Source organism: Bradyrhizobium sp. MI1.4 (assembly GCF_055811315.1).
In genome coordinates, this window is the sequence record NZ_JBVVPP010000029.1 from 1 (window position 1) to 56,236 (window position 56,236).

The window sequence follows — 56,236 nt, forward strand, 5'->3', positions numbered from 1 at the left end:
GTCGGGGGCACGACACGGGGTGGATGAGGCGCCCGTGTCGGACGCGGGATCCACGTGAGATCGGCCTCAGGGACTCAAATCAGAAGCAGGTACGCACGCGGCCGACGTACTGGCCAAAGGCGTTGTACTGGGCGGCCCAGCCGCAGCGGTGATAGCGGTTGTAATAGGGATCGTTGCTGGCGGCGATCGCGGAGCCGACGACGGCGGCGGTGGCGATGCCCAGGCCGACACCGACGCCCCAGCCGAGCGGCTTGGCTTGCGCCTGCGAGGTGGTGGCCACGACGCTGCCGGTCAGGGTGAGCGCGGTGAGGGCAACTGCGAAAATCTTGGTCTTAATCGACATGTGAAACTCCATCCGGGTTGAGGCGGTCCCTTGTGGCCCGCGTACCGAGTTGGACGGAGGCTCCGCGCGTCCGGTTCGAACTCGGCAAAGGCGGAGCTCGAGTCTGGCTCTTTCCTGAATGATTCCAGAAGGATGAGCGCTAGCCGAGCGGGCCTTTTGCGAGCCTGTTCACGTCGAAGTTATCAACCTCGGCAAGCAGCTCGCAAAAAGCGCGGGCGCCCTGGTCGATCAGCTGCTCGCCCTTCGCGGCCACGGCTAGCGTCGCGTTGCCGGCGGCGCCGCTCGCGTGGAGATCCTGCGCCTGCCAGGCGAACGGCGCGGGTCGCTGCGTCGACAGCCAGCGATATTGCTGCTCCATCGCGATGCTGCTCGCGGGAAAATTCGCGATCGCATCCATGCGCACCCGATCGGGATAGCGCGCCAGCATGATCGAGGTTTCAATGGCGCCGCCGTGGATGCCGTGGCGCACTTCGTCGGCCGGGAACAGCTTGTCCGCGCCCGACAGCCGCGACCACGACGTCGTCACCACGAACAGTTTCCGATGCGCGCGAAGATCCTGCGCGACCAGCATCATGGCCGCGCTGTTGCCGCCATGGCTGGTGACGATGACGAGCTTCTTCACTCCGCGGCGCGCGACGTCCTCGCCAATCGCGGTCCATTTTTTCAACGCGATGTCAGTCGGCAGCGTCTGCGTGCCCGGATAGTCGATATGCTCGGTGGAAATCCCGATCGGTTCAACGGGCAGGAAAGTGGCCGGAGCGCGCTCGGGCAGGAGCTCGCGCACGCGCGCGAGATAGGCGTCCGCGATCAGCACGTCGGTCTCGAGCGGCAGATGCGGGCCGTGCTGCTCGGTCGCGGCCAGCGGCAGCACCGCGATCCAGCGCGAAACCTCCGCGAGGCTGGCATCGGCCCAGCGAATCTCGGTCCAATCGCGGGAAGGCGTCATCAAGGTTTCTTTGCCCGAATTTGTCGCGTAATTTAGGGTATCAGGGGACGCGGGCCAGGCCGGCTCGCGTCCCCGAATGTCTTGCGGTTTTATCGCGTTGCTTGGACATCGGCTAGAAGCGATCGACGGAGTCCCATCATGAGCCCCTCTCATCTGCGGCGAGCCTTAACGGCGGGCCTGATGGCCGCTTTCGTCTCGGTCGTCCCGGCCCGCGCCGAAACCCTGGACAAGGTCATGTTCGGCACCAATTGGGTCGCCGAGGCCGAGCATGGCGGCTTTTTCCAGGCCGTCGCCGATGGCACTTACAAGAAATACGGGCTGGACGTCACCATCGTGCCCGGCGGGCCCAACGAGAACAACCGGATGCTGCTGATCGCCGGCAAGATCGATTTCTTCATGGCCGCGAACACGCTGATGTCGTTCGACGCAGTCGCCAACAACGTCCCGGTCGTCACCATCGCCGCGGTGTTCCAGAAGGATCCGCAGGTGATGCTGACGCAGCCCGATGCCAAGGTCGCCAAGATCGAGGACCTCAAGCCGCTGACGCTGTTCGTCTCCAAGGAGGGCATGACCAGCTATTTCCAGTGGCTGAAGTCCGAATACGGCTTCAGCGAGAAGAACGTTCGCCCCTACAATTTCAATCCGCAGCCCTTCATCGCCAATCCCAAGAGCGCGATGCAGGGTTACGTCACCTCGGAGCCCTTCGCGGTCGAGAAGGCCGCGGGCTTCAAGCCCAACGTGTTGCTGCTCGCCGATTACGGCTTCAACACCTATTCGACCCTGATCGAGAGCCGCCGCGACGTCGTCGAGAAGAAGCCCGACCTGGTGCAGCGCTTCGTCGATGCCTCCATGGTCGGCTGGTACAATTACATCTACCGCGACAATTCAGCGGGCAACGCCATGATCAAGAAGCTCAATCCGGAGATGACGGACGAGCTGCTCGCCTATTCCGTCGCCAAGATGAAGGAATACGGCATCGTCGATTCCGGCGATTCGCTGAAGAACGGCATCGGCGCGATGAGCGACGAGCGCTACACCTCCTTCTTCAACAAGATGGTGAAGGCGGGCGTGGTGAAGGCGGACCTCGATTTCCGCAAATCCTATACGCTGCGCTTCGTCAACAAGGGCGTCGGCGCCGAGCTGCGCCCGAGCAAGCCGTAGCGCAGGGCCGATGTCATCAGTCCAAACGTCGGCGGGGGTCGAGACCGGCCTGACGGCTCTGGCTGTCAGCCTGCGCGGCGTGACGAAGGCCTATGACAACGGCCTGATGGCGCTCGGCCCGCTCGATCTTGCGGTGCGCAAGGGCGAGTTCATCTCGCTGCTGGGGCCGTCAGGTTGCGGCAAGTCGACGGCGCTGCGGCTGATCGCCGAACTCAGCGCGCCGTCGTCAGGAATCGTCCGGCTGGCGCGTCGTGAGGGCACACCGCAGCCAGGTCATGTTCACCCAGGTCATGGCATCGGCTTCGTGTTTCAGGAACCGACCCTGATGCCCTGGACCAGCGTGCGCGAGAATGTGCGGTTGCCGCTGAAGCTCTCAGGCGTTCCGAAGGCGGAATCGCGCGCGCGCGCCGATGAGGCGCTCGCAAGCGTCGGGCTTGCCGATTTTGCCGACGCCTTTCCGCGCGAGCTCTCCGGCGGCATGAAGATGCGGGTGTCGCTGGCGCGCGCGCTCGTCACAGACCCTGATATCCTCCTGATGGATGAGCCGTTCGCGGCGCTCGACGAAATCACGCGCTTCCGCCTCAACGACGATTTGCTCGCGCTGTGGCGCAGGCTCGGCAAGACCGTCATCTTCGTCACGCATTCGGTGTTCGAATCCGTCTATCTGTCGCAGCGCGTGGTGGTCATGACCGCGCGGCCGGGCCGCATCCAGGCCGACTTCCGCGTCGAGACGGTCGAGCCGCGTGGCGAGGAGTTTCGCACTTCAGTCGCCTATTCCGATTATTGCCGGAAAGTGTCGGCGGCGCTGGCGCCGTCCTATGCAGGGCAGTCGACGCTATGAACGCGCAAGCTTCCGTCACTGCGAAGCCGTCCGGCGCGCAACGTGCGGTGCGCTTCGCGCTACCGGTCATCGTGTTCGCGGCGGGACTGCTCGCCTGGGAGCTCGTGGTCCGGATCAAGGACATCCCGCCTTACGTGCTGCCGGCGCCCTCGGTCATATTCGCGACACTGATCAAGGATTGGGCGGTGCTGTCGCAATCGCTTGCCGCGACGCTGCTGACCACGCTTGAAGGTTTTGTCGCGGCCAGCGTCGGCGGCATCGCGCTGGCGCTGCTGTTCAACCAGTCCAAATGGGTGGAAGCATCGCTATTCCCCTATGCCGTGGTGCTTCAGGTCACGCCGGTCATCGCGATCGCGCCGCTGCTGCTGATCTATCTGGAGCAGCAGACCGCGGTCGTGGTCTGCGCCTTCATCGTCGCCTTCTTCCCGGTGCTGTCCAATACCACGCTCGGGCTCAATTCGGTCGATCGCAACCTCGCGGGCCTGTTCCAGCTCTATGGCGCCTCGCCACAGCAGACCCTGCGCTATCTCAAGCTGCCGGCGGCGCTGCCTTATATTCTCGGCGGCCTGCGCATTGCCGGCGGCCTGTCGCTGATCGGCGCGGTCGTGGCCGAGATCGCGGCGGGAACGGCCGGCGCCGGCTCCGGGCTCGCCTACAGGATCGCAGAATCCGGCTACCGCTTGAACATACCCCGCATGTTCGCAGCGCTGCTGCTGTTGTCGCTGGCCGGGATTGTCATCTATGGGGTGCTGGCGCTAGTTTCCCACCTCGTCTTACGGCGCTGGCACGAGAGCGCGCTTGGAAAGGACAACTGATGACCACCGGTTCGATTTCGTCCGAAAAGATCGACCTTCTGATTTATGGGCCGGTCCGGCCGATCCTCGAGAACGGGTTTTCCGATCATTTCGTCGTGCACAAGGCGGAGACGCGGGGCGATCTCGAGCGGCTGACGCCGGCGATCCGCGAAAAGATCCGCGGCGTGGCGGTGACCTATCACACCGTGCGCGCCGACCGGGATTCGCTGTCGCAATTGCCCAAGATCGAGATGGTGGCGAGCTTCGGCGTCGGCTACGACCACGTCGATGCCAAATACGCCGCCGAGCATAACATCATCGTCACCAATACGCCCGACGTGCTGACCGAGGAGGTCGCCGACGTCGCGATGGGGCTTCTGATCTCCACGGTGCGCGAGTTCATCAAGGCCGACCGTTATGTGCGCTCCGGTCTCTGGCAGACCCAGAACTATCCGCTCAGCGTCGGCTCGCTGCGCGACCGCAAGGTCGGCATCGTCGGCATGGGCCGGATCGGACAGGCGATCGCGCGCCGGCTCGATGCCTCGCTGGTGCCGGTGGTCTATCACACCCGCAACCCGTCCAAGGACGTCTCCTACAAGCACTACCCCGACCTGATCGAGATGGCGAAGGCGGTGGACACGCTGATGGTGATCGTGCCCGGTGGCGCCTCGACCAACAAGATGATCAACGCCGAGGTGCTGAAGGCGCTCGGCCCGCGCGGGGTGCTGGTCAACGTTGCGCGCGGCTCGGTGATCGACGAACCGGCGCTGGTCCAGGCGCTCAAGTCCGGCACCATCCTCGCGGCCGGCCTCGACGTGTTCGCGGCCGAACCGAACGTGCCGGACGAGCTCAAGGCCATGCAGAATGTGGTGCTGCTGCCGCATATCGGCTCGGCCTCGGTGGTGACGCGCAACGCGATGGATCAGCTCGTGGTCGACAATCTCAAGTCCTGGTTCTCAGGCAAGGCGCCGTTGACGCCGGTTGCCGAAACGCCGTTCAAGGGACGCTGATGGGAGTTCTTCGCGTCGTTACATTCGCCGTCGTGGCCTGCTTGGCCGCGATCGGCATCGCGCAGGCGCAGGATACGACGACCCTGAAGAAGGAGATGCCCGGGCAGTGGGAGCTCTCGACCACCGAGCGCAGCAAGACCTGCGTCGTCACGCTCAAGGCCGACGCCGCGGCGCAGGGCTTCAAGCTCGAGCTGGAGCCGGCCTGCAAGGCCGCGCTGCCTTTCACCAAGGACATCGTCGCCTGGAGCGTCAGGGGTCTCGACATCGTCCGCTTGCAGGATGCGAGCGGTGAGGCCGTGATCGACTTCACCGAGGTCGAGGCCGGCATCTTCGAGGGCCTGCGGCAGGGCGAGGGCGTCTACATCCTGCAAGACCTCGCCGCCGCCCGCTCGATGGCGAAGTCGATGGACCAGATGATCGGCGACTGGTCGATCGTGCGCGGCAACGGCCAGCCTGTCTGCGGGCTAACGCTGACCAACACGGAAGCCGGGCCGGACAATTTCCAGGTCTTCCTCAAGCCGAAATGCGATGCGGCCATCGCGCAGTTCAACCCGACGCAATGGCGGCTAGACCGCGGCCAGATCATCCTGCTGTCGAAGGCCGGCGAGGCCTGGCAGTTCGAGGCCGACGACAACGCGCAATGGCGGCGCGTCCCCGATACCGCCGATCCCCTGATCATGCTGCGGCAGTAGCGCCGCGAAACGCAATCTCGTCCTGAGGGCCCCGCCATAGGCGGGCGTCTCGAAGGATGGTGGCAGGCTACGTCGTCGGCTTGGGCGGCGGCGCTGTGCCTTGGGCCCACTTCTCCATCTTGCCGAGCACGCCCCAGGCTGTGAGCGCCAGCGAGATCGGCATCGCGAACTGGCCGAGGCCCGGCACCGCCGACACGAGCGTCCCGAGCAACCCGGCAAGGCCTCCCGCATTGGGGCTCGCCGTCACCGACGACAGCAGCGCCGTGATCAGCGAGCCGCCGATGCCGAGCGCAGTCTTCTTGCCGTCGAGCATCTTGCCGATGGTCTCGCCGAGCGCGCCATTGACCTGGCCGAGGACGGGCTTGCCGTCCCGGTTGAGCAAGGTGCCGAGCAGGTCGACGACCTGCTTCAACTGGTCGACGGGAGCGGGGCTGGTTGGGGTGAGGGTGACTGGTCCTGGCATGGGGGCTGACTTGTTGACGAGGGAAAAGAGCCGTTCGAACAGGCTGATCGGATCATTGGTGGCGGGCAGCGTATTGCCCGATGTCGTCGTTGCCGGCGTCACACCGCCGACCGGCGGCCGCAGCAATTGCGCGAGGTCCTCCAGCCGCTTCATGATCCGGGAGACATCGCCGGTCGGTCCGGTGGGGCCCGACTGCGCCGCGCGCGTGAGGGCGCCGACGGTGGCGCCGTCGAGAAGTCCGGTATCTCTCAGGCCGTTCTGCTGCTGAAACTGCGAGACCGCGGCCCTGGTCTTCGGCCCGCTGATGCCGTCCTCCGCGAGCGGCGGATTGGCGCCGAGCTTGTTGAGCGCCTGCTGCATGAGGACGATCGTCGACGCCGCGTCGTCCTCCGGCTCGGCGCGGCTTGCGAATTGCGGGCTGCCGTCGAGGGTGATCGAGGAATCCAGCGACATCATCGCATGCAGGATCACCGCGGTGCCGAGCTGGGAATCGACGTGGTTCGAATCGAACACATGATCGCGGACGAATTTTCCGGCCCTTGCCTCGGGCGGGCCATACAGCGTCGAACCGCCATAGAGATAGGGCGAGTTGCAGCCCTTGGCGTGATAGCCGAAGCCGTTGAACGCTTCGAGCCGGAACAGAATCCGCGCGATCCCCCAGTCGTGAGCGCCGACAAAATTCTCGATTCTGAAGGCGTCCACGGCGCCGTCCACGAACGTGGCAAACGGACCGCGTCCTTTCGGAACGAGCGTCGTCGCGCGATGGAGCGTTTCCCCGTTGCCGAGATAGGTGTCGAAATCGAAATTGGATTCGCGGTAGTGGCAGAGGGCAGCGAAATACCAGGGCACGCCGGTCAACCGCTCGATCTGCTGATAGGTCGCCTTGCCGTTGATGGCTTTGCGCGCGATCGCGTTCGCGTCGGAGAGGCGCGAAGGCCGGATCTCGAGATTGGCCCAATTACGCTCGTATTCGCTTTTCAGACTCTCGAATGAAATCATTTTCCGCTCCCGCAATGAATGAGTTTTCGCAACTGCGCGTCAGTCGAAATGAACCAGGTGCCGTGATCAGGGCGTGAGGCCAGCGTGATCTCCTGCAAGTCTGGCAGGCCGCCGGGGCGCCGCGTGTGAAGTGGGTTACAACCTCGCCGGGAAAATGAGCGGCAGGACCGGGATCAGGGCGGCGGTCCGCGACGGAACCGGCAGGGCCGCTGCCCGTTAGCGACGCGAGGCAGTCTGGCCAGGGAGTCCAACATGACCACGCGCGTCCTCGCGATCGGCATCGAACCCGGCAACGCGGACTACAGCGCATTCCCGCAGCTCACGCCGGAGCTCGTGCGCAACTATATCGATGCGCAGCTGCTGCGCCTGCGCGATCTCGGTTACGAGGTCACGAGTTGCCTGATCGATCTCGATGCCGCGGCGGAAGCCGCCGTCACGGTAGCGTTGCGCGAGGAGAATTTCGACTGCATCGTGATCGGCGCGGGGCTGCGCGAGCCTCGGGAGCGTCTGCTGCTGTTCGAGAAGGTGCTCAACCTCGTCCACCGCCTGGCGCCCGACGCCGCGATCTGCTTCAACACCACGCCAGCCGACACCGCCGAGGCCGTGCAGCGCTGGGTCGATGCATGAGATGAAGCGGCCGGCCCGTGCTGCGCATGCGCCATGGTCTGAGCCGCCTTCGATCCGAGCCTCCGACGCCATAGCGTGACGCGCCGGGTCCCGAAATGGTGATTTTTCTGGTCCGAATCCGGCTGCGGCGCTATGACTCGTCTGACCACAGGGGAGGGCGAGCATGCTTCGAGGTCTTCGCATTGGAAGTTTCGCTATCGCGGCATGTCTGGCGGTCGTGATCGCGATGCCGGCTCATGAGGCGGCGGCGCAGGACGCCATTGGCGGTGCCATCCTCGGTGGCGTCGGTGGAGCGATCGTGGGTGGCGCCATCGGCGGAGGCCGCGGCGCCGCCATCGGCGCCGTCGTCGGTGCCGGCACGGGCGCTGCGATCGCCTCCGAGGGCGAACGCCGCCGCTCCGGCTATTACGCCTATCAGCGCGGCTGCTACGCGCAGCGCCGGGACGGCTCCTATGTCCCGGTCGATCCGCGATATTGCTACTAGATCAGCCGCATCCCGCGCAAACTCGCATGCCCGCTCTTGCCGACGATGATGTGGTCGTGCACGGCGATGCCGAGCGGTTTTGCGATGTCGATGATCGCCTTGGTCATCTGGATGTCGGCCTGCGAGGGCGAGGGATCGCCTGAGGGGTGGTTGTGCACCAGGATCAGCGCGGTCGCGGACAATTCCAGCGCGCGCTTGATCACCTCTCGCGGATAGACCGGGGTGTGATCGACGGTGCCGGTCTGCTGCACCTCGTCGGCGATGAGCTGGTTGCGCTTGTCGAGGAACAGCAGGCGAAACTGCTCTTTGTCGGCGAACGCCATGCTGGTGCGGCAATAGTCGATCACTTCGTTCCAGGACGACAGCGCGTTGCGGCTGTTGACCCCGCCCTTGGCGACGCGATGCGCCGCCGCCGCGAGCAGCTTGAGCTGGTGGATCGCGGACTCGCCGACACCGTCTACCTCGCGCAGGCGCGCCACCGGCGCGTGCACGACCTCGGCGAACGAGCCAAAAATTTTGATCAGCGACTTCGCCAGCGGCTTGGTGTCACGCCGCGGCAGCGCCGAAAACAGTGCCATCTCCAGCAGCTCGTAGTCGCTGAGCGCGTCCGCACCCGCGCTGTAGAAGCGCTCGCGCAGCCGTTCGCGATGGCCGAGATAGTGCGGCGCTTCTTCGGGCTTGCTCTTGTCGTGGTCGGTCTTGGCGGGCATCGGCCGCCAGCATTGCCGCGGATAACCGTTTTTGCAACCGTCAATTGCGGCGGCAAATCCGTTTCACGCCAGCCGGCGAATGCGAACGTCAGCCGCCGGGATCACCCGATCTGCTTCTCGCCGTGCCGCTCCGACAGCGTGAAAATCTCGACGCCGGTGGCGGTGACGCCTACCGAATGCTCGAACTGCGCCGATAGCGAGCGGTCGCGAGTCACGGCGGTCCAGCCGTCGGAGAGGATCTTCACATGCGGCTTGCCGAGATTGATCATCGGCTCGATTGTGAAGAACATGCCGGGCTTGAGCTGCACGCCCTCGCCGGGCCGGCCGATATGGATGATGTTCGGCTCGTCGTGGAACATGCGCCCGAGGCCATGGCCGCAGAAATCGCGCACCACGCTCATGGCTTGCGGCTCGACGAAACTCTGGATGGCGTGGCCGATGTCGCCGGTGGTGGCGCCGGGCTTCACCGCGGCGATGCCGCGCATCATGGCCTCATAGGTCACCTCGATCAGCCGCTCCGCCTTGCGTGCGATCGGGCCGACTGCATACATCCGGCTGGAATCACCGTACCAGCCGTCGACGATGAAGGTGACGTCGATGTTGACGATGTCGCCCTCTTTCAGCGGACGGTCGCCGGGCATGCCGTGGCAGACCACGTGGTTGAGCGAGGTGCAGGTTGAATAGCGGTAGCCGCGATACATCAGCGTCGCCGGATAGGCATTGTTGCTGAACGCGAAGTCGCGGACGAACTGGTCGATGCGGTCGGTCGGAACGCCGGGCCCGACGATGTCGGTGAGCTCGTCGAGGCACTTCGCCACCAGCGCTCCCGCCTTGCGCATGCCGGCAAAGGCGCTTGGTCCATGCAGCTTGATCTGCCCGGTCTTGCGGAGCGAGGTATCGGTAGCTTCGACGTAGCTCATGCGGGCGCAATCTTCTGGGGTGGGCTCGATATCGGCGGAAAGGCTTGATTTCGCGCCCAATTTAATGATTGCGCGCCTTCATGCAAGTCAGGCCTGCCCTGCCTTGCGCCTGAAAGCGGGCCTAATTCGGGACTTCCATGATGGTTTCCACCGGCAGGGCGCCGCCGCGGACGCGGATTTCGCGAACCGGGTAGGGAACCCGGATGCCTTCGCGCTTGAAGGCGTCCCACAGCGCCAGCATCACGTCGCTCTTGACGTTGTCCATGCCGTCGGGGTCGGCAATCCAGAAGGTGAGCGAGAACTTCATCCCGGCTTCGGCGAACTCGGTCAGGATGGAATTCGGCGGCTTGCCCTTCTGCGCGCGCGGGTGAGCGGCCGCGGTCTCGGCGGCGAGCTTGCAGACCAGCCGCGGGTCGGCGTCGTAATTGGTGCCGAAGGCGATCTTCACCAGCGTGTTCTTGTCGGTGTAGGTCCAGTTGACGACCTTCTGCGTCACCAGATCCTCGTTCGGCACCAGGAATTCGCGGCCATCGCCGGCGGCGACGGAAATATAGCGCGTCTTCATCGCGCTGATCCGCCCGGTGTTGTCGCCGATGGTGACGAGATCACCGGGCTTCACCGATTTGTCGGCGAGCAGGATGATCCCCGAGATGAAATTGGCGACGATCTTCTGCAGGCCGATACCGATGCCAACGCCGACCGCGCCGGAGAACACCGCGAGCGCCGAGAGATCGATGCCGACCGTGCCGAGCGCGATCACGATCGCGACCGCAAGCAGGCCGATGCGGATGATCTTGACCAGCAGCACCTGCACCGATGGCGTCAGATCTGTGGTCGAGTTGATCCGGCTCTCGGCGAAATTGCTGGCGATGTTGGTGAGCCAGAGCGCGATGAGCAGCAGCGCACCCGCCTTGATCACGAGCAACGGCGTCAGCCGCAGGCCGCCGAGCACGATGGCGAAAGAGTCGAGCAGGTCGACCGTCGCATCGAGCTGGCCGAGGATCGAGAGCGCCGCGACGAACCAGGCCGTGATCGACACCAGCTTGACGATGAAGGCGTTGCGCAGCACCGAGGTCAAGAGCCGGATCGCGAGCCAGGCCAGCCCCAGCTTGGCGGCGACCATCAGGAGATAGCTGCGGCTCGGCCAGGTCGCGTGGTACATGACCACGCGGGAGACGATCACGAGCAGGGTGAAAACCGCCGTCGAGGCGCTGGAGACCATCACCCGGACGAAGTGCCGGAGCGGCAGCGGCCAGCGCATCGCCAGCGAGGTCATGTCGACGCGGCTGCGAACGGCGGCTTCCGCGGCATAGGCGATGCCGGCCGCGGCCAGAATGAGCCCGAATTGCAGGTAGAACCAGGGCGAGGAGATTTCCGCCCCGACGCTGCGCGCGGTGGTCTGCACGAACTCCATGAAGTCTTTGAGGTCCATGTCTATCGGTCTCGTCGGGGAGCGGGCGGGAGGCGTTGATTCGAGCGCGCCGGAGAATCCCACAAAGGGCGCGGCCGGACCACCGATACACCGCCAAGTGAAGTGCGTTAAGGCCGCAAAATGCGGGCAGATTGCCGCGAGCGGGAGAAAATGGGTTGGCGTGGGAGTCCGCCGACGATAAGGATGCAATTCCAGCGATTTCGTACCCGGAAGGTGGATGGCTTCCCTCGACAGTGTCAGCCTCGCCATATTGCTCGGTGCCGTCCTGGTGTTGGCCGGGATCCTGTCAAGCCTGCTTGCGCTGCGCTTCGGCGCGCCCCTTCTGCTCGTCTTCCTCGCGATCGGCATGCTCGCGGGCGATTCCGGTCCCGGACAGCTGCAGTTCGACGACGTCCGAACCACCTATCTGGTCGGCTCGGTCGCGCTCGCCCTGATTCTGTTCGACGGCGGCTTGCGGACCCGCTTTGCCAGCATCCGCACCGTGCTCGCGCCTTCCATGGTGCTCGCGACCGTCGGCGTGCTGCTGACCTCGCTGATCACGGCGCCGTTCGCGAAATATGCGCTCGACCTCAACTGGACGGAGTCGCTGCTGGTCGGCGCCGTGGTGGCCTCGACTGACGCGGCCGCAGTGTTCCTGCTGGTGCATACCCAGGGCCTGCGCCTGCGCCCGCGCGTCGGCGCGACGCTGGAGGTGGAATCCGGCACCAACGATCCCTTCGCGATCTTCCTGACCCTGATGCTGGTCGAGTACATCTCGCTGGGAACAGGCACGGCCGCGCATGTGCTGATGGAGTTCGCCCAGGAGGCCGTGCTGGGCGCCGTCGTCGGGGTGATCGGCGGGCGTCTGGTCGTCATCGCGCTCAATAAGGTCGCGCTGCCGCAGGGCCTCCATGCGCCGTTTGTCACCACCGCCGCGCTCGTCATCTTCGGCGGCTCGCAGATCATGCATGCCTCAGGCTTCCTCGCGGTCTATCTCGCCGGGATCATCATCGGCAACCGCCCGACCCGCGCGCATAATTCGGTGGTGGCCTTCCTGGACGCCGCGACCTGGCTGGCGCAGATCGTGATGTTCGTCCTGCTCGGCCTGCTGGTCTCGCCGAGCCGGCTCGGCGGCAGCGTGCTGCCGGCGGTCGGGATCGCATTCGTCCTGATGCTGCTGGCGCGGCCGATCGCCGTGTTCGTCTGCCTGGCGCCGTTCCGCTTCAACTGGCGCGAAAAGATCTTCATCGCCTGGACCGGCCTGCGCGGCGCGGTCGCGATCTTCCTGGCCTCGATCCCGATGCTGGTCGGGCTGTCGAAGGCCTATCTCTATTTCGACGTCGCCTTCGTCGTCGTCATCATCTCGCTCCTCCTGCAAGGCTGGACCCTGGGGCCGGCCGCGCGCAAGCTGCACGTGGCGCTGCCGCGCGCCGAACGCGGCCCGCGCCGTGTCGAATTGGACTTGCCCGGCCAGCTCGAGCAGCAGCTCGTCGGCTATCCGGTGCGGTCCAAGAGCCTGTATTTTCGCCGCGGCCTGATCCCGTCCTGGTCGAAGCCGACGCTGGTGATCCGCAAGGAGAACATTTTGACGCCGGCGGAAGCCGAGCCGATCGCGCCCGGCGATTACATCTATCTGCTGGCGCCGCCGGAAAAGGCCGAATCGCTTGACCGCTTCTTCGTCGACATGCAGCCGAGCTCAGCGCCGGACCCGCATCTGCTGGGCGACTTCATGGTCTCCGGCGAGCACACGCTCGCCGAGCTCGCGGAGATCTACGGCGTGGAGGTCGGCGAGGACGAGCGCGGGCACACGCTCGCTGATTATTTCGACGTCCATCTCGACCGCGCGCCGAAAGAGGGCGCGGAGCTCGTGCTGGATCCGATCGTGCTCGTGGCGCGCTCCATCTCCGGTGGCCGAGTCAACGTCGTCGGCCTGCGCCTGCCGGAAGACGAGGAAACGCCCGCGCCGCTGACGCGCAGGCAGGTCCTGCGGCGCAAGCTGGCGGATCTGTGGAGCTCGGTGGCTGGGGTTTAACGCCACATCCGCGTTGGCGGTCATTGATGAAGCGCACGTCTGCTTCTTCGTCGTCCTGGCCTAGTGCGCAATTGCGCACAGGCGCCAGGACCCATACCCACCGTCAGCTGTTTTGCGAAGGCTGGTGGTGACGATCTGGCCCACCCACTCTCCTCTCTGGGGTAATGGGTCCTGGCTTTCGCCGGACGACGGCGGAGAGCGATGGCGACAACGCTGGAACCGCCCCCAAATCGCCGCAACCGCCGAAGATTTGCGCGTCTTCGTGACCGCTGCTCCCGGAACGCTCCGCGATGCCGCTCGTTCTTAGCGGCGTAAACGCATCCGACAGGAGTAATCCATGCGAAAGCTCATCTTGCCGGCCATCGTCGCGATCGGGCTCGGATCGGCCGCGCCCGCGATGGCCTATGACACCGGCGATCAGATCTCGATGCAGGTCGCGCTCGACGTCGCCACCGACATCGGCGTCATGACCGTCTCGCACACCGAGTTCCTCGGCGACGAATGGCAGATCGAAGGCCGTGATCGCGCCGGCCGCTGGATGGAGGTCGATGTGGACGCGCGAACGGGTGAGGTGCGCAACGTCGATCGCGGCTGGTAGTGGCGGGTCTCGGTAGCGGTGTCGGCGAGGATCACTCGGCCGGCACCGCCACCATCCAATGCCGTGCGATCGCCGCTCGCGGTACGATCCATTACCCCGGGGAGTAGTTTTGCGAACACCGGCAGTTACGTTTTCTTCGCTGGTACGCACACCACCTGCCGCTGATAGATCACGCGGTATGGGTCCTGGCTTTCGCCAGGACGACGGCGGAGGGTGGGCCGGCGGCTTGCCTCATCCGTTGCCTGCTCAACGGACCCCTCACGTCAGCACCTTCACCCCGCCGAACGACGTCACGCGGCCCTGCTTCAGCATCACGATCTGCGTCGCGAGCTGGCGCAGCTCGGCGACGTCGTGGCTGACATAGACCATGGGGACGTTGGCCTCATCGCGCAGCCGCACCAGATAGGGCAGGATCTCCAGCTTGCGGCCCTCGTCGAGCGCGCCGAGCGGCTCGTCGAGCAGCAGCAGGCGCGGCCGCGACAGCAGCGCGCGACCGAGCGCGACGCGCTGGCGCTCGCCGCCGGAGAGCTTTCCGGGGCGGCGACCCTGCAGCGCGCCGATGTCGAGCAGCTCGATGACGCGCTTGTGCTGCGCCGGATCGGGCGCGAGGCGGTTCATCCGCCTGCCATAGTCGAGATTTTGCGCGACGTTGAGATGCGGAAACAGCCGCGCATCCTGGAACACATAGCCGATGCGGCGGCGCCAGGTCGGCACATGAATGCCGGCCGCGCTGTCGTCGACCGTCTCGCCGTCGATCACGATGGTGCCGCGGTCGGGCCGCAGCAGCCCCGCGATCATGTTGACCAGCGAGGTCTTGCCGGCGCCCGACGCTCCGAACAGTCCGATGACGCGGCCTTCGCTCGCGAAGGACGCGGACAGCGAGAACTCGCCGAGCTGCTTTTCGATGTCGACGCGCAGCATGGTCAATTCCCGTGCAGGCGCGCGGTGGCGCGGCGGGCGAACCATTCGGCCGCGATCAGCGCGCCGAGCGCCAGCACGATCGAGACGATCACGAGCCGTCCCGCGGCGGCGTCGCCGTCCGGGATCTGGATCAGCGAATAGATCGCGGACGAAATCGTCTGGGTCTCTCCGGGAATGTTGGAGACGAAGGTGATGGTCGCGCCGAACTCGCCGATCGCCTTGGCAAAGCCAAGCACCATGCCGGCGAGCACGCCGGGCAGCGCCAAGGGCAGCGTCACCGTGAAGAACACTTTGAAAGGAGTGGCGCCGAGGGTCTCGGAGGCCTGCTCGAGCCGGCGGTCGATCGCCTCGATCGACAACCGCATCGGGCGCACCAGCAGCGGAAACGCCATCAGGCCGCAGGCAAGCGCGGCACCGGTCCAGCGGAAGGCGAATACGATGCCGAGATGGTCCGCCAGGAAAGCGCCGACGAGTCCGCGGCGGCCGAAAGTGAGCAGCAGCAGATAACCCGTGACGACCGGCGGCAGCACCAGCGGCAGATGCACCAGCGCATCGAGCACCGACTTGCCCCAGAAATCACGCCGCGCGAGCAGCCATGCCAGCGCAATGCCGAACGGCGTTGCCACCAGCGTCGCGATCACGGCAACCCTGAGCGAGAGCAGGATCGCCGTCCATTCGGCGGGAGAGATGTCGAGCATCAAAATCGCGGAAGCTAGGTGGCAGAGGTTAAGTTGTCGGGCTGATCAGGAACTTGAAACCGTATTTTTCGAGAATGGTCTTGGCGGCGGTCGAGCGCAGGAAGGCGAGATAGTCGCTGGTCTCGCCCTTTGCCGTCGTCGTCGCAGCGACGGGATAGATGATCGCGGGATGCGAATCCGCCGGGAAGGTGCCGACGATCTTCACGCCGGGCTCGACCTTGGCATCGGTGGAATAGACGATGCCCAGGTTGGCCTCGCCGCGCGCGACCAGCGTCAGCGCGGCACGCACGCTCTCGGCCATCGCGAATTTCGGCTCCGCCGCCTGCCAGGCGCCCAGGCTCGTCAGCGCCGCCTTGGCATATTTCCCAACCGGCACGGACTTGACGTCGCCGGTCGCGATCCTGCCGTCGCCGGCGAGTTTTGCGAGGTCGAACCCCTGCCCGATGGGGACGTTGTCGAGGCTGGAATCCTTCGGCGCAATCAGCACGATGCTGTTGCCGAGCAGATTGACCCGGGTCGGCTCGTTGATAGTCTTCTTGGAGATCGCGTAATCCATCCAGTCGGTGTCGGCGGAGACGAATACATCGGCCGGCGCGCCCTGCTCGATCTGCCTGGCGAGCACGGAGCTTGCGGCATAGCTGACGCTGAACTTGACGCCGGTCCTGGCGGTGTAGGCCGCGTCGACCTCATCGAGCGCGTTCTTCATCGAGGCTGCCGCGAACACGGTGATGGTCTTGTCCTCGGCGGCGACAGGCGAAAGGCTCGCGACCAGAACGAACAAGGCCGAAAAAATCACGGAAAGGCGGAACATCGGAAGCGCTCCATGCGCGCGCTCAGGGCACGCAAGGCGGCGCGCGCAAGACGGCGTTGGTTGAATGAGGCTGCGACCGGCGGAAGCGCTGTTCCGGCAAGCCCGACGGACTTACGGTCCGGCAAGCGATCGCTGGGTCATCATAACAGGGTGGCGGAACAGGTCAAAGGCGACGGTTCGCATAGCGCCAACCAGGAATTCGTCATCCTGGCGGAGAGTTTTACGGCTTCGCATTGCCCGCGTGCAGCACGGCCTTGCACGCCGCCGGCATCTGCGCCAGCGTCATCGGCGGTTTCGGCTTCGGCGGCTCCGGCGGGGGTTTGGGGTGCAGCACGCCGTCGCTGAACCAATAGGCGAGATCGGAGGGCTTGCAGCCTTCGTCCTCGGATTGCGACGGCTGGCCCTCGCAGTCGCTCGCGCCCGCCGGGCAGTGCATGCGGATGTGGAAGTGATAGTCGTGGCCCCACCACGGCCGGATCTTCGACAGCCAGGAACGGTCGCCCTTGGCCTCGCGGCACAGCGCCTTCTTGATCGCGGCATTGACGAAGATGCGCTGCACCGCCGGCTCCTGTGCCGCGTCGCGCAGCACCAGCACATGGCCCGGCGTGAACACCTTCGGATCGATGTCGAGCCGGTCCGGGCGCACCATCATCACCGCCGACATGTCCTCGCGCTCCTCGCGCGAGAGCCGATGGTCGGGCATCGGCGTCAGCCAGATGTCGGCATCGAGGCCGATCTGGTGGCTGGCATGGCCGGACAGCGCCGGCCCGCCGCGCGGCTGGGCGATGTCGCCGACCAGGATGCCCGGCCATCCCGCGTCCTTGTGCGCTCTTGCCGCAAGCCGCTTGATCAGCGCGATCATCGCGGGGTGACCATAGCTGCGGTTGCGCGACAGCCGCATCACCTGCCAATTGTCGCCGTTGAGCGGCATCTGCTCGGCGCCGCCGATGCAGCCCTTCACATAGGAGCCGATGACGTGCGCCGGTCCCTTCGACGGCAGCAGCTTGCGCGCGAACAGCTCCTTGGCGCCGATACTGGGATCGTTCGGATTGGCGAGCGGCGGCAGCGGTTTTGGGTTGACGCTGCCCTTGTCCTGGGCCAGCGCGTCGCCGGCGGCCAGGAGCGTCATGACGAGCAGGAGAGGGGCGAGGTGGCGGGGACTCATGTTGACATTCTTATAGCCCAACACCGCGCCAGGGTTAAGAAACAGTCCTTCCGCTGAAATTTCGTTCAAACGTCGCAGTTCCGCGGCGTCGGCCGGCCGTTTTTAACGACGCGATAACCCTCTCATGCACTGACCAAAATTCGTGCGCGGCACGCGTGCTCACTCCCTTCTGCATGCAATCGCGCGCGATCCCGGAAATGATTCAAGGCGGCGCGCAATTTTGCGCCATCTCGTTCTCCGATGACGACAATGCGATGCGCTTGGAGCGCCCATCGGCACGGCCGCGCCTTGCAAACGGGCAATGAGGGCTGTTTTGTCGAGACTGCCAGACCGTGCGTCCCATCGCCATGCCACCCAGGATTACCTTTTTTTCAGACACTTGCCCCAAGAGTTGCGGGGCTGGGTGCGACTGGGACGAGTGAAGTTGAGTTTGGGGTTTCGAAAGCCGAAAAAGCGAATGGGCAGCGTGCTCGGCGGCCTGCACCCGCGCAAGCCGCGCTTTGCGCGCCCCCCTCATCTTCCGTCCGAACGCGACGAAGTTCTGCGCAGCCGTGCCGAGGCTGAGGCCGCGATCGCGGAAGCGCGCAAATCCCATGAGCGCCTGCGCCAGGCCATCGAGATCCTGCCGCAAGGCATCGTGTTTCTCGACGCCGAGGGCCGCTACGTCCTCTGGAACAAGCAATACGCGGAAATCTACAGCAAGACCGCCGATCTGTTCGAGGAAGGCGCGCGCCTCGAGGACACGCTGCGCATCGGCGTCGCCCGGGGCGACTATCCAGAGGCTGCCGGCCACGAGGAAGAATGGATCGCCGAACGGCTGCAAAAGCTCTATCAGCCCGGCACGCGCCACGAGCAGAAGCTGGCGGACGGCCGCGTCATCCTGATCGACGAGCGGCTGACCGAGGACGGCGGCGTCGTCGGCCTGCGCGTCGACATCACCGAGTTGAAGCAGCGCGAGGCCTCGTTCCGCCTGCTGTTCGACGGCAATCCCGTCCCCATGATCGTTTGCGCACTCGACGACGAGCGCATCCTCGGCGTCAACGATGCCGCGATCGCCCATTACGGCTACAGCCGCGCCGAGTTCGAGCGGCTCACGATCCGTTCCCTTCAGGCTTTCGACAGTGAGCCGCCCTGGACCGCCGATGCGGCCGGCGAGGAGCAGGCCGGACGCACCTGGAAGCACGTCAGGGCCGACGGCGCCCTGATCGACCTTGCGATCTATTCGCGCGAACTGATCTATGCCGAGCGGCCCGCGGTGCTGCTCGCGCTGATGGACATCACCGAGCGCAAGCGCGCCGAGGCGCGGCTCGCCTTCATGGCCCAGCATGACGGGCTGACCGGTCTGCCAAGCCGCAATCTGCTGCGCCAGCAGGTCGACGAGATGCTGCTGCATACGAGGCGCAGCACCGACAAGGTCGCCCTGCTGATGCTGGGGCTCGACAATTTCAAGGCGGTCAACGACACGCTGGGACACGCGGTCGGCGACAAGCTGCTGCGTGGCGTCGCCAAGCGGCTGCGTTCGACCTTGCGCGAGAACGACGCGCTGGCGCGGCTGAACTCGGACGAGTTCGCCATCGTGCAGAGCGGCCTGACGCGTCCCGAGGATGCGGTGCTGCTGGCCAAGCGCCTGCTCGAAGCCATCGCCGATCCCTATCTGCTCGACGGCCATTCCGTGGTGGTCGGTGCCTCCATCGGCATCGCGATGGCGCCGGGCGACGGCGACGATTCCGAAAAGCTGCTCAAGAGCGCCGACATGGCGCTGTCGCGCGCCAAGCTGGATGCGCGCGGATCGTTCGCGTTCTTCGAGGCGGCGCTCGATGCGAAAGCGCAGACCCGCCGCAAGATCGAGGTCGAGCTGCGCGACGCCATTCAGAACGACGTGCTGCGGCCGTACTATCAGCCGCTGATCGACCTCCAGAGCGGCCGCATCACCGGCTTCGAGGCGCTGGTGCGCTGGCCGCATGCCGAGCGCGGCATGGTCTCGCCGGCCGAGTTCATTCCGGTCGCGGAAGAAACCGGGCTGATCAATCCGCTCGGCGGCCTGATGCTGCGCCGGGCCTGTCACGATGCCGCGACCTGGCCGGACGACGTCCGCGTCGCCGTCAACCTGTCGCCGCTCCAGTTCCGCAGCGGCAATCTGCTTTCGGTGGTGACGGATGCGCTGAAGCATTCCGGCCTGCCGCCGCGGCGGCTCGAACTCGAGATCACGGAGACGCTGCTGCTGGAGAAAAGCGCCCAGGTGCTGGCGACGCTGCACGCGCTGCGCGCGCTCGGCGTGCGCATCTCAATGGACGATTTCGGCACCGGCTATTCCAGCCTGAGCTATCTGCGCAGCTTCCCGTTCGACAAGATCAAGATCGACCAGTCCTTCGTGCGCGATCTCGGCGCCAATCGCGAGGCACAGGCGATCATTCGCTCGATCGTCAGCCTCGGCAAAGGCCTCGGCGTCACCATCACCGCCGAAGGCGTCGAGACCGAAGCCGAGCTGAGCTGCCTCCGCACTGAGGGCTGCGACGAAGGCCAGGGCTTTCTGTTCAGCAAGGCCCGGCCGAATGCGCAGATCATCAGCCTGCTCGCCGCGCAGCGCGGCATCGACGGCGTAGGCGAGGACGCCGCGCTGGTGGCCTAGGGTTAAGGTGCTGACCTGTTGTCTTGCGTCTCGAGATGCACAAACCCGGAAATTCAGTGGCCGACAAGTGTTACGGCCTCGGCAGGAGCGGTTTCATGGGACCGCACGAATACAAAACGGGATGCCACGGGGATCTGTGCGTCGGCGCTGCCATCCTGGCCGATGAGGATAAGTCCCGCGCCGCCATTGGCTACATTCAAGATGACGGGGGCGCCCTGCCAGGTCCTGATTGGCTCCATTCCGATGATGAGAAACTCACCGATCGGCTGGTCGAAATATTGAAGCCTCAGTTGTGGTCCGACTTCTGCAGCCGCCAGGCCGAAACCCAATTGTTTGGCGCGCGCGTAGATGTCTGCCAGCAACGCAGTGTCGGTCCGAAAGCCCAGTTCGGCTGCCGACACCGTGAAAAGCTCTACGCTCGTTGTCGTGGCGCTCACGGTAAACGTCGGCCGCGCGAGAATTTCGCCGGCCGAGTTTCCGATGCCACAACCTGCCGCATCCAAAGCGTTACTGAGGGCGAAGAAGTTTGCAAACGTCCCGATCCTGATCGTCTTCCACGCAGGGACATCGACGGCGGATTTGATTGGGATTTGCGGCCCAGACGGCGCTTGCTTGAGCTTCAGGTGATTCCGCAGGACGTCTCGCGCCGAGCATTGAGCCACGGCCTCGCTCGCAAACAGGAAAGTGCATGCGATGCAGAGGATGGCGATAATGAGAATGCCACCATGGTGCCATCCCGGCGAACGCCCCTGAATGGCATGGCAACTGACTTTCCTGCCAGCTGTTCGGCCCATAACGGACCTCTCTTGTGCAAATCCAGCGCGCTAAGAAGAATTCGGAATCATCACTTCCATGTGGTCGGCGCGGTTACAGCGGAAAAGCTGTCGTTCCTGTAGCTATGGAAATTAGTCGGAGAAAATTCACGAAGGTTCAGCGACGAAGACGCCGGAGGGCAACTCAATATAGGTCAGCGTGCGTGCACTTTCGTAACTGCTCGACGTCAGCGGTCCCCTGAAAGGATCATCTTACCGACATCCTCGTAATGCGTGTCGCGCGCCTGGATCTGCTGAGCGATGGCGTGCATGTCGCGAAAGCGGCGCTCGAACGGATTGCTGCGGAATACGGCGGTCGCGCCGGCCATGTGATAGGCGGTGTCGACCACTTTGGCCGATTGGTGGATGGTCCAGGTCGCGGCGAGGCGAACCGAGCCCCGATGTGCCGCGCTGAATTCGCCGGTCGTACAGAGATCGCGCCACATCGCACTTGCCGTCGCATAGAGATAGGCGCGCGCGGCCCGCAGGTCGCCCTCGGTGCGGCCGATCAGGCCCTGGACCGCCTGGTTGTCGCGCATGGCGCTTGCCGCCAGCGACTGATGCTTGCCGCGCGCCAGCGCGATCGCGGCATCCAGCGTGGCGCGCGCCACGCCGAGCGACACCGCGGCAAAGCCGAGGCTGAACGTCGAGCCGGTGCCGATCCTGTAAAGAGGACCCTGCTCGCGTAGCGCGGACGGCACGTCACGAAACGCGGTGAAGCGCTCGGGGATGAACAGGTCGGCGACCTCGTAGGAATCGGTGCCGGTGCCGGCGAGCCCGATCGCCTGCCAGACGTCGTGCAGCACGCCGCTCGCGACCGGAAACAGGATGGTGCGCACCTCCGCCGAGCCGTCGGCATTTTTCCGCGGCGCGCCGTCGGCTCCGACGATGCGGACATGCGCGCCGAGCCAGCTCGCCTGCCGCGAGCCGGAGGCAAAATCCCAGCGCGCCGTGACGCGATAGCCGCCTTCGACCGCCCGCGCCTCATGCGCGATCGCGCCCCAGGCGAGGATGCCCGGCGCCGTGTTGAAGATCTCCTGCGCGGTGTCGTGGTCGAGCGAGGCCGCGATCATGGCGCAGACCGTGCATTGGCCGAGGCACCAGGCGGTGGAGGCATCCGCTTTCGCGATCTCCTCCAGCATCTGCATGAAGGCTTCCGGCGGCGCTTCGGCGCCACCAAGGCTCTGCGGCAGCAGCGCGCGATAGAGCCCGTTCTCGATCAGCGCGCCGACGACGGGATCGGTCAGTCGCCGCGTCCGCTCGATCTCGTCGGCTTCGCGCGCGATCAGCGGCGCAATAGTCCGTGCCCGCTCGACGGGGCCAAATCCGGAAGTTGCGTTCATGCGCGTTTCCTCGCCCATTCTACCGTGAGCGGTCAATCGCACGATGGTGATCTATTTGGCGAGGGGGATCAAGTTGGTGTGGCGTCAATCCGGCCATCGCCACGTGAAGTGCGGAATCAGAGATGATCGCGCAAGCTCGAAAGGCTCACGCCGGGCCAAGAAACTATTGGGGCTGCTCCGACATTATCGTTTTCCAGAAGAGCATGATACTGTTCCGAAACAGGCAGCGATTTTGGCCTCCAACCGGCAGCGGCAAATGTCCTCGTCTGATGCTCCGATGAAACGCAGTGACGCAGCCCGCAGAGGGCGGAGACAGACGAAGACCCTATTGCTGATTTTAGCCATCGGATTTCTCGTTTTCGGTGCCGCTGCGGGCACGTTGTATTACGCGCTGCGGCCGATAACGCTTCGGATTGCCGTCGGACCGCCGGGAAGCAACGATCACAAGGTGATCGAAGCGATGACCGAGGCCTTTGCCAACGAAAGCAGGACGGTGAGGTTGTCTCCGATCGCGACCGCCGGAGCGGCCGAAGCTCTCGCTCTGCTCGGTGCCGGCAAGGCCGACCTTGCGGTCGGTCGCGGCGATCTGGAAATGCCGGCCGACGCGCAAACAGTCGTCATCTTGCGCAAGAACTTCGTCGTGCTGTGGTCTTCTTCGGGACCGGCGGGCAAGGGCTCCAAGCGAAAGCCGGCGCCCAAAATCAAGGAGGTCGCCGATCTCGCAGGGCGCAGGGTGGGGGTGATCGGCGCGACCCCGGCGAACGCCGCGTTGCTGAGAGTCATCCTGAGCGCCGCCGGTGTGGAGCCGGACAAGGTCACGGTCACTCAATTCGGCACTGGCCAGCTCGAGGAGCTGGCGCGTGACCCGAGCCTCGACGCCTTCATGGCTGTCGGTCCGCTCGACAGCAAGATAACTGCCGACGCCGTCGCCGCGACCGCCCGGGCGCGTGGCGAGCCGAAATTTCTCGCGATCGACGCATCGGAAGCCATCGCCCTGAAGCATCCGCGTTATGAATCGGAGGAAATTCCGCCAAGCATTTTCAATGCGAATCCAGCCTGGCCCGATGACAAGGTGGAGACCGTCAGTGTCAGCCATTTGATCGTCGCCCGGAAAGCCTTGTCCGAAACGACAGTGTCAGCGTTTTACCGCCAGCAATTTGCCCTCCGGCAGGCGATTGCCAGGCAGGTGCCTGGCGCTGCGCAAATCACCAAGCCGGACACCGAGAAGGAAGCCGAGCTGCCGGTTCATCGGGGAGCGGCGGCCGTGATCGACGGGACCGAGCGCACCTTCCTCGACAGATATGGCGACTACTTCTGGTTTGCGCTCCTGCTTCTCTCCGGCATTGGCTCGGCCGGCGCCTGGCTGCGACAATATCTGAATCGGGATGAACGCGACGAGAACACTGGCCATCGCAACAGAATTCTGGCGCTGGTTTCCAAGGTGCGCACCGCGGAATTCGACCACGAGCTATTGGCCATGCAGCAGGAGGTCGACGCCATCATCGTCGAAACACTTGGCTGCTACGATGACGGCGCCATCGAGGAAGAGGAGCTGGCAGCCTTCGGCCTGGTGCTCGAACTGTTCGATCATGCCCTCAGCGAGAGGCGCGCAGCGTTGCAAACCCCTCCTTCGAACGTGCTCGCCGCGCGGCGGTAGCGATACCGGCTTTGGTATCCGGGAGTTGCGTTCATGCGCGTTTCGTCGCCCATTCTTGGTGTGAGCGGTAAGGAGGCAATCGTGATCTATCCGGCGGGGAGGATCAAGCTGGTCCTAGCGTCGGTCTCGCCAGCTCGCGCTGACACGGGCGACATCACAGCTCGGGCAGACCCGACGGCGGCCTGCGTGCGTTGGTTGCTTGCTCGAAGGCATACGCCAGACGCAGCAGCTTGTGCTCGCTCCAGGCGCGCCCTGCGAAAGTGACGCCGAGCGGATAGTCGGGCGTGTCTTTGCCGTCGTCTGTCCCCGAGACGAATCCGCCGGGCACCATGACGCTGGGATAACCTGCCTTGGCGGCGATTGCGGCGCCATAGGCGCCGGGGAATAGCACCGCGTCGAGCTCGTGCTGGTTCATATAGGCGTCCATGCCGCGCGTCCTGGCGGAGAGCAGGTCCATGGCACGTGCGGACTTGTACTCGGGCTCGCTCAGATCGCCCCTGGTCAAGTCAGCGGCGAGGAAGTGGTCCTGTCCGAAACGCAGCGCATTGTCGGCGTTTGCTGCGTTGAAGGCCACGATGTCGGCCATGGTCTTGATGTCAGTGTTGGTCGCCCAATCCCTCAGGTAGAGATTGAGATCGTGCTTCAGCTCGTACAGAAAGACGACCGGCGGCCTTGCGACCGTGCCTTTGTGGGCGCTGAGCGGATTGCGGTTGAGCACAGCCATGGTCGTGCCCGGCCCACCGATCCAGCCAAGTGTGGGCATGCTGGCGCGCACGATGACGGCGCCGAGATCCTCCAGCACCTTGATCACCTCAGCCATCAGCTTGGCCGACTTCGCCGGCAGCTTGCCGTAATAGCAATCGTTCAGCGGGTCAGCGGGGTCGCTCGGCACGCCGATGCGCGCGCCCTTCATCGCGTCGGCGACGAGGCCGGCGGTGTAGTCGGCCGGCCGCCGCTGCTCTTGCGTCGCTGGGTCGAGCGGGTCCTTGGCAGCCAGCACATTCAGCAACATCGCGGCATCGCGCACCGTGCGCGTCATCGGACCGGCGGTGTCCTGGCTGTGCGCAAGCGGCAGGATGCCGGCGCGGCTGATCAGCCCGACGCTCGGTTTCACGGTGACGAGGCCGTTCAGGCTGGCGGGGTGCAGCAGCGAGCCCGAGGTTTCGGTACCGATCGAGGCCGCGCACAGTCCGGCCGCCACCGCGACCGCCGAACCCGAGCTTGAGCCCCCTGGGGTCAGAACCGGGATGCCGTGCTCGTCCATCAGCCCTGGTGCGTAGGGGTTCTTCACCTGCCCGCCCAGCGATGAATAGCCCGAGGGCATGTCGATCGCGAGCATGTTGGCGAACTCCGTCAGGTTCGCCTTGCCCAGGATCACCGCGCCGGCGCTCCGCAGCACCTTGACGATGGTGGCATCATCCCTGGCGCGCGCGCCCTCCAGCGCCAGCGAGCCCGCCGTGGTCGGCTGTTCGTCTCCGGTCGCGATATTGTCCTTGAGTAGGATAGGGACGCCCGCCAGCGGCCGCTGGGCCGACGGCCTCGTGCCGTCGAGCGTGCCGGCGAGCGCATCGGGATTGAGTGCACGGACCGAGTTGAGCTTAGGCCCGTCGCGGTCATAGGCCGCGATGCGCGCGAGATAGAATTCCGCCAGCGCTCTCGCGGTGATCCGTCTGCCGGCCAAGGCATCGATGACGTCGCTCATGGGCGCGTGCGCGAGCATCTGCATGGTCGACGCCGGCGGCTCAGTCAGGCCAGCTCTAGGAAGCTCGGACATTTGCCTTTCCTTGCTCCATTCCATCGCGAGTGCGAGAGGCACTATCGTGGCGGATTTGGCGGGGAGGATCAATGAGGGGCGATGGGTTTCGCAAGCGCCAAGCCCATCTTACGAGCTGCCATCGAGCAATCGCTCCATGACGATCGTGCGTTCGTCACCATGATAGCTGTCGCGCGCCGCCCTGAATCCAAGGCCGGCGTAGAAGGTTTCAGCGGTGATTGAGGAAGAAAGGGTCAGCGAAGGGATGTTGCGCTCGCGTGCGGTACGCTCGATCTCGGCCATCAGCAGCTTGCCGATGCCGCGGGCCTGAACGTGTGGAGCGACGAAGACAGTGCGGACGACGGACCCGTCGAGGCTCGCGGTCCCGACGATGCGGCTGCGGATGGTAGCGACAAAAACGGTGCGTTGTCCAATGAGCTGCCGCACAGCGTCCGGACTGAAGCCGCGCACGATCCTTTCGATGACCTCGTTCGGATAATCCTTCGCGTTGGTTTCCCGCAGAGCACGCACGATGACCGCGCTGATATGAGCGGCGTCATCTTCAAGTGCAGGACGGATTGTGCATTCCATGGGCCACTCCAGTTCGCGGCGTGAAAAGCACAAAGACCGCTCGCTATTGCAGTCCCAGACCGCTGCAGTACCACGCCATGTCTTCGTGTCTCCAGCCGCGCTTGACGCCTGATTCCTTGCATTCATTGTAGGTCTTGAAGTTAGCTCCGTTTCGGCAGCCTGACGGATAGCTCCCAAAGCCGCCACCCGAGGTGGAACATGCGACCGAACTGGCCGCCGTGGTCGGGGCGACAGTGGCTTTGGGTGCTGCGTTCGCTGATGTGATCGACAAAATCAGCAAGCCCCCTAACGCAAGAACCGACCCTTTCATTGCATTCTCCTGATTGGAACGATGCGTATACTATCTCAGGATGCATTATAGCTGGAGGCGCAACCTGAATGAAAGAGACCCGCGCTGCGGGCGCCCTCTGGTTTTCCATTCAACACCAAACCGGACAGCGTTGGTTCCTCTGAAGGAACGGTCAGGAGCTCAAGGCGTTTGAGGTAGCGAAAGGACACTTGCATGACCGAGAAATTCGATCCGGCACCGCCGGACAAGAACGCGGAAGATCTCAAGCGTGGCATCCGACGCGACAAGGCCAGGGACGACGAGCTGGACAAGGGCTTGAAGGACAGTTTCCCGGCGTCGGACCCGGTGAGCAGCACCCAGGCGTCCAAGGCAACACCGGACGCATGAAGGAGGGATAGACTATGGGCCTCGCAGCCTATGATATTGTTGGCAGGGACGGTGCCTGGCACGTCGACCACGATGGCGAAATCCGGAACACTTACCAGACCAAGGAAGCCGCTTTCGAGGCGGCTGTGGCCGCGGCATCGCTCGCCATGCGGCAGGGTCATTCCGTCCGGCTAACGGTGCCGGAGAGCGAGAACACCGTCGGCGCAGAAAATTCGGGCGGATGACCTTCGAGAGCATCCTGGTTCTACACGGCCGCCAGCAAATGGGCGGGCGCAAACGGCTTGCGCAAAAAGGTCGTGTTGGGCGGCAGCGGCGCCATCACCGTCCCGGACATCAGCACGATGTTGAGCCCCGGATGAGCACTGCGAGCGTATTCTGCGAGCTCAAGCCCGGTCATTCTCCCCGCGAGGTTGTGATCGGTGATGAGCGCCCGTAGCTCCGTGCCCGTCGACGCCACGATAAGCTCCGCGGCTTCCGCAGTGGCGCACTCGACGACTTCGAACCCTTCGTCCTTGAGAAGGTCGGACAGAACTTCGCGCTGGAGTGAGTCGTCCTCGACCAGCAGCATGACGAAATTCGACATGCGGTCATTCCCAACTTATCGGATGTTAATGCGCATCCCGGAAGATTGTTCGGTTGTGATGTCTTCGTTCGGCGCTCCTTGCGCCACGGCATGATCAGTCGAACATGTTGCATTCTCCTTGAGGTTTCGACGCAGGCGCCGAAGCGGGGATCGAACAGGAGCGGCAATGGCAATCGTCTTCATCACCGGCAGCACGGACGGTCTGGGCCGCGCAGCTGCCCAGTCTCTGCTCGAACAGGGCCACCAGGTCGTCCTGCACGCACGATCAGCGGAACGTGCGACCGCAATCTCCGAGCTTGAATCGCATTCCGCACGGGTCGTGATCGGCGATCTCAAGAGCGCCGCCCAGACGAGACACGTGGCAGATCAGGTCAACGCAATCGGACGAATGGACGCGGTCATCCACAACGCCGGGGTCTATACCGAGCGCAGCCGCGGCCCGACGCCCGAAGGCCACGCCACCACCCTGGCAATCAACACGCTCGCGCCCTATTTGCTCACCGCCCTGATGAAGCGCCCCGATCGGCTGGTGTATCTCAGCAGCGGACTACATCGCGGCGGAGAGGGATCGTTGAGCGATCTCGACTGGACGAGGCGAACCTGGGATCCGGCCAAGGCGTACGCGGAGAGCAAACTGCACATGGTCGCACTGGCCTTTGCCTTGGCGCGGCGTTGGCCGCAGGTGCTGAGCAACGCCGTCGATCCCGGCTGGGCGCGCACCAAAATGGGCGGTGCCGGCGCGCCGGTCGGCGTGGCCACCGGACAACGGACGCAGACCTGGCTGGCGGCGAGCGATGATCCCGCCGCCCTGGTCAGCGGTCGTTACTGGCATGACCTCCGGCAACAAGAGCCGGCGCACGAAGCAGTTGATCCCGATTTTCAGGAGCGGCTTCTGGACAGGCTGGGCGAGTTGACGGGAGTGATGCTTCCACCGGCGTAGAAGCAATTCGCCTGAAGCCCACATCTTCCCAAAGCGTCGGGAGGCCGATGCTGCCTCTCATGCGCACGGCATTGCCACGTGCTGCATGATGCCATCATGCCCCTGTTTTGCCCGACGAGTCAAACGAAATTCTGAAAATCAAAAGTTCAATCCGAACAAGCCCCTCGCTACTGTGCATGGGGTTGTTTTCGCGTTTTTTTGTTTTCGGTCCCGAAAAGCGCGGACCGGACCTGTCTCGCCGCGCTCGCGGCGGCCTAAAGCCGTCGCCTCAGCTGTCCACCTTCAACGCGGCGATGAAGGCTTCCTGCGGGATGTCGACCTTGCCGAACTGCCGCATCTTCTTCTTGCCTTCCTTCTGCTTCTCCAGAAGTTTGCGCTTACGCGTGATGTCGCCGCCGTAGCACTTTGCGGTGACGTCCTTGCGCAGCGCGCGCACCGTCTCTCGCGCGATCACCTTGCCGCCGATCGCCGCCTGGATCGGGATCTGGAACATGTGCGGCGGGATCAAATCCTTCATCTTCTCAACCATGGCGCGGCCGCGCCCCTCGGCGCGGGTGCGATGCACCAGCATCGAGAGTGCGTCGACCGGCTCGTTGTTGACCAGGATCTGCATCTTGACCAGATCGGCCGGCTTGTAGTCGGTGAGATGATAGTCGAACGAGGCGTAGCCCTTGGAGACCGACTTCAGGCGGTCGTAGAAGTCGAACACGACCTCGTTGAGCGGCAGATCGTATTTCACCATGGCGCGGGAGCCGACATAGGTCAGCTCCTTCTGCGAGCCGCGGCGGTCCTGGCACAGCTTCAGCACGCTGCCGAGATATTCGTCGGGGGTGAGGATCGTGGCCTCGATCCAGGGCTCCTGGATCTCCGCGATCTTGACCACATCAGGCATGTCGACGGGATTGTGAATCGAGATTTCCTGTCCGTCGGTCAGGCTCATCTTGTAGATCACGCTCGGCGCGGTCGCGATCAGGTTGAGATCGAATTCGCGCGACAGACGCTCCTGGATGATCTCCAGGTGCAACAGCCCGAGGAAGCCGCAGCGGAAGCCGAAGCCGAGTGCGGCCGAGGTCTCCATCTCGTAGGAGAAGCTGGCATCGTTGAGGCGCAGCTTGCCCATCGCCGCGCGCAAGGTCTCGAAGTCGTCGGCGTCGGCGGGGAACAGGCCGCAGAACACCACGGGAATGGCCGGCTTGAAGCCCGCCAGCATCTCGGTGACCGGCTTCTTGTCGTCGGTGATGGTATCGCCGACACGGGTGTCGGCCACTTCCTTGATCGCGGCGGTGATGAAGCCGATCTCGCCGGGGCCGAGCTCGTCGACCTGCGTCATCTTCGGGGTGAAGAAGCCGACGCGCTCGATGTCATAGGCCGCGCCCGTGCCCATCATGCGGACCCGGCTGCCCTTCTTCATGACGCCGTCGACGACGCGGATCAGCACCACCACGCCCAGATAGACGTCGTACCAGCTGTCGACCAGCAGCGCCTTCAGGGTCGCTTCGCGGTCGCCCTTCGGCGGCGGCAGGCGGGTGACGATCGCTTCCAGCACGTCGGGCACGCCGAGACCGGTCTTGGCCGAGATCATCACGGACTCGGACGCGTCGATGCCGATGACGTCCTCGATCTGTTGCTTGACCTTCTCCGGCTCTGCGGCGGGAAGATCGACCTTGTTCAGGACCGGAACGATCTCATGCCCCGCATCGAGCGCGTGGTAGACGTTGGCGAGCGTCTGCGCCTCGACGCCCTGGCTGGCGTCGACCACCAGCAGGGAACCCTCGCAGGCCGCCAGCGACCGCGAAACTTCGTAGGCGAAGTCGACATGGCCGGGCGTATCCATCAGGTTGAAGATGTAATCCTTGCCGTCCTTGGCGCGGTAGGCGAGGCGAACCGTCTGCGCCTTGATGGTGATGCCGCGCTCGCGCTCGATGTCCATGGAATCGAGCACCTGCTCCTTGCCCGCCATTTCCCGGTCGGTGAGGCCGCCGGTCATCTGGATCAGGCGGTCGGCCAGCGTCGATTTGCCATGGTCGATATGGGCGACGATGGAGAAATTGCGGATGTTGGAAATGGGGACGGTCGTCATGGGCGCGGGATACCACTCACATCCCCGTGCGGCAACCATATTGCTGTATTTTCAGGGCCTTTGTTCACGCCAAGCTGATTCCACGAAGGCCCGAAACGCGCTACGCAACGCCTGATGTCCAGGCCCATGACGACGACCTCGATCCCGTCTGCCCGAGCGCGCGCGAAGACCCGGGTGAGCTATGCCCGCTTTCGCGCCTGGCTGGTTGCCAGCGCGACCCGCCCCGAGGCGCGCCTCTGGCTGGTGATCCAGCTCGCCATCCTGCATGCGGTGCTCTGGACCTTCATCCTGATCAATCTCAAGGCAGCGCAGGACGTTCACATGGACGTCGCGGAAGCCTGGGGCTGGGGGCAGAAATTCCTCTGGGGCTATGGCAAGCACCCGCCGCTGTCGGGCTGGGTCGCCGGCCTCTGGTTCACAGTGTTCCCGCCGACGGACTGGGCGACCTATGCGCTGGCGATGGCGACCGTCGGCACCGGTATGGTGATCTGCTGGCTCATCGCGCTGCGCGTCGTGGATGCGCGGCGCGCGTTCCTGGTCGTGGTGATGGTCGCGCTCTACCCGATCTTCAATTTCAAGGGTTTCAAGTACAATCCCGACCTGCTCCAGCTCGTCACCTTGCCGCTCCTCGTGCTCGCTTATCTCAATGCGTTCGAGAAGCGGAGCTGGCAGTCCGGAGTGTTGCTCGGCCTTGCCGGCGCGCTGGCGCTGATGACCAAATACTGGGTGCTGACCATGATCGGCGCCATCGGGCTTGCCGCGCTGATCCATCCGGAGCGAATGAGATTCCTGTCGTCGCCGGCACCGTGGGTTGCGATCGCGACGATGGTGGTGGCGATGATCCCGCACATCGTGTGGCTGGCGGACGCGCATTTCGTGCCGCTGACCTATGCCGGCGATACCTACAGCCTCGAGGACAGCGGCCAGGTGCATCAGCTCGTGACCGGCTATGCCCTGCATAATGTCGCGCTGCTGGCATTGCCGGTGGCGCTGGCCGCGCTGGCGATGGCGCTGGTGCCACCTTGGTTCAGGCTGCTCCTGCGTGCGCCCTTGCGCATCGTCACGCGGGCCTGGGCGCGCGGCGCGAATTCCAGCGTGAACCTTTCGCAGGCGCGCAACGTCTGGCTCATTCAGATCATCGTCGCGGTCGGCCCCGCGCTCGGTGCGCTGGCCTTCAGCATCTACATGAAGACCGATTGGGGCATCTCGCTGTTCTTCCTGGTGCCCTTGGCGCTGGTCGCGATCCCGGCGTTGCGGGTGCAGAGCGCTGCGCTGTTCAACATTGTCGCGATCTGGCTCGTGCTCAGCGTTGCCACGCTCATTGCCTCGCCCTGGATCGCCGCCCGCGAGATGGCGGCCAATGCCGGCAATACGGCGACTTACGGCGCGCGCTCGGATCTCGCGCGCGAGCTGACGCAGGCTTGGCACGCGCGCTTCGCCTCGCACTGGGCGGTCGTCGCCGGCACCATGGAATCGATCCAGCCGATGGTGTTCTACAGCCCGGATCATCCGGCCGCGTTCACGCCGCTAGAGGCCTGGGGGTCCGGATTGATTTCGCCCGATGACGTCAAGCGATACGGCTTCATCGGCGTGTTCGACCCGGCCGATGGTCGCCTGCCGGCGTTCGAAAAATGGGTGTCCGAAGTTGCGCCGAAGGCCGAGCGCATCGTAATGACGACGCGCCGTTTCACTCACGGCAAAGCCGGTCCGTCGATGAGCTGGAACATCTACATCGCGCCGCCGGGGAATTGATCGAAGCGAATCCGCCTAAATCCCTTCCTCGTTGAATTTGCTTTCAACGAGTTCGGTGATCGCCGCGAGCGCGGCTTCGGCATCATCGCCGGACGCAGCGACCGTGATGGTGGTGCCGGGACCGGCGGCGAGCATCATCAGGCCCATGATCGAGGTGCCGCCGACGGTTTCGCCGCCGCGCGTCACCCAGACCTGCGCGCTGAAACGCTCGACGGCCTGGACGAACTTGGCGGAGGCCCGCGCGTGCAGGCCGCGCTTGTTGATGATCAGGAGGTCCTTGGAGATCGCGCCCGCGGGCACGCCCGTCCCGGCTTGCGGCGCCTCGTCGCTCATTTGCCGGCGAGGACGCGGCTGGCGATGGTGACGTATTTGCGGCCGGCTTCCTGGGCCATCGCGATCGCGTCGGGGAGCGGACGCTCCTCGCGCACCTTGGCGAGCTTCACCAGCATGGGAAGGTTGATGCCCGCGAGCACTTCGACCTTCGGCCGGCTCATGCAGGATATTGCCAAATTGGACGGCGTGCCGCCGAACATGTCCGTGAGGATCGCGACGCCGTCGCCGGAATCGACGCGGTTAACCGCCTCGATAATGTCGCTTCGACAGAGATCGGAATCATCTTCGGCGCCGATCGTGATCGCTTCGATTTGCTTTTGTGGGCCCATGACATGTTCAAGCGCTGCCTTGAATTCGTCGGCAAGGCGCCCGTGGGTCACAAGTACTAGACCAATCATCGGAAAACTCCTCGCGGGCGCTTTTGGTGCACCGCACGAACGCGCCACTTTGACCATCCAGAGCCCCCGCGCAAGAGGGGATGTTGCGTATCTCCCTGAATCTAGACGGATGGATAAGGGGAGCTGCGCCGGTCTATTCGGTCGCGAGTGTGGGGTTCATATGGTTACCATTTCCCTTCAAACAATCGCCTGAAGGGTTAACGGGAGATGAACTCTTGGTAGTGGTCAAGGCCGCGACAACCAGAGGAAGGGGCAAATAGTCGCGGCCGACTGGGATTCGTGGTATTTCGACACCTAAAATGGCTGTTTTCAGGGATTGGGCCGGCGGCAGCCGCTCCGCATCCGCGGCGTCCAGATCGACCACGAGGCCGACGGTCGCATGCTCCACAAAGTCGCAGCGGCGGATTCCCAGCCCCCGGATCTCGATCAGGCCGGCCAGAACCGGGGCGGGGCGGACCTCAATTTCGCGGCCGACTGTCGCCAGATGGACACGGTCATCACCGACCAGAACGGCCGTTTCGAGCACGCCGCTGCGTCCTGCCATGATCAAATCGAAGGCAAGGCGCGACTTGCCGGAGCCCGAGGGCCCGCGGATCAGCACCGCCAGATCTCCAACCTTGACCGCCGAGGCGTGAACGCTGGGCCCACCGTCGCTCATAGCGCCGGCAGCCTCACCACGAAACGCGCGCCGACAACACTGGGCGCGCCGTCCTCGTCCGCCGGGCCGAGGCGGTTCTCGGCCCAGATGCGTCCGCCATGCGCGTCGACGATCTGCTTGGAGATCGACAGGCCGAGGCCGGAGTTCTGGCCAAAGCCCTGATGAGGGCGGTCGGTGTAGAAGCGCTCGAAGATGCGCTCCAGCGCGTCGTCGCGGATTCCGGGGCCGTCGTCGTCGACCACGATCTCGATCTCTCCGCGTACGCGGCGGCAGGTGAGGCGCACCTTGTTGCCGGGCTCGGAGAAGGACTGTGCGTTCGAGAGCAGGTTGGAGACCACTTGTCCTAGCCGCGAATCGTGGCCGGTCACGGCGAAATTGTCGGTCGGGCTGCGGCCCTCGAAACGCATTTCGACCGCGACGTCATGGCCGAGCTTGGTTTCATTGGCGACGGAGACGAGCGTCGTCAGCAGGCGGCGCAGGTCGACCGGAATCGCATCCTGGCGCTGCAGTTCTGCATCGAGACGGCTGGCGTCGGAGATGTCCGAGATCAGCCGGTCGAGCCGCTTGACGTCATGCTCGATCACCTCGAGCAGGCGCGCGCGGCTGTTCTCGTTGCGCGCCAGCGGCAACGTCTCGACCGCGGAGCGCAACGAGGTCAACGGGTTCTTCAATTCGTGCGCGACGTCGGCGGCGAACATCTCGATCGCTTCGATGCGGCTGTAGAGTGCACTGGTCATGTCGCGCAGCGCACCGGAGAGATGGCCGATCTCGTCGCGACGACGGGTGAAGTCGGGAATTTCGACGCGGGTCCTGATCCGGCGGCGGATCAGCTCGGCGCTATCGGCGAGCCGGCGGACCGGACCTGCGATCGTGCTGGCGAGCAGCAGCGACAGCATGATCATGACCGCGGCGGCGACGCCGCCCACTTTGAGGATGGCGAGGCGCTCGGCGGTGACCATCTGGTCGATGTCGTCGCCCTGCGTCGACAGCATCAGCGCGCCATGGATGGCGCGCGAGCGCAGCACGGGGACCGCGACAGAGACGATCACCTCGCCGCGCGCATTGACCCGCACCATCGAGCGCTTCTGGCCCTGGAGCGCGTCGCCGACCTCCGCATAGCCATTGCCGTTCTCGGGGCCGAGCTCGCGATAGAGCGGCAGGTCGCCGCGATTGAGCCAAGTACGGACCGCGACCATGCCGCGTTCGACCATGCCAGGCTTCTCGGCGGACACTGACGGCAGGGGGAAGCGCACCACGGTATCGAGGCTGCGGCTATCGACCAGCAGGCTGCCGTTCGGGTCGTAGATGCGGGCGCGCGTCTTGGTCGGCGAGATCAGCGTGCGCAGCACCGGTGCCACGCGCTCCGGATTGATCGGAAAATCCAGCGGGGAATACTCGTCCGAGCCGCCATAGGTCTCGCCCGGCTTGAGGTCGAGCAACCGGTCGGGGTCGATGGTGATGGCGTTGGTCTGCACCGTCGCGGACGCCGCGATCGCGCCGGCGATGATTTCCGCCTGCACCAGCAGGCTCTGCGCGCGCGCGTCGATCAGGCCGGCGCGGAATTGCGACAGATAGAGGATGCTCGCCACCAGCGCGACCAGGCCGGCGAGGTTGAGCGAGACGATGCGGCGGGTCAGGCTCGAGAAGGACAGCGCGAAGAAGAACTGCCCGGCCCGCTTCAGCCAGTTCAGCGGACGCCAGCCCCGCACGGCCGGCTTGTCCTCGCTCAATTGATCCCGAGCGCCGTGGGCGGTGACGTCCTCGGCGTTCTGGTTCTCGTCAGGCTGCGTTCGGTCAAGCAATGCTCACGCCCGCGTTAGGACAGCTCGTGCGAAGGTCCCCGCATCCTAGAGCCATCCCGGTCCCGACGGAATCAGAACCGGCGATGCTCTCGGTCTTTCGTGGAGGCGCGCGCGCCTCAGGCTTCCTTGAAGCGGTAGCCGACGCCGTAGAGCGTCTCGATCATCTCGAACTCGTTGTCGACCACCTTGAACTTCTTGCGCAGCCGCTTGATGTGGCTGTCGATGGTGCGGTCGTCGACATAGACCTGGTCGTCATAGGCGGCATCCATCAGCGCGTTGCGGCTCTTCACCACGCCGGGCCGGGTCGCGAGCGCCTGCAGGATCAGGAATTCGGTGACGGTCAGCGTCACCGGCTCGTTTTTCCAGGTGCAGGTGTGCCGTTCAGGATCCATGCGCAGCAGGCCGCGGTCGAGCGCCTTGGCGTCGTTCTCCTTCGGCGTGACGGTCGGGTCCTTCGGCGCCGAACGGCGCAGCACCGCCTTGACGCGCTCGACCAGCAGGCGCTGCGAGAACGGTTTGCGGATGAAGTCGTCGGCGCCCATCTTGAGACCGAACAGCTCGTCGATCTCTTCGTCCTTCGAGGTCAGGAAGATCACCGGCAGGTCGGATTTCTGCCGCAGCCGGCGCAACGTCTCCATGCCATCCATGCGCGGCATCTTGATGTCGAGGATGGCAAGATCGGGCTGGGTGGTGCGGAAACCGTCGAGCGCTGAGGCGCCGTCGGTATAGGTCATGATGCGATAGCCTTCGGCCTCCAGCGCGATCGAGACGGATGTGAGAATGTTGCGGTCGTCGTCGACCAAAGCGATTGTGGGCATGAGCCTCTGCTTTCTGCTTTCCGTTTGGGTCGTGGCTTGAAAACGGCGAGCAATCCACTGATGCGCCGCATACATGGGTGCCGATGTTGGCATTCGAACCTTGTCACCGAGCAATGCAAGCTAGGCTGAAGTGTGACCGAGTTCCACGAAACACGGCAGATTCGCCGCATCTCGACCCATAACCGGGCCCCGGTTTACCCGAAAAAAGGCCCTCCATGCAACCACCTGACCCGAGAAAGCCGATGCAACCGCCCCCCGACTTCGACTCCGGAAAGCTCGCCAAATCGCTGCTGCGGCGCTCACGGCAGGGGGCCTTGGCGACATTGATGGCCGGCAGCGGCGATCCTTATTGTTCCCTGGTCAATTTGGCGAGCCATCCGGATGGCTCTCCGATCCTGCTGATCTCAGGATTGGCCGTGCACACCAGGAACATCCTCGCCGACAGCCGGGTGTCCTTGATGCTGGACGAGCGGGCGGCGGGCGATCCGCTGGAAGGTGCCCGGATCATGCTGTCCGGCCATGCCGAGCCGGCCGATGCCGACAAGGATCTGCTCCGGCGACGGTATCTCAATGCTCATCCCTCAGCGGGAGCCTTTGTTTCCTTTAAAGATTTCTCTTTCTTTCGGATCCGGCCTACGGGAACCCATCTGGTCGCCGGCTTCGGCCGGATCGTCGACCTCAAGCCGGAGCAATTCCTGACCGACCTCACGGGGGCCGAGGACTTGCTGACGGCGGAGGAGGGCGCGGTGGAGCACATGAATGCCGACCACCGCGAGGCCATGGGCCTCTATGCAACAAAACTGCTCGGTGCTGCCGCGGGCGACTGGCGCTGCACCGGCTGCGACCCGGAGGGCCTCGACATGCAGGACGGCCAGACCGTCTTGCGGCTAGATTTTCCGGAGCGGGTGGCTGATGGCACGGCGCTGCGCAAGATGCTGGTTCGCCTCGCCGGCGAAGCGCGCACCAGGATGAACCAGAGCGCAACACATTGAACGCTGCTGCCCATCGCCGCGACCCAAGTTCGTTACCGGTCAGAAGGCGGCGGCGAGAGCGTCATGGCAGAATGGAATAGACGGACGCTGGTTGCGGGTTTGACGCTCGCGATCACCGCATCGCTTGTCACGCCTAGCGTCGCCCAGAAAGGTCTCGCCGCGGAGAGCGCGCGGATCAACACCCTCATGAGCGCCGGCAGATATTCGGAAGCACTGCCTTTGCCGCAAGGTATGGTCGCGAACCTGGAGAAGAGCGACACAGGTCGCGAACTCGCCGCCGCGCTGAACAACCTCGGCCAGGTTCATGCCGGTCAGGGCCACGACGATCTGGCGGAGCCGCTCTACAAGCGCGCCATCATGCTGATGGAAAAGTCGCTCGGTCTCGAAACCCCGTTGATCGGAGCCGAACTGAGCAACCTCGCCGCGCTCTACCAGCGGCAGAGCCGCTACGCCGAGGCTGAGCCGCTGTTCAAGCGCGCGCTCGCCGTTCGCGAGAAGGGATTGTCGCGCGAGCATCCCGATGTCGGCCAGTCACTCAATAATCTCGCCACGCTCTATGTGAAGCAGCAGCACTATGCCGAAGCCGAGCCGCTGTTTCAGCGGGCGCTCGCGATCTACCAGAAGGCTGGCGGCTCCGAGCATCCGGCGGTGGCCACCGTCCTGAACAATCTCGGCCAGGTCTATCGCGATCTCAATCGCGATGCGGACGCGGAAGCGCCGATCAAGCGCTCGCTCGCGATCCGGGATAAGGTGCTGGGACCGGATCATCCCGACGTCGCCCGCTCGCTGAACAATCTCGCCGGCCTCTACGAGCACCAGCAGCGCTACGGTGACGCCGAGCCGCTCTATCGTCGCGCGCTGGTCATCCGCGAAAATGCACTCGGGCCCGATCATCCCGAGGTCATGACCTCGACCGGCAATCTGGCTTATTTCCTCTACGTGGCCGGGCGCGCCGCGGACGCATTGCCGTTCGCGGAAAGGACTCTTCGGGGCGATCGCGCCCAGTTGCGCATCGTCTTGCCGGTCCTGTTCGCCGCGCGCCAACAAGATCTGCTGTCCGGCGACAAGGCGCTCGACGAGGCCCTCGCCGCGATCCAGCGCGGCACGCAATCCTCCGCCGCATCCGCCGTGAACAAGCTCGCGGTTCGGCTTGCCGCCGGCAGCGACCGGCTCGCCGAGCTGGTGCGCCGGGATCAGGATCTCGCGGCTGAGCCAGAGGCACTCGACAAGGCGATCGTTGCCGCAGTGTCGAAGCAATCCGCGCAGCGCGATCTCGCAACCGAACAGCGCAGCCGCGCGCGGATTGCAATGATTGCCAACGAGCGTGCGGGCTTGCAGAAGACGCTCGCGGTCGAGTTTCCCGACTACGCGTCACTCTCCAATCCGCTGCCGTTGACGGCAAAGGACATCCGGCTGCTGCTGTCGGCCGACGAGGCGATGGTGCTCTATTCCGTCGTCGACAAGCAGAGCTATGTCATCGCGATCACGCGCGAGGGCGTCGACTGGAAGGCCATCCCACTCGGCGCGGATGCGCTGACGCAGAAGGTGACGGCATTCCGCAAGGGACTCGACGTCGGCAAAGCGCGCGACGCCTCCGGCAAATCCGGATTGTTCGATCTGGCGCTCGCCAACGAGCTCCATGTCGCGCTGCTCGGTCCGGTCGAGGCGTTGACAAAGCACAAGCACAGCCTGCTGGTGGTGCCGTCGGCTGCGCTGACCGCATTGCCGTTTCATCTGCTCGTCACGGAGAAGCCGCAGGCTGCGATCCCGGACACGCTCGAAGGCTATCGCGGCGCCGCCTGGCTGCTGCGGCGCCAGGCCGTCTCGGTGCTGCCGTCGGTGGGCAGTCTGAAATCGCTGCGGGCCTTCGCGCGTCGGGATCAAAGCGTGAAGCCGATGACCGGCTTCGGCGATCCCGTGTTCAATCCTGCACTGGAAGGGCCCGCCGAGCGGCGCGCCGCGAACGGCAAGGTCGCCGCGCGCAGCATCGCGACCATCGCCTATAGTGATTTCTGGCGCGGTGCCGGCGTCGATCGCGCGCGGCTTGCGCAGGCGCTGCCGCAACTGCCCGACACCGCCGATGAGTTGAACGCGGTGGCCAGGGATGTCGGGGCTTCCGAGGCCGACATTCATCTCGGCCGCGACGCCAGCGAGACGACGCTCAAGCGTGCAGCGCTTGCTCAATACGGCATCATCTACTTTGCCACCCACGGCCTCGTTGCCGGCGACATCAAGGGACTGGGTGAGCCCTCGCTCGCGCTCTCCATTCCCGATCAGCCCACTGAACTCGACGACGGTCTACTCACCGCGAGTGAAGTCGCTCAGCTCAAGCTCAATGCGGATTGGGTTGTGCTGTCGGCCTGCAACACCATCGCGGGCGACAAGCCCGGCGCCGAGGCCCTGTCGGGACTGGCGCGCTCGTTCTTCTACGCCGGTGCGCGCGCTCCTGGTCTCGCATTGGGCCGTGGATTCGGAAGCTGCCACCCGCCTGACCACGATGACTTTCGAGCTGCTCAAAAACGAACCACAAATCGGGCGTGCCGAAGCCTTGCGCCGCGCGATGTTAACCTACGTTGACGACACCTCGTCTCCGCGCAACGCCTATCCTGCGATGTGGGGGCCCTTCGCGCTCATCGGCGAAGGCGCGGTACGATAGGGTGGCCTTGGAATTTTCATCGAGACCGTCTTGGGCATTGTGCGTCGCAATAACCTTGTGAAACGCCGAAACGCGCATTTGGTTGCGCGATCATTGTTGATTTTTTGATGCGACTGCTCAGAGCTGACATGCGCGACGTTTGGCGCGGTCCTTGAATAAACCAAATCCGAAGGGATCAGCTTGGCAACGCCTGCGTTCATCAGTATTAGGTCGTTCCAACCGAGGCCGAACGGCCTGTAATCACGGTGACCGCGGCGGCGCCAAGCATGATCGCGCTGAGTGGGTTCTAGGAGGATTTTTCGTGCAAGAGACGGGCGTGCGCAACGGTGCCTTCGGCGCCGACAAATTCGGCTTAAAGAATCTCAAGCAGGTTCACTGGAACCTCGGTGCGCCGCAACTCTATCAATACGCGCTCTCCGCGGGCGAGGCGGTGCTGTCGGCCGATGGCGCGCTCTGCGCCGACACCGGCGAGTTCACCGGCCGCAGCCCCAAGGACAAATTCACGGTGCGTGACGCCACCACCGACAAGAAGATGTGGTGGGCCGGCAACCAGTCGATCACCGCAGAGCAGTTCGAGACGCTCTACCAGGACTTCCTCAAGCACGCCGAAGGCATGTCGCTGTTCGCACAGGACCTCTATGGCGGCGCCGATCCGGCTTATCGCATCAAGACCCGCGTCTTCACCGAGCTCGCCTGGCACTCGCTGTTCATCCGCACGCTGCTGATCCGTCCCGAGGCGATCGAGCTCTCGGCGTTCGTGCCCGAGCTCACCATCATCGACATGCCGAGCTTCCGCGCCGATCCGAAGCGCCATGGCTGCAAGTCGGAGAATGTCGTCGCGATCGATTTCGCCCGCAAGATCGTGCTGATCGGCGGGTCTTACTATGCCGGCGAGATGAAGAAGTCGGTCTTCACCACGCTGAACTACTATCTGCCCGAGCGCGGCGTGATGCCGATGCATTGCTCGGCCAATGTCGGCGCCAAGGGCGATGCGGCGATCTTCTTCGGCCTGTCCGGCACCGGCAAGACCACGCTGTCAGCCGATCCGAACCGCACGCTGATCGGCGATGACGAGCACGGCTGGGGCCCGAACGGCGTCTTCAACTTCGAAGGCGGCTGCTACGCCAAGTGCATCAAGCTGTCGCAGGAAGCCGAGCCCGAGATCTATGCCGCCTCGACCCGCTTCGGCGCGGTGCTCGAGAACTGCGTGTTGGACGAAGACACCCGCGTGGTCGATTTCGACGACGGCTCCAAGACCGAGAATACGCGCTCGGCCTATCCGCTCGAGTTCATCCCGAACGCCTCGCGCACCGGCCGCGCACCGCAGCCGAAGAACGTGGTGATGCTCGCCGCCGACTCCTTCGGCGTGCTGCCGCCGATCGCCAAGCTCTCGCCGGCGCAGGCGATGTATCACTTCCTGTCGGGCTACACCGCCAAGGTCGCTGGCACCGAGCGCGGTCTCGGCAATGAGCCGCAGCCGGAATTCTCGACCTGCTTCGGCTCGCCCTTCCTGCCGCTCGACCCCTCCGTCTACGGCAACATGCTGCGCGACCTGATCGCCCAGCACAATGTCGACTGCTGGCTGGTCAACACGGGATGGACCGGCGGCAAGTACGGTACCGGCTCGCGCATGCCGATCAAGGTGACGCGCGCGCTGCTGACCGCGGCCCTCGACGGCTCGCTTCGCAACGTCGAATTCCGCACCGATAAATATTTCGGCTTCGCGGTCCCGACCGCGCTGCCGGGCGTGCCGAGCGAGATCCTCAACCCGGTCAACACCTGGAAGGACAAGGACGAGTTCGACAAGACCGCCCGCGCGCTGGTCGGCATGTTCCAGAAGAACTTTGCCAAGTTCGAAGCCCAGGTCGACGCCGAGGTCCGCGCCGCTGCACCGGACGTGAAGCTCGCGGCGGAGTAAGCTTGCGTCGTTTGAAATTCGAAAGGGCGGCCGCGAGGCCGCCCTTTTGCTTTTCAAGATGTCTCTCCACCGTCATTGCGAGCGCAGCGAAGCAATCCAGAATCCCTCCGCGGAAACAGTCTGGATTGCTTCGCCGCGCTCGCAATGACGAACTTGCGGAAGCAGCTACGCCTTGAAATACGCGATCTGCGTGCTCGTCGCGAGCAGCCTTCCGTGGGGCGACCACAGCTCGGCGTTCTGGTCGGCGTAGCTCTTGTGCATGATCTTTGAATCTGCGGTCGCCAGCACGCGGGTGATGTCCTCGGCCGCGAGTTCTTCGCTGTCAGTGTGGAAATACGTCGTCAGCGACACCGTGCCAAACGGCACCAGCTCGCGCCGCGCGTGGAAGATGCGGCCGAAGAAGGCGTCCGACATCGACATCAGCGACGGCATGTCCAGCTTGCGCGGCTCGCGATCACTGATCCAGAGCTTTGAGTAAGTGCTGGCGAGTTCGGGCTTGGACGGGCCGATCCGCATCTCGCCCTCGACGAACCGGAATTCATACTGGTTGGCCCAGGACGCCGCGATCTTTGGGAACGGCATCGTCTCTTCGAACGGCTTTGCATCCGGATATTGCGCCACCCTGTGGTCCCAGGACGGCCGGCGTTCGGCGAACACCGCGGTGGCGAGGGTTGCGACCTCGCCGCCGCCTTGCGACAGTTCAACGCTCCAGTGCTGGCTGGAGCGGTTGGCCTTCACCAGTCGCACGTCGAGATCGAACGGCCCCTTGGCGATCGGCGCGCAGTAATTCACGGTGAGCGCCAGCGGATCGCCGGCACGTTCCGGATGCTCGATCAGCGCGCGCAAAATGGTCGCGGCCGTGACGCCGCCGAACGGGCCGACAAAGGCCCAGTAATCGTCGCTGGTGTGTCCCTGCCAGCTCGAGTCACCGGCGGTGACGCGGGTGGCGTCGTCGAAAGGGTGCGGGAGCTTGGCGTGCATTGCTTGATCCGGCGTTCAATGACGGACGTCATATCACGTCCGCCGCCGGCTTGTGCAATTACCTCGTGGGTAACCGATTTCACGTCGCGGAAATTCAGCCCGCGACGTCGCGCAGGGTCGGCAGCAGCGGCGTGGTGGGGTTGACCGGCACGTTCCAGATCTCCTCGGCGTATTCGCGAATGGTGCGGTCGGAGGAGAACCACGCCATGCGCGCGACGTTGAGGATCGAGGCGCGGGTCCAGGCCGGCGCCACCTGCCAGCGCGCATCGACGCTGCGCTGCGCCTCGTAATAAGAATCGAAGTCGGCGCTGACCATGTAATGGTCGAGATAGCGCAGCGCATGCGCGATCGATTCGAAGCGGCCGGGATCGCCGGGCGAGAATTCGCCGGCGCCGATCGCATTGATGGCGCGCTGGAGCTTCGGCGAATTGCGGATCACGTCCGAGGCGTCCAGCCCCTGCTTGCGCCGGATCATCACGTCACCGGCTTCCATGCCGAAGATCGCGATGTTCTCCGCGCCGACATGGTCGCGGATCTCGATGTTGGCGCCGTCGAGCGTGCCGATGGTGAGGGCGCCGTTCAGCGACAGTTTCATGTTGCCGGTGCCGGAGGCTTCCATGCCGGCTGTCGAGATCTGCTCGGAGAGGTCGGCAGCGGGAATGATCACTTCGGCAAGGCTGACATTGTAGTCGGGCAGGAACACGACCTTGAGCTTGCCGCCGATGGCGGGATCGTTGTTGACGACTTCCGCAACATCGTTGATGAGTTTGATGATCAGCTTGGCGTAGCGGTAGCTCGCCGCCGCCTTGCCCGCAAAGATCTTCACCCGCGGCACCCAGTTGCCGTTGGGGTCGTCCTTGATCGCCTGGTACAGCGCGACCGTCTCGATGACATTGAGAAGCTGGCGCTTGTATTCGTGGATGCGCTTGATCTGCACGTCGAACAGCGCGTTCGGGTCGACCTTGATGCCGAGGCGCTCGCCGATCAGGCGCGCCAGCGCCGTCTTGTTGTGAAGCTTGACTGCGCGGAACCTCTTCTGGAATTCGACGTCGCTGGCGCGGGCCTCGATCAGGCTGAGCTGCGTCGGATCATCGAGCACGGCGTCGCCACAGGTCTCGCGCAACAGATCGGTCAGTTTCGGGTTCGCCAGCATCAGCCAGCGGCGGAAGGTGATGCCGTTGGTCTTGTTGGTGATGCGGCCGGGGTAGAGATGGTTGAGGTCGTGGAACACGGTCTCCCGCATCAGGTCCGAATGCATCGCCGAGACGCCGTTGATGCGGTGGGAGCCGACGAAGGCGAGCTGGCCCATGCGCACGCGCCGGCCGCTCCGCTCGTCGATCAGCGACACCGAGGCGCGGAAGTCGATGTCGCCGGGGGCGCGCGCCTCTGCGAGCGCGAGATGCTGCACGTTGATGCGGTAGATGATCTCGAGATGCCGCGGCAACAGCCGTTCGAACAGCTCGACCGGCCAGGTCTCCAGCGCCTCAGGCAGCAGCGTGTGGTTGGTGTAGGACAGCGTGGCGACCGTGATCTTCCAGGCCTCGTCCCAGCGGAAATTGTGGTCGTCGATCAGGATCCGCATCAGCTCGGTGACGGCCAGGCTCGGATGGGTGTCGTTGAGCTGCACCGCGACCTTGCTCGACAGGCTGCGAAGCTGGCCGTCCGACGCAAGGTGCCGCTTGATCAGGTCCTGCAGCGAAGCCGAGACGAAGAAATATTCCTGGCGCAGGCGCAGCTCGCGGCCCGCCGGGCTCTCGTCGTTCGGGTAGAGGAATTTACAGATCGCTTCCGCGCGCGACTGCTCGGCGCTGGCGCTGACATAGTCGCCGGTGTTGAAGGCATCGAGCTTCAACGGATCGGGCGAGCGTGCCGACCACAGCCGCAGCGCGTTGACGTGCTGGCCGCGCCAGCCGACGATCGGCGTGTCATAGGCCATCGCCTGCACGGTCTCGGACGGATGCCAGATCGCGCGATCGCGGCCCTTGTCTTCGACATGCTCGACACCGCCGCCGAAGCGAATGTCATAGATCACTTCGGGCCGCTGCAATTCCCAAGGGTTGCCGAAGCCGAGCCATTCGTCCGGATATTCCTGCTGCCAGCCCTGATTGATGATCTGACGGAACAGGCCGTAATCATAACGGATGCCGTAGCCGATCGCAGGGATCGACAGCGTCGCCATGCTTTCCATGAAGCAGGCGGCGAGACGGCCCAGGCCGCCATTGCCGAGCGCCGCGTCCGGCTCGCATTTGCGCAGCTCAGGCAAGGAAACGCCGAGATCGCCGAGCGCGACCTCGAAGATCTTCAATAGCCCCATATTGTTCAGCGCGTCGCTGAAGAGGCGGCCGATCAGGAATTCGAGCGAGAGATAATAGACCCGCTTGCGCCCCGCATCGTAGCTGTGCTTCTCGGCCGTGAGCCAGCGATGCACGATGCGATCGCGCAGCGCCAGCGCCGCGGCCTGGTACCAGTCGTGCTTGGTGGCCATGCCCGCATCCTTGCCGATGGCAAGGCGCAGCTTCGCCAGGATCGCGCCCTTGATCTCAGCCAGAGCGAGTTCGTCGATGGGCTGGTTGGGGGCGGAGAAATTGGGCTGGAACGATGAATCTTGCAAAGTCGTCACTTCCTGGTCGCGAGAACACTACTGACCCTACGCATCTTGCCTCTGTACGGAACCATTGCTGGTGCGACCGTGCACTGCGTTTGGCGTAAAATTATGCAAGGAACGGGCCGATTTGGGAACCCGGACGCATACGGGGAAACGTGGATTTGGTGCTAGAATGGCGGCCAATTCAGCCATCAGTGTGGAGGAGGCGCCCGATGAACTCTCTGATGAGACCTGTGACGCGACGGCTGATCGAAATCGCCGCCGCCACCTTCCTCGTCGTCTGCATCACCGCGTCCAGCGCCGCCTTCGCCGCCGGCAAGATCGGCCGCGGCGCCGACGGCCTGAGCTGCGCCGTCACGCTTCCGCAAAACGCATCCTCCGCCGCCCGCTGCGCCGCCATCAAGCGCCAATGCGGCGGCAAATTTTACGCAAGCGCGTGCGGGGATAAGTTGATGTCAGCGGCGAATTGAGCAGGGGCTGGTGCAACGAAGAAGGTGTCGTCCTGGCGGAAGCTAGGACCCATTACCCGCCTGTCAGATGAGGCCTGACCGATCATTCCAATCGGGATTTCTTCCTCGATCAGCTTGATCTTCCAGTCCCGCTTCCAGAACTTGAGCTGCTTCTCGCGCGCGATCGCCTCCTGCAGTGTTGCGTAGGCTTCGACATGAACGAGGCGGAAGATTTTATACTTGTGCACGAACTTCGAGCCGCGACCCGAACGATGTAGCTCAAGCCGCGCGCGGACGTCGTTGGTGATTCCGATATAGATCGTGTCGTGATGGCGGCTTGCGAGAATGTAGACGAAGTAGCTGCTCGTGCTCATGGCCCAACCCGCAAAAGCAACACTGACCGGGTAATGGGTCCTGGCTTTCGCCAGGACGACGCTCTCCAACAATCGCGCCTAACATCAGAACAAATTAAGAACACTTTAGCAAGTCTTTGATATATCATTGTGATTCGGCGTGTTGCCGACACCATATCTAGCGTCTGCCAGACTTCGCGAGGACTACATGTCCACCATTGCCTTCGATCAATTTGCCCTCACCAGGATCGCCGATTTCGCGCGCTCGCTGTCGCGGCTGCATCAGGCGGCGCGGCGCCACGCGGTCGACGACGACCAGTTCGACCGCGAGTTCAACGCGGTGTGCCAGTCGATCTGGGGCTACACCATCGACGACGTCAGCGACGATCTGTTTTCGGCGCAGGACCATCTGTTCCTCGACACGCTTGACGAAGCGCATGCGCGCATCTTCGCCGCCGAGCAGGGTTATGATCTCGTCGACGACCAAGGCATGCTCACCGACTGGTGGGGTTTTTGCTGGATGATTTTAGCCGAGAAGCGCGGCCTGCTCACGGCAGACAACCGCGCCGCCGCGCGCGCGGCGATCGAGGAGAAATATCTGGCGGCGCCGAACGTGATCGGCGTGATCATCGGACGGTGACCCACCATCCTCCGTCATTGCGAGGAGCCTCTTGCGACGAAGCAATCCAGAGTGCCTCCACGGAGCCAGACTGGATTGCTTCGCTTCCGCCTTCGCTCTTCGAGCTTCGGCGGACAAGTCGCTCGCAATGACGGCTTGGCTACAGACGAGCCTGAGCTAGTCCAGCCCAGCCCGCTTCGCCGGCTTTTGCGTTTTCGGCACCGTCACGTCGGGGAGCGTCTCGCGCACGATCTCCGCGGCAGGGGCATCCGCCGCCACCGTGTCGGCGCGCACCGGCGCCACCTTCATCTCGCCGAGCCGTGCGCGGACCTGCGCGGTGAGACCGGGATAGGAGGCGACCGGGGTGAAGTCCGCGGCCTGGTCGTTGCCGACGCGGATGCCGGTATAGGCGACGAGACCGTCGCTGGTGGCGATCACGTCGCCGGGCTTTAGCGACGAGTCCAGCGCCAGATCGACCGGAGCAAGGCCGACCGGCTCGCGGCCGTTGCAGGTGCAGTCGGCGCGCAGCGCCTTGCGATAGGCGAACGCGTTCTCGCTATCGGCATAGCGCTCGCCGGTCTGCGACGCCGCGCCGTCGATCGAGGAGCCGAAATAGATCTTGGTGGCGCTTGCAGGACAGAACGCCTGACACATCTGCGCGGGCGAGGTGAGACCGCGCATCAGCGGAAAATATTTGCCGTCGCAGCTGCGCACGCAGAACGCCGGTCCCGAGCCGCCGGCCGCAGCCGAACGTGTCGGCGGCACGTATGGCGGACTTGCGCCGTTCTGCTGGCCGGTGAATGGATCGGCGTAGGAGCTCGGCTGCTGCGGCACCTCACGCTGCGGCCGCTGCTGCTGCTGCATTCCGCCGAAGAAGAAGTCGAACAGGCCTTCGGCCGAAACCGGGGCCGGAGCCGCAACCAGCGGTGCTGCCAATGTGGCGGCTACGAGCATCGCGCGACGCCACCGGCGCGCATGGGACATGACTGTACGCAAACGCTTACTCCACCCGGCGCTACCCAACCGGCCGGGACCATCAGGTCTCAGCACATGATTCACCATAAGGCGGGATGGTAAATGAGCGGTTGAGGGGGGAGGAGCGGCGTCGCCGGACGGGTGGACCTCGTCATGGCCGTGCTTGTCCCGGCCATTTAGGATCTCTGGTGCGGCAAAGACGTGGATGCCCGGTCAAGCCCGGGCACGACGGCGGAAAAAGTCTAGCCGCTCAAGCCTTCAAGAACTCCGACGCCTTGTACAGCGAGCGGAACGGCAGCCCGGCCGCGCCAAAGGTGTCGTCGGCGCCTTCCTCGCGGTCGACCATGGTCAGCACCAGCACCACTTCCGCGCCGGTCTCGCGCACCGCTTCCACGGCCTTCATCGCCGAGCCGCCGGTGGTGGTGACATCCTCGACGATCACGACGCGCTTGCCCTCCAGCGTCTCGCCCCTGGGCAGCCCCTCGATCGCGAGCTTGGCGCCATGCTCCTTCGGCTTCTTGCGCACGAAGAAGGCCGCGATGGGATGGCCCTTGATCCAGGAGATCTGCGCCAGCGCGCCGGCCAGCGGCACCGCGCCCATCTCGAGCCCGCCGATGAAATCGAGCTGGTCATCCTTCAGCGCCTCATAGGTCAGCTCGGCGAGCAGGGTCGCACCCTCCGGGTCGAGCATGGTCGGCTTGAGGTTGAAGTAGAAGTCGCTCTTGCGGCCCGACGCGAGCGTCACCTCGCCGCGGCCGAAGGAGCGCCGGCGGATGATCTCGAACAGGCGGGCGCGGGAGGCTGATTTAGACACGGCGGGCCCTCGGGAGCATTTTTGGAGGTGGCGGAATTTATCCGCGACGGCCTCGACATTCCAGAGGGGGCTTCCCCCGTCAACAGGGATCGGCCATCCCGGGCGGCCGGTTGTGGGGGTGCAACGTTCTGGGGTAGGTGGATGCCGGATATCTCGGGCAAGAAAACCTGCAAGAAGGCTGGGCAAGGACACGCGACAAATGACCATCGAGCTGCACACCTGGAACACGCCGAACGGCCGCAAGATCTCGGTCGCGCTGGAGGAGATGGGGCTGCCCTACAAGGTGATCCCGGTGAATATCAGCAAGGGCGAACAGATGGCGCCGGAGTTCCTGAAGCTCTCGCCCAACAACAAGATTCCCGCGATCCTCGATCCCGAGGGGCCGGACGGCAAGCCCGTCAGCATCTTCGAGTCGGGGGCGATCCTGCTGTATCTCGGCGAAAAGACCGGCAAATTCCTGCCGAAATCGCTTTCGGGCCGCATCCCCGTCTATGAATGGCTGATGTGGCAGATGGGCGGCTTCGGGCCGATGCCGGGCCAGGTGCACCATTTCATCGCGCTCGAGAACGAGCAGGACCGCGCCTACGGCCTCAAGCGCTACATGGCGGAGACGCGACGGCTCTACGGCGTCCTCGACCGCCGGTTGGAGGCTCGCGATTTCGTGGCCGGCGAGCTCTCGGTTGCCGATTTTGCCATCCTGGGCTGGGCCTGGCGTCACCCTCGCCACAAGGTTGACCTGGCCGACTTCCCCAACGTCAAGCGCTGGTACGAGGCCCTGATGGCGCGCCCCGCGGTGAAGCGGGGCATGGAGGCGAAGCTGGATTGATCTTTCTCTCCCTCTCCCCGCAAGCGGGGAGAGGGGAAAATCACACCTTCCGCGCTTCCACCGCCATCCGCACCGCAAGCCCGGCCAGCACCGTGCCCATCAGCCAGCGCTGGACCAGCATCCAGCTTGGCCGGCTTGCGAGAAACAGCGCGATCGACCCGGCCGCGAGCGCGATCATCGCATTGACGCTGACGCTGATCGCGATCTGGATCGCGCCGAGCACCACTGACTGCGCCAGCACGCTGCCGGCGGTGGGATCGATGAACTGCGGCAGCAGCGCGAGGTAAAGCATCGCGATCTTCGGGTTGAGCAGATTGGTGACGAACCCCATCGCGAACAATTTGCGCGGGCTGTCGATCGCAAGCTGCTTCACCTGGAACGGCGAGCGCCCGCCCGGCTTCACTGCCTGCCAGGCCAGCCACAACAGATAACCCGCGCCGGCAAAGCGCAGCGCGTCATAGGCGAAGGGAACGGCGAGCAGCAGCGCCGTGATGCCGAATGCCGCGCACAGCATGTAGAACACGAAGCCGAGCGCCACGCCGCCGAGCGAGACGTTGCCCGCCGCAGGCCCTTGCGTGATCGAACGCGAGATCAGGTAGATCATGTTCGGCCCGGGCGTGAGCACGAGGCCGAGGCAGACGAGAGCGAAGCCGAGCAGGGCGGAGGCGTGGGGCATGGCTGAACCGGTGCGGGAGACGGCTCGATTTTAATATGCGAGGCCTCGCCGTGCCATCGCGCAATTGCACGGAGGACAATTCTGACCTGTGTCTCTCTCTCTATAGGTCGTCCCGGCCCCCGTGCGGGCGCACTTGGCCGGGACGACACTCAAAGTTTGGAAGGAGCGAAGTGAAGACGTAGCGTCAATGTGCCTCGTCCCAATTGTTCGCTGCGCGTGCATCGACATGCAGCGGCACCGAGAGCAGCACGGCCGGGAACGGCGCGTCCTGCATCACGTGCTGCACGACGGGGAGCGTCGCCTCGACCTCCGCGTCCGGCACCTCGAAGATCAGTTCGTCGTGCACCTGCAGCAGCATCTGCGCCGACAATTTCTTCTGGACCAAGGCATCCTCCATCCGCGTCATCGCGCGGCGGATGATGTCGGCGGCGGTGCCCTGGAGCCGGGCGTTGATCGCGGCGCGCTCGTTGAAGGCCCGCACCGAGGCGTTCGAAGCCTTGATGTCGGGATAGTACATCTTCCGTCCGAACAGCGTGGTGACGTAGCCGTGGCTCCGGCAGAAGTCGCGCGTCTCGTCCATGTAGGCGCGGATGCCGGGGAAGCGTTCGAAGTATTTCTTGATGTAGGCGGAGGCCTCTTCGCGCGCGATGCCGAGCTGGTTGGCGAGGCCGAACGCCGAAATGCCGTAGATGATGCCGAAATTGATCGCCTTGGCGCGGCGCCTGATTTCGCTCGGCATGCCCTTGATCGGCACGCCGAACATTTCCGATGCCGTCATGGCGTGAATGTCCAGACCGTCGCGGAACGCCTGCTGCAGCACGGGAATGTCGGCGATCTCAGCGAGCAGCCGCAGCTCGATCTGCGAATAGTCGGCGGAGACGAGCTTGTGCCCTGGCGTTGCGATGAAGGCGCGCCGGATCTTGCGTCCGTCCTCGGTGCGCACCGGAATGTTCTGCAAATTCGGCTCGTTCGACGACAGCCGGCCCGTCGTGGTCGCGGCCAGCGCGTAGGTCGTATGGACGCGGTGGGTCTGGGGATTCACGTAGGTCGGCAACGCGTCCGTGTAGGTCGATTTGAGCTTCGAGACCTGGCGCCACTCCAGAATCTTCTTCGGGAGGTCGTGGCCCTGCTCGGCGAGCTCGTCGAGCACCTGAGCGGTGGTCGACCACGCGCCGGTCTTGGTCTTGGTGCCGCCCGACAGTCCCATCTTGCCGAACAGGATGTCGCCGATCTGCTTCGGGCTGCCGACATTGACCGGCTCGCCCGCGATCTGCTGGATCTCGGCTTCGACACGGGCCGCAGTCTGGGCGAAGTCGCCGGAGAGACGCGACAGCACCTGACGATCGATCGAGATGCCGCGCCGCTCCATGCGTGCGAGCACCGCGACCAGCGGGCGTTCCAGCGTCTCGTAGACCGTGGTCATGTGCTCGGCGATGAGGCGCGGCTTCAGCACGCGCCAGACGCGCAAGGTCACGTCGGCGCCTTCCGCCGACAGCGACGCGGCCTTGTCGATCGGCACCTGGTCGAACGTGATCTTGCCCTTGCCGCTGCCGAGCAGCTCGTTGTCTTTGAGCATCGCGTGACCGAACCAGCGCTCGGACAGTTGCTCCAGCGCGTGCGAGCCGCGGCCGGCATCGAGCACGTAGGAGATCAGCTGCGCATCATCGGTGTTGCGCAGTGTGATGCCGTGCTGCGCCAGCATCACCGCGGTGAATTTGACGTCGAAGCCGATCTTGAGAATGCCTGGTGATTCCAGCACCGGCCGCAACGCTTCGATCGCATCAGTGTGCTTGACCTGGTCGGGCGCGAGGCCCGCGTCGAACAGGCCGGCGCCGCCGCCGGACTGCTTGTGCGCCAGCGGCACGTAGCAGGCCTCGTTCGGCGCCAGCGCCAGCGCGATACCGCAGAGGTCGGCCTGCATCGGATCGATCGAGTTTCCCCGGATCTCGACCGCGACATGGCCGGCATCGTGAATGCGCGCGATGAACGCGTTCAATTCCGCGAGCGTCTTGATGGCCTGGTACTTGCTGCGGTCGACCGGAAGCTTGCGCAAAGCCTCTTCCCGCGCGGCGGCGAGCGAAATCGGCGCGCCCTTCGGACTCGCGGCCTTGTCCTCCTTGCTCGCCGAAGGGTTGCGCTGGCCCACCGGAACTTGCGCCGGCGCGCCGGGTCCCGGGGCCGGCACGACGTCCGAAGGCGGCAGCGGCGAGAAGACGCTGGCGCCGCTGGAATAGCCGGGATCTGCATCGACGTTGGCCGGGTCAATCTGCGAGAATTCGGCGACGCGGCGCGTCAGCGTGGAAAACTCCATCGCCTTCAGGAACGCGATCAGCTTGCGCGCATCGGGCTCGTGGACGGCGAGATCATCCAGGGGGACTTCGAGGTCCACCTTGTCGTCGAGCAATACGAGCTGCCGCGAGATGCGCGCCTTCTCAGCGTTCTCGATCAGCGCCTCGCGCCGCTTCGGTTGCTTGATTTCGGTGGCCCGGAACAGCAGTTGCTCGAGATCGCCATATTCGACGATCAGCTGCGCCGCGGTCTTGATGCCGATGCCGGGCACGCCAGGAACGTTATCGGTGGAATCGCCGGCCAGGGCCTGCACTTCCACCACCTTCTCCGGCGGCACGCCAAACTTCTCGATCACCTCGGGGATGCCAATGCGGCGGTCCTTCATGGTGTCGTACATGGTGACGCAGTCGGTGACGAGCTGCATCAGGTCCTTGTCGGAGGACACGATTGTCGCGCTTGCGCCGCGCTCGCAGGCTTGCCGTACATAGGTCGCAATCAAATCGTCGGCCTCGAAGCCCACCTGTTCCAGGCAAGGCAGGTCGAAGGCGCGCACCGCCTCGCGGATCAGCGAAAATTGCGGGATCAGATCGTCCGGGGCCGGCTGCCGGTGTGCCTTGTACTCAGGATAGATCTTGTTGCGGAAGGTGATTTCCGACTTGTCGAAAATGATCGCCAGATGGGTCGGCCGGTTGTCCTCGGGCATCTCGCGCAACAGCTTCCACAGCATGTTGCAGAAGCCGAGCACGGCATTGACCTGCAAGCCGTCGGACTTGCGGTTCATCGGCGGCAGCGCATGGTAGGCGCGGAAGATGTAGCCGGAACCGTCGACCAGGAAGACATGGTCGCCCTTGCCGGCCGCCTTCGCGGCAACGGGCTTGGCAGCAGCTGTCGCAGCAGCGGGCTTGGTTTCGGCGGCCTTGGGCGCGGCAGCCTTGGTGTCAGCTTGGGCGGTGGTCTTTGGGGAGCTCTTGGGCATGGCCGCAATGTATGAATTTTTGCGGGATTTGACAGCCTTGGGAGGTGGATTTTTGGCTTGCGGATGCCGCTATCCCCACTGTCATTTCCCGCATCCCCCGCTGTCATTCCCCGCGACGGCGGGGAATCCAGTACGCTGCGGCTTCTCCGTATACGACTGCTGCCCTCTGGAATACTGGATCCCCGCCTTCGCGGGGATGACAGCAGAGTATCACTCCGCCGCCTGCAACACCGCGCTTGTCTTCTTCGGCGCGATCCAGAACGCATCGGGCCGCTCGAACAGGAAGTTGCCGCCAAGGCGCAGTGCGATCTGCCAGATTGCGAGCGAGCCGATCACGCCGGCGATGGTCACGATCAGCGACACCGCACCGATGTCGGGAATGATGCCCGTGCGCAAGAGCAGCGTCCGTGTCGCCGCCATCGGCAGGAAGAAGGCGAGATAGATCACGATCGAATGCTCGCCGCAGAAGCGGAAGACATTCAGCCATTGCACGCGCGCGAGCAGCGTGCCCATCGTGATGATGGCGCAGGCGCCGGCGAAGCCGAGCACGAGCGATACGATTTTCCATTCGCTGGCGCCGAGCGCAACGAGGCCGGCATTGACCAGCACCCATGTCGCGAGCGCTGTCAGCGCCCATGCGGGATGATTGCGCGCGCGGTCCGACAGCGCGAACACGTAGGGCGCGAACAGATAGCCCGAATAGAAATAGATGAAGCGCGCGCAGAACTCGTCGATCGCGGTCCAGCCGGTCGAAATGCGCGCCGACTCCAGCGCGGCCGCGACGAGCCATATCGCGGGCTGCGGCATGCGCCGTGTCAGTTTTGTGACGACGAAGAAGATCGGCAGGAGGTAGATGAACCATAGCGTGCCGAACGGCTCGACGAAGGATTCCAGATATAGCAATCCGGCGTCGCGCCAGCTCGTTTCTGCTGCGAATGCGGGGGCCTTGAAGCCGAACTGGATTGTCACCCAGACGACATAGAAATAGGCGAAATGCACCACTTTGCGGTCGAGATAGCTTCGCCAGTCCCGGTCGATCACCAGTGACAGGAACAGACCCGAAATCAGGAAGAAATCAGGCATCCGGAATGGCTTCGCGAAGGCCACCAAAACATGCATGAAACCGGTCTCGCCGGCGGCAAGCTCGACCCCCAGCACCGAATGCATCATCACGACCATGACGATGCAGATGCCCTTGGCGTAATCGACCCAATCGACGCGCGCAGCAGCCGGGGCCTTGAGTCCCCCGCTCGCGGCGATTGTGCCTGATGGTGCCATGGTGTCTCTTTTCGAGGCGTGTTCCGCCAGATCTGTGTGAACGCGGAGCAGTTTGCCGCCTTGCGGCTTACGATTTCTTTACTGGTACAATTGCTGTGCCGTTTTTTGCACGCGGGCTGTTCCCTCACCCCGGGAAAATGCTAAACCGCCGTGGAATTGGGGTTTTGTTAACCAAGCCAAACAGGGTTTTTCATGCGCATTGCTATGATCGGCACGGGCTATGTGGGACTGGTGTCCGGAGCCTGCTTTGCGGATTTCGGCCACGACGTCATCTGCGTCGACAAGGACGAGAAGAAGATCGCGGCCCTTCATCGCGGCGAGATCCCGATCTACGAGCCTGGGCTCGACGAGCTGGTGGCGACCAACGTCAAGGCCAAGCGGCTGGAGTTCACCACCGATTTGTCCAAGCCGGTTGCGGATGCCGATGCTGTCTTCATCGCGGTCGGCACGCCGTCGCGCCGCGGCGACGGCCACGCTGATCTGTCCTACGTCTATGCCGCTGCGAAAGAGATCGCGCAATCGCTGTCCGGCTTCACCGTCGTCGTGACCAAATCGACCGTTCCGGTCGGCACCGGCGACGAGGTCGAGCGCATCATCCGCGAGACCAATCCCAAAGCGGACGTCGTCGTCGCCTCGAATCCCGAATTCCTGCGCGAGGGCGCGGCGATCCGCGACTTCAAATTCCCCGACCGCATCGTCGTCGGCACCTCCGACGAGCGCGGCCGCAAGGTGATGAGCGACATCTATCGGCCGCTGTCGCTGAACCAGGCGCCGCTGATGTTCACGGAACGCCGCACCGCCGAGATGATCAAATACGCCGCCAACGCCTTCCTCGCGACCAAGATCACCTTCATCAACGAGATCGCGGACCTCTCCGAAAAGGTCGGCGCCAACGTGCAGGAGGTCGCGCGCGGCATTGGCCTGGACAACCGCATCGGCACCAAATTCCTGCACGCCGGCCCCGGCTTCGGCGGCTCCTGCTTCCCAAAAGACACCAAGGCGCTGATCAAGATCGCGCAGGACTACGACGTGTCCTTGCGCATCGTCGAATCCGTGCTGGCGGTCAACGAGAACCGCAAGCGGGCGATGGCGCGAAAAGTGAGCCAGGCACTCGGCGGCTCGCTCCGCGGCAAGACCATCGCCGTGCTCGGCCTCACCTTCAAGCCCGACACCGACGACATGCGCGATGCGCCGTCGATCCCGCTGGTCACCGGCCTGATCGACATGGGCGCGAAGGTGAAGGCCTTCGATCCTGTCGGCATGGAGCAGGCGAAGACTGAGCTGCCCAGCATCACTTATTGTGAGGACGCTTATTCCTGCGCGGAAGGCGCCGATGCGATCGTGATCGTCACCGAATGGGTGCAGTTCCGTGCGCTCG

At 64.4% G+C, this 56,236-nt stretch carries 49 protein-coding genes and 2 pseudogenes (1 of these 51 cut by a window edge); 22 read left to right on the top strand and 29 right to left on the bottom strand.

Annotation, left to right across the window (positions count from 1 at the left end; all coding sequences use genetic code 11):
• Positions 1–79 precede the first annotated feature (79 nt).
• Both AC0L23_RS25805 and AC0L23_RS25810 read right to left on the bottom strand, forming a co-directional pair.
• Positions 80–343, bottom strand: a complete 264-nt coding sequence (locus AC0L23_RS25805; protein WP_085384943.1) for a hypothetical protein — start codon at positions 341–343, stop codon at positions 80–82.
• 139 nt (positions 344–482) lie between these two features.
• Positions 483–1,289 (bottom strand): creatininase family protein, encoded by an 807-nt coding sequence (locus AC0L23_RS25810; RefSeq protein WP_085358543.1) that lies wholly within the window; start codon positions 1,287–1,289, stop codon positions 483–485.
• Between the two features lie 138 nt (positions 1,290–1,427).
• Here AC0L23_RS25810 and AC0L23_RS25815 point away from each other — a divergent pair, with 138 nt between their 5' ends.
• From AC0L23_RS25815 to AC0L23_RS25835, 5 genes are read left to right on the top strand one after another with little or no spacing between them, the layout of a single operon-like run.
• Complete coding sequence (locus AC0L23_RS25815) at positions 1,428–2,450, top strand: ABC transporter substrate-binding protein (protein WP_026233942.1); 1,023 nt, start codon at positions 1,428–1,430, stop codon at positions 2,448–2,450.
• 10 nt (positions 2,451–2,460) lie between these two features.
• Positions 2,461–3,291 (top strand): ABC transporter ATP-binding protein, encoded by an 831-nt coding sequence (locus AC0L23_RS25820; RefSeq protein ID WP_085358545.1) that lies wholly within the window; start codon positions 2,461–2,463, stop codon positions 3,289–3,291.
• Positions 3,288–4,106 (top strand): ABC transporter permease, encoded by an 819-nt coding sequence (locus AC0L23_RS25825; RefSeq protein ID WP_018460086.1) that lies wholly within the window; start codon positions 3,288–3,290, stop codon positions 4,104–4,106. Before AC0L23_RS25820 ends, AC0L23_RS25825 begins: the two co-directional genes overlap by 4 nt.
• Positions 4,106–5,095: a 2-hydroxyacid dehydrogenase gene (locus AC0L23_RS25830; protein ID WP_018460085.1), complete on the top strand. Its 990-nt coding sequence runs from the start codon at positions 4,106–4,108 to the stop codon at positions 5,093–5,095. Before AC0L23_RS25825 ends, AC0L23_RS25830 begins: the two co-directional genes overlap by 1 nt.
• On the top strand, positions 5,095–5,787 hold the full coding sequence (locus AC0L23_RS25835) for an AprI/Inh family metalloprotease inhibitor (RefSeq protein WP_026233941.1): 693 nt from the start codon (positions 5,095–5,097) through the stop codon (positions 5,785–5,787). Before AC0L23_RS25830 ends, AC0L23_RS25835 begins: the two co-directional genes overlap by 1 nt.
• A gap of 67 nt (positions 5,788–5,854) precedes the next feature.
• Here AC0L23_RS25835 and AC0L23_RS25840 read toward each other — a convergent pair whose 3' ends face one another.
• A complete protein-coding gene (locus AC0L23_RS25840) occupies positions 5,855–7,249 on the bottom strand; it encodes a peptidoglycan-binding protein (RefSeq protein ID WP_018460083.1) in 1,395 nt (464 codons plus the stop codon).
• 252 nt (positions 7,250–7,501) lie between these two features.
• Between AC0L23_RS25840 and AC0L23_RS25845 the strand changes: the two genes are divergently transcribed.
• Both AC0L23_RS25845 and AC0L23_RS25850 read left to right on the top strand, forming a co-directional pair.
• Positions 7,502–7,876 carry a hypothetical protein gene (locus tag AC0L23_RS25845; protein WP_018460081.1) on the top strand — a complete coding sequence of 125 codons (375 nt, stop codon included), beginning with the start codon at positions 7,502–7,504 and terminating at the stop codon, positions 7,874–7,876.
• Positions 7,877–8,039: 163 nt separating this feature from the next.
• Entirely contained in the window at positions 8,040–8,360 is a 321-nt protein-coding gene (locus tag AC0L23_RS25850; RefSeq protein ID WP_026233940.1) for a glycine zipper domain-containing protein, read from the top strand.
• Here AC0L23_RS25850 and radC read toward each other — a convergent pair.
• The 3 genes from radC to AC0L23_RS25865 all read right to left on the bottom strand — a co-directional run bounded on the left by radC (position 8,357) and on the right by AC0L23_RS25865 (position 11,428).
• On the bottom strand, positions 8,357–9,070 hold the full coding sequence (gene radC / locus AC0L23_RS25855) for a RadC family protein (protein ID WP_018460079.1): 714 nt from the start codon (positions 9,068–9,070) through the stop codon (positions 8,357–8,359). The genes AC0L23_RS25850 and radC overlap by 4 nt on opposite strands.
• A gap of 101 nt (positions 9,071–9,171) precedes the next feature.
• The gene (map, locus tag AC0L23_RS25860; RefSeq protein ID WP_018460078.1) at positions 9,172–9,990 is read right to left on the bottom strand and encodes a type I methionyl aminopeptidase; all 819 of its coding nucleotides are present in this window, start codon (positions 9,988–9,990) and stop codon (positions 9,172–9,174) included.
• Between the two features lie 121 nt (positions 9,991–10,111).
• Positions 10,112–11,428 carry a mechanosensitive ion channel family protein gene (locus tag AC0L23_RS25865; protein ID WP_026233939.1) on the bottom strand — a complete coding sequence of 439 codons (1,317 nt, stop codon included), beginning with the start codon at positions 11,426–11,428 and terminating at the stop codon, positions 10,112–10,114.
• Between the two features lie 211 nt (positions 11,429–11,639).
• On the opposite strand from AC0L23_RS25865, the gene AC0L23_RS25870 reads away from it, so the two are divergent.
• The gene (locus AC0L23_RS25870) at positions 11,640–13,433 is read left to right on the top strand and encodes a potassium/proton antiporter (RefSeq protein WP_018460076.1); all 1,794 of its coding nucleotides are present in this window, start codon (positions 11,640–11,642) and stop codon (positions 13,431–13,433) included.
• Between the two features lie 337 nt (positions 13,434–13,770).
• Positions 13,771–14,031, top strand: a complete 261-nt coding sequence (locus AC0L23_RS25875) for a PepSY domain-containing protein (protein WP_018460075.1) — start codon at positions 13,771–13,773, stop codon at positions 14,029–14,031.
• A gap of 258 nt (positions 14,032–14,289) precedes the next feature.
• On the opposite strand, the gene modC is transcribed toward AC0L23_RS25875, so the two are convergent.
• From modC to mepA, 4 genes are all read right to left on the bottom strand, one after another.
• A complete protein-coding gene (gene modC, locus AC0L23_RS25880; RefSeq protein WP_085352011.1) occupies positions 14,290–14,952 on the bottom strand; it encodes a molybdenum ABC transporter ATP-binding protein in 663 nt (220 codons plus the stop codon).
• Between the two features lie 2 nt (positions 14,953–14,954).
• Positions 14,955–15,650, bottom strand: a complete 696-nt coding sequence (modB, locus tag AC0L23_RS25885; RefSeq protein WP_085352010.1) for a molybdate ABC transporter permease subunit — start codon at positions 15,648–15,650, stop codon at positions 14,955–14,957.
• Between the two features lie 28 nt (positions 15,651–15,678).
• A complete protein-coding gene (modA, locus tag AC0L23_RS25890; RefSeq protein WP_085358550.1) occupies positions 15,679–16,461 on the bottom strand; it encodes a molybdate ABC transporter substrate-binding protein in 783 nt (260 codons plus the stop codon).
• Positions 16,462–16,681: 220 nt separating this feature from the next.
• Positions 16,682–17,626: a penicillin-insensitive murein endopeptidase gene (gene mepA / locus AC0L23_RS25895; protein WP_085358626.1), complete on the bottom strand. Its 945-nt coding sequence runs from the start codon at positions 17,624–17,626 to the stop codon at positions 16,682–16,684.
• A 457-nt stretch (positions 17,627–18,083) separates the two neighbouring features.
• Between mepA and AC0L23_RS25900 the strand changes: the two genes are divergently transcribed.
• Positions 18,084–20,255: an EAL domain-containing protein gene (locus AC0L23_RS25900; RefSeq protein ID WP_085384945.1), complete on the top strand. Its 2,172-nt coding sequence runs from the start codon at positions 18,084–18,086 to the stop codon at positions 20,253–20,255.
• A gap of 53 nt (positions 20,256–20,308) precedes the next feature.
• On the opposite strand, the gene AC0L23_RS25905 is transcribed toward AC0L23_RS25900, so the two are convergent.
• Both AC0L23_RS25905 and AC0L23_RS25910 read right to left on the bottom strand, forming a co-directional pair.
• Complete coding sequence (locus tag AC0L23_RS25905; RefSeq protein ID WP_085358552.1) at positions 20,309–21,049, bottom strand: hypothetical protein; 741 nt, start codon at positions 21,047–21,049, stop codon at positions 20,309–20,311.
• 206 nt (positions 21,050–21,255) lie between these two features.
• Entirely contained in the window at positions 21,256–22,410 is a 1,155-nt protein-coding gene (locus AC0L23_RS25910; protein ID WP_085384956.1) for an acyl-CoA dehydrogenase family protein, read from the bottom strand.
• Between the two features lie 256 nt (positions 22,411–22,666).
• On the opposite strand from AC0L23_RS25910, the gene AC0L23_RS25915 reads away from it, so the two are divergent.
• Positions 22,667–24,067 (top strand): TAXI family TRAP transporter solute-binding subunit, encoded by a 1,401-nt coding sequence (locus tag AC0L23_RS25915; RefSeq protein ID WP_026233936.1) that lies wholly within the window; start codon positions 22,667–22,669, stop codon positions 24,065–24,067.
• A gap of 154 nt (positions 24,068–24,221) precedes the next feature.
• On the opposite strand, the gene AC0L23_RS25920 is transcribed toward AC0L23_RS25915, so the two are convergent.
• Together AC0L23_RS25920 and AC0L23_RS25925 are read right to left on the bottom strand one after the other, a co-directional pair.
• Entirely contained in the window at positions 24,222–25,841 is a 1,620-nt protein-coding gene (locus AC0L23_RS25920; protein ID WP_085358628.1) for an amidase family protein, read from the bottom strand.
• Between the two features lie 108 nt (positions 25,842–25,949).
• On the bottom strand, positions 25,950–26,411 hold the full coding sequence (locus AC0L23_RS25925) for a GNAT family N-acetyltransferase (protein WP_018460065.1): 462 nt from the start codon (positions 26,409–26,411) through the stop codon (positions 25,950–25,952).
• A gap of 502 nt (positions 26,412–26,913) precedes the next feature.
• On the opposite strand from AC0L23_RS25925, the gene AC0L23_RS25930 reads away from it, so the two are divergent.
• Positions 26,914–27,087 carry a hypothetical protein gene (locus AC0L23_RS25930; RefSeq protein WP_007604975.1) on the top strand — a complete coding sequence of 58 codons (174 nt, stop codon included), beginning with the start codon at positions 26,914–26,916 and terminating at the stop codon, positions 27,085–27,087.
• 14 nt (positions 27,088–27,101) lie between these two features.
• Positions 27,102–27,311 carry a hypothetical protein gene (locus tag AC0L23_RS25935; RefSeq protein WP_085352004.1) on the top strand — a complete coding sequence of 70 codons (210 nt, stop codon included), beginning with the start codon at positions 27,102–27,104 and terminating at the stop codon, positions 27,309–27,311.
• Between the two features lie 20 nt (positions 27,312–27,331).
• On the opposite strand, the gene AC0L23_RS25940 is transcribed toward AC0L23_RS25935, so the two are convergent.
• Positions 27,332–27,670, bottom strand: coding sequence for a response regulator (locus AC0L23_RS25940; RefSeq protein ID WP_018460063.1), 339 nt, complete (start codon positions 27,668–27,670; stop codon positions 27,332–27,334).
• A 166-nt stretch (positions 27,671–27,836) separates the two neighbouring features.
• Between AC0L23_RS25940 and AC0L23_RS25945 the strand changes: the two genes are divergently transcribed.
• The gene (locus tag AC0L23_RS25945; RefSeq protein WP_085358556.1) at positions 27,837–28,610 is read left to right on the top strand and encodes an SDR family NAD(P)-dependent oxidoreductase; all 774 of its coding nucleotides are present in this window, start codon (positions 27,837–27,839) and stop codon (positions 28,608–28,610) included.
• A gap of 268 nt (positions 28,611–28,878) precedes the next feature.
• Here the strand turns inward: AC0L23_RS25945 and lepA are convergent, their stop codons facing one another.
• Positions 28,879–30,690 (bottom strand): translation elongation factor 4, encoded by a 1,812-nt coding sequence (gene lepA / locus AC0L23_RS25950; protein WP_018460061.1) that lies wholly within the window; start codon positions 30,688–30,690, stop codon positions 28,879–28,881.
• 126 nt (positions 30,691–30,816) lie between these two features.
• On the opposite strand from lepA, the gene AC0L23_RS25955 reads away from it, so the two are divergent.
• Entirely contained in the window at positions 30,817–32,442 is a 1,626-nt protein-coding gene (locus AC0L23_RS25955; RefSeq protein ID WP_085358558.1) for a glycosyltransferase family 39 protein, read from the top strand.
• Between the two features lie 15 nt (positions 32,443–32,457).
• On the opposite strand, the gene AC0L23_RS25960 is transcribed toward AC0L23_RS25955, so the two are convergent.
• The 5 genes from AC0L23_RS25960 to AC0L23_RS25980 all read right to left on the bottom strand — a co-directional run bounded on the left by AC0L23_RS25960 (position 32,458) and on the right by AC0L23_RS25980 (position 36,451).
• Entirely contained in the window at positions 32,458–32,775 is a 318-nt protein-coding gene (locus AC0L23_RS25960; RefSeq protein WP_018460059.1) for an HPr family phosphocarrier protein, read from the bottom strand.
• Positions 32,772–33,173: a PTS sugar transporter subunit IIA gene (locus AC0L23_RS25965; protein ID WP_007597752.1), complete on the bottom strand. Its 402-nt coding sequence runs from the start codon at positions 33,171–33,173 to the stop codon at positions 32,772–32,774. Before AC0L23_RS25965 ends, AC0L23_RS25960 begins: the two co-directional genes overlap by 4 nt.
• A gap of 133 nt (positions 33,174–33,306) precedes the next feature.
• Entirely contained in the window at positions 33,307–33,831 is a 525-nt protein-coding gene (locus AC0L23_RS25970) for an HPr kinase/phosphorylase (RefSeq protein WP_018460057.1), read from the bottom strand.
• Positions 33,828–35,633: a sensor histidine kinase gene (locus tag AC0L23_RS25975; RefSeq protein ID WP_162496303.1), complete on the bottom strand. Its 1,806-nt coding sequence runs from the start codon at positions 35,631–35,633 to the stop codon at positions 33,828–33,830. The genes AC0L23_RS25970 and AC0L23_RS25975 overlap by 4 nt, the downstream gene beginning before the upstream one ends.
• 116 nt (positions 35,634–35,749) lie before the next feature.
• Positions 35,750–36,451, bottom strand: coding sequence for a response regulator transcription factor (locus AC0L23_RS25980; protein ID WP_007597749.1), 702 nt, complete (start codon positions 36,449–36,451; stop codon positions 35,750–35,752).
• Positions 36,452–36,693: 242 nt separating this feature from the next.
• Between AC0L23_RS25980 and AC0L23_RS25985 the strand changes: the two genes are divergently transcribed.
• From AC0L23_RS25985 to AC0L23_RS25995, 3 genes and pseudogenes are all read left to right on the top strand, one after another.
• Complete coding sequence (locus AC0L23_RS25985; RefSeq protein WP_085352003.1) at positions 36,694–37,443, top strand: HugZ family pyridoxamine 5'-phosphate oxidase; 750 nt, start codon at positions 36,694–36,696, stop codon at positions 37,441–37,443.
• A 63-nt stretch (positions 37,444–37,506) separates the two neighbouring features.
• A pseudogene (locus AC0L23_RS25990) lies at positions 37,507–40,099 on the top strand (CHAT domain-containing protein).
• A gap of 301 nt (positions 40,100–40,400) precedes the next feature.
• Positions 40,401–42,017 carry a phosphoenolpyruvate carboxykinase gene (locus tag AC0L23_RS25995; RefSeq protein ID WP_085358560.1) on the top strand — a complete coding sequence of 539 codons (1,617 nt, stop codon included), beginning with the start codon at positions 40,401–40,403 and terminating at the stop codon, positions 42,015–42,017.
• 165 nt (positions 42,018–42,182) lie between these two features.
• Here AC0L23_RS25995 and AC0L23_RS26000 read toward each other — a convergent pair whose 3' ends face one another.
• Both AC0L23_RS26000 and AC0L23_RS26005 read right to left on the bottom strand, forming a co-directional pair.
• Positions 42,183–42,998 carry an acyl-CoA thioesterase gene (locus AC0L23_RS26000; RefSeq protein ID WP_085352000.1) on the bottom strand — a complete coding sequence of 272 codons (816 nt, stop codon included), beginning with the start codon at positions 42,996–42,998 and terminating at the stop codon, positions 42,183–42,185.
• Positions 42,999–43,092: 94 nt separating this feature from the next.
• Complete coding sequence (locus tag AC0L23_RS26005) at positions 43,093–45,609, bottom strand: glycogen/starch/alpha-glucan phosphorylase (protein WP_085384957.1); 2,517 nt, start codon at positions 45,607–45,609, stop codon at positions 43,093–43,095.
• A gap of 206 nt (positions 45,610–45,815) precedes the next feature.
• Here AC0L23_RS26005 and AC0L23_RS26010 point away from each other — a divergent pair, with 206 nt between their 5' ends.
• Positions 45,816–46,073, top strand: a complete 258-nt coding sequence (locus tag AC0L23_RS26010) for a hypothetical protein (RefSeq protein WP_085358562.1) — start codon at positions 45,816–45,818, stop codon at positions 46,071–46,073.
• 63 nt (positions 46,074–46,136) lie between these two features.
• Here the strand turns inward: AC0L23_RS26010 and AC0L23_RS26015 are convergent.
• A pseudogene (locus tag AC0L23_RS26015) lies at positions 46,137–46,426 on the bottom strand (GIY-YIG nuclease family protein).
• A 187-nt stretch (positions 46,427–46,613) separates the two neighbouring features.
• On the opposite strand from AC0L23_RS26015, the gene AC0L23_RS26020 reads away from it, so the two are divergent.
• Positions 46,614–47,045, top strand: a complete 432-nt coding sequence (locus tag AC0L23_RS26020) for a hypothetical protein (RefSeq protein ID WP_018460048.1) — start codon at positions 46,614–46,616, stop codon at positions 47,043–47,045.
• Between the two features lie 156 nt (positions 47,046–47,201).
• On the opposite strand, the gene AC0L23_RS26025 is transcribed toward AC0L23_RS26020, so the two are convergent.
• Positions 47,202–47,978 (bottom strand): DUF2865 domain-containing protein, encoded by a 777-nt coding sequence (locus AC0L23_RS26025; protein WP_083926594.1) that lies wholly within the window; start codon positions 47,976–47,978, stop codon positions 47,202–47,204.
• 271 nt (positions 47,979–48,249) lie between these two features.
• Positions 48,250–48,813 (bottom strand): orotate phosphoribosyltransferase, encoded by a 564-nt coding sequence (pyrE, locus tag AC0L23_RS26030; protein ID WP_018460046.1) that lies wholly within the window; start codon positions 48,811–48,813, stop codon positions 48,250–48,252.
• 199 nt (positions 48,814–49,012) lie between these two features.
• Between pyrE and AC0L23_RS26035 the strand changes: the two genes are divergently transcribed.
• Entirely contained in the window at positions 49,013–49,639 is a 627-nt protein-coding gene (locus AC0L23_RS26035) for a glutathione S-transferase family protein (protein WP_085358608.1), read from the top strand.
• Positions 49,640–49,679: 40 nt separating this feature from the next.
• On the opposite strand, the gene AC0L23_RS26040 is transcribed toward AC0L23_RS26035, so the two are convergent.
• The 3 genes from AC0L23_RS26040 to AC0L23_RS26050 all read right to left on the bottom strand — a co-directional run bounded on the left by AC0L23_RS26040 (position 49,680) and on the right by AC0L23_RS26050 (position 54,858).
• A complete protein-coding gene (locus AC0L23_RS26040) occupies positions 49,680–50,315 on the bottom strand; it encodes a LysE family translocator (protein WP_085358610.1) in 636 nt (211 codons plus the stop codon).
• Positions 50,316–50,499: 184 nt separating this feature from the next.
• Positions 50,500–53,580, bottom strand: a complete 3,081-nt coding sequence (polA, locus tag AC0L23_RS26045; protein ID WP_085358612.1) for a DNA polymerase I — start codon at positions 53,578–53,580, stop codon at positions 50,500–50,502.
• 210 nt (positions 53,581–53,790) lie between these two features.
• Complete coding sequence (locus AC0L23_RS26050) at positions 53,791–54,858, bottom strand: acyltransferase family protein (RefSeq protein WP_085358614.1); 1,068 nt, start codon at positions 54,856–54,858, stop codon at positions 53,791–53,793.
• A gap of 192 nt (positions 54,859–55,050) precedes the next feature.
• Here AC0L23_RS26050 and AC0L23_RS26055 point away from each other — a divergent pair, with 192 nt between their 5' ends.
• Positions 55,051–56,236, top strand: partial view of a UDP-glucose dehydrogenase family protein gene (locus AC0L23_RS26055; RefSeq protein WP_085358616.1) — the 5' portion only. It continues 131 nt past the right edge of the window; 1,186 of the gene's 1,317 nt are visible here — the first part of the coding sequence; it begins with the start codon at positions 55,051–55,053; its stop codon lies beyond the right edge, outside the window.

Excerpts from the sequence above, each read along its gene's own strand:
- AC0L23_RS25805 (WP_085384943.1), bottom strand. The coding sequence starts at position 343 with ATGTCGATTAAGACCAAGATTTTCGCAGTTGCCCTCACCGCGCTCACC.
- AC0L23_RS25810 (WP_085358543.1), bottom strand. The coding sequence starts at position 1,289 with ATGACGCCTTCCCGCGATTGGACCGAGATTCGCTGGGCCGATGCCAGC.
- AC0L23_RS25815 (WP_026233942.1), top strand. The coding sequence starts at position 1,428 with ATGAGCCCCTCTCATCTGCGGCGAGCCTTAACGGCGGGCCTGATGGCC.
- AC0L23_RS25820 (WP_085358545.1), top strand. The coding sequence starts at position 2,461 with ATGTCATCAGTCCAAACGTCGGCGGGGGTCGAGACCGGCCTGACGGCT.
- AC0L23_RS25825 (WP_018460086.1), top strand. The coding sequence starts at position 3,288 with ATGAACGCGCAAGCTTCCGTCACTGCGAAGCCGTCCGGCGCGCAACGT.
- AC0L23_RS25830 (WP_018460085.1), top strand. The coding sequence starts at position 4,106 with ATGACCACCGGTTCGATTTCGTCCGAAAAGATCGACCTTCTGATTTAT.
- AC0L23_RS25835 (WP_026233941.1), top strand. The coding sequence starts at position 5,095 with ATGGGAGTTCTTCGCGTCGTTACATTCGCCGTCGTGGCCTGCTTGGCC.
- AC0L23_RS25840 (WP_018460083.1), bottom strand. The coding sequence starts at position 7,249 with ATGATTTCATTCGAGAGTCTGAAAAGCGAATACGAGCGTAATTGGGCC.
- AC0L23_RS25845 (WP_018460081.1), top strand. The coding sequence starts at position 7,502 with ATGACCACGCGCGTCCTCGCGATCGGCATCGAACCCGGCAACGCGGAC.
- AC0L23_RS25850 (WP_026233940.1), top strand. The coding sequence starts at position 8,040 with ATGCTTCGAGGTCTTCGCATTGGAAGTTTCGCTATCGCGGCATGTCTG.
- radC (WP_018460079.1), bottom strand. The coding sequence starts at position 9,070 with ATGCCCGCCAAGACCGACCACGACAAGAGCAAGCCCGAAGAAGCGCCG.
- map (WP_018460078.1), bottom strand. The coding sequence starts at position 9,990 with ATGAGCTACGTCGAAGCTACCGATACCTCGCTCCGCAAGACCGGGCAG.
- AC0L23_RS25870 (WP_018460076.1), top strand. The coding sequence starts at position 11,640 with ATGGCTTCCCTCGACAGTGTCAGCCTCGCCATATTGCTCGGTGCCGTC.
- AC0L23_RS25875 (WP_018460075.1), top strand. The coding sequence starts at position 13,771 with ATGCGAAAGCTCATCTTGCCGGCCATCGTCGCGATCGGGCTCGGATCG.
- modC (WP_085352011.1), bottom strand. The coding sequence starts at position 14,952 with ATGCTGCGCGTCGACATCGAAAAGCAGCTCGGCGAGTTCTCGCTGTCC.
- modB (WP_085352010.1), bottom strand. The coding sequence starts at position 15,650 with ATGCTCGACATCTCTCCCGCCGAATGGACGGCGATCCTGCTCTCGCTC.
- modA (WP_085358550.1), bottom strand. The coding sequence starts at position 16,461 with ATGTTCCGCCTTTCCGTGATTTTTTCGGCCTTGTTCGTTCTGGTCGCG.
- mepA (WP_085358626.1), bottom strand. The coding sequence starts at position 17,626 with ATGAGTCCCCGCCACCTCGCCCCTCTCCTGCTCGTCATGACGCTCCTG.
- AC0L23_RS25900 (WP_085384945.1), top strand. The coding sequence starts at position 18,084 with ATGGGCAGCGTGCTCGGCGGCCTGCACCCGCGCAAGCCGCGCTTTGCG.
- AC0L23_RS25905 (WP_085358552.1), bottom strand. The coding sequence starts at position 21,049 with ATGGGCCGAACAGCTGGCAGGAAAGTCAGTTGCCATGCCATTCAGGGG.
- AC0L23_RS25910 (WP_085384956.1), bottom strand. The coding sequence starts at position 22,410 with ATGAACGCAACTTCCGGATTTGGCCCCGTCGAGCGGGCACGGACTATT.
- AC0L23_RS25915 (WP_026233936.1), top strand. The coding sequence starts at position 22,667 with ATGTCCTCGTCTGATGCTCCGATGAAACGCAGTGACGCAGCCCGCAGA.
- AC0L23_RS25920 (WP_085358628.1), bottom strand. The coding sequence starts at position 25,841 with ATGTCCGAGCTTCCTAGAGCTGGCCTGACTGAGCCGCCGGCGTCGACC.
- AC0L23_RS25925 (WP_018460065.1), bottom strand. The coding sequence starts at position 26,411 with ATGGAATGCACAATCCGTCCTGCACTTGAAGATGACGCCGCTCATATC.
- AC0L23_RS25930 (WP_007604975.1), top strand. The coding sequence starts at position 26,914 with ATGACCGAGAAATTCGATCCGGCACCGCCGGACAAGAACGCGGAAGAT.
- AC0L23_RS25935 (WP_085352004.1), top strand. The coding sequence starts at position 27,102 with ATGGGCCTCGCAGCCTATGATATTGTTGGCAGGGACGGTGCCTGGCAC.
- AC0L23_RS25940 (WP_018460063.1), bottom strand. The coding sequence starts at position 27,670 with ATGTCGAATTTCGTCATGCTGCTGGTCGAGGACGACTCACTCCAGCGC.
- AC0L23_RS25945 (WP_085358556.1), top strand. The coding sequence starts at position 27,837 with ATGGCAATCGTCTTCATCACCGGCAGCACGGACGGTCTGGGCCGCGCA.
- lepA (WP_018460061.1), bottom strand. The coding sequence starts at position 30,690 with ATGACGACCGTCCCCATTTCCAACATCCGCAATTTCTCCATCGTCGCC.
- AC0L23_RS25955 (WP_085358558.1), top strand. The coding sequence starts at position 30,817 with ATGACGACGACCTCGATCCCGTCTGCCCGAGCGCGCGCGAAGACCCGG.
- AC0L23_RS25960 (WP_018460059.1), bottom strand. The coding sequence starts at position 32,775 with ATGAGCGACGAGGCGCCGCAAGCCGGGACGGGCGTGCCCGCGGGCGCG.
- AC0L23_RS25965 (WP_007597752.1), bottom strand. The coding sequence starts at position 33,173 with ATGATTGGTCTAGTACTTGTGACCCACGGGCGCCTTGCCGACGAATTC.
- AC0L23_RS25970 (WP_018460057.1), bottom strand. The coding sequence starts at position 33,831 with ATGAGCGACGGTGGGCCCAGCGTTCACGCCTCGGCGGTCAAGGTTGGA.
- AC0L23_RS25980 (WP_007597749.1), bottom strand. The coding sequence starts at position 36,451 with ATGCCCACAATCGCTTTGGTCGACGACGACCGCAACATTCTCACATCC.
- AC0L23_RS25985 (WP_085352003.1), top strand. The coding sequence starts at position 36,694 with ATGCAACCGCCCCCCGACTTCGACTCCGGAAAGCTCGCCAAATCGCTG.
- AC0L23_RS26000 (WP_085352000.1), bottom strand. The coding sequence starts at position 42,998 with ATGCACGCCAAGCTCCCGCACCCTTTCGACGACGCCACCCGCGTCACC.
- AC0L23_RS26010 (WP_085358562.1), top strand. The coding sequence starts at position 45,816 with ATGAACTCTCTGATGAGACCTGTGACGCGACGGCTGATCGAAATCGCC.
- AC0L23_RS26020 (WP_018460048.1), top strand. The coding sequence starts at position 46,614 with ATGTCCACCATTGCCTTCGATCAATTTGCCCTCACCAGGATCGCCGAT.
- AC0L23_RS26025 (WP_083926594.1), bottom strand. The coding sequence starts at position 47,978 with ATGCTCGTAGCCGCCACATTGGCAGCACCGCTGGTTGCGGCTCCGGCC.
- AC0L23_RS26035 (WP_085358608.1), top strand. The coding sequence starts at position 49,013 with ATGACCATCGAGCTGCACACCTGGAACACGCCGAACGGCCGCAAGATC.
- AC0L23_RS26040 (WP_085358610.1), bottom strand. The coding sequence starts at position 50,315 with ATGCCCCACGCCTCCGCCCTGCTCGGCTTCGCTCTCGTCTGCCTCGGC.
- polA (WP_085358612.1), bottom strand. The coding sequence starts at position 53,580 with ATGCCCAAGAGCTCCCCAAAGACCACCGCCCAAGCTGACACCAAGGCT.
- AC0L23_RS26050 (WP_085358614.1), bottom strand. The coding sequence starts at position 54,858 with ATGGCACCATCAGGCACAATCGCCGCGAGCGGGGGACTCAAGGCCCCG.